The organism is Psychrobacter sp. M9-54-1 (assembly GCF_016613355.1).
Lineage (GTDB): Bacteria > Pseudomonadota > Gammaproteobacteria > Pseudomonadales > Moraxellaceae > Psychrobacter > Psychrobacter faecalis.
In genome coordinates this window covers 173014-230684 of sequence record NZ_JADGFW010000004.1, presented here as the reverse complement: position 1 = coordinate 230684, position 57671 = coordinate 173014, and the positions used below count along the sequence as shown (strand labels likewise).

Annotated in this window: 50 protein-coding genes (1 of these 50 running past the window's edge); 14 read left to right on the top strand and 36 right to left on the bottom strand. The window is 43.7% G+C overall.

The genetic code is table 11. The annotated features are described in order from the left end of the window. From IQ457_RS02190 to IQ457_RS02145, 10 genes are all read right to left on the bottom strand, one after another. On the bottom strand, positions 1-660 hold the 5' portion of the coding sequence (locus IQ457_RS02190; protein WP_207161663.1) for a GAF domain-containing hybrid sensor histidine kinase/response regulator. The gene continues 1155 nt to the left of window position 1, outside the view; only the first 660 of its 1815 coding nucleotides appear in the window; it begins with the start codon at positions 658-660; its stop codon lies off the left edge, out of view. A 21-nt stretch (positions 661-681) separates the two neighbouring features. After that, positions 682-1488 carry a tRNA threonylcarbamoyladenosine dehydratase gene (locus IQ457_RS02185; RefSeq protein WP_446737524.1) on the bottom strand — a complete coding sequence of 269 codons (807 nt, stop codon included), beginning with the start codon at positions 1486-1488 and terminating at the stop codon, positions 682-684. 166 nt (positions 1489-1654) lie between these two features. After that, positions 1655-2656, bottom strand: coding sequence for a TatD family hydrolase (locus IQ457_RS02180; RefSeq protein WP_207161662.1), 1002 nt, complete (start codon positions 2654-2656; stop codon positions 1655-1657). Between the two features lie 51 nt (positions 2657-2707). Then, positions 2708-2887 (bottom strand): hypothetical protein, encoded by a 180-nt coding sequence (locus IQ457_RS02175; protein ID WP_200661883.1) that lies wholly within the window; start codon positions 2885-2887, stop codon positions 2708-2710. Positions 2888-3209: 322 nt separating this feature from the next. Then, the gene (gene gspD, locus IQ457_RS02170) at positions 3210-5474 is read right to left on the bottom strand and encodes a type II secretion system secretin GspD (protein ID WP_200661882.1); all 2265 of its coding nucleotides are present in this window, start codon (positions 5472-5474) and stop codon (positions 3210-3212) included. Positions 5475-5585: 111 nt separating this feature from the next. Then, the gene (locus IQ457_RS02165) at positions 5586-6506 is read right to left on the bottom strand and encodes a type II secretion system protein N (protein WP_242465321.1); all 921 of its coding nucleotides are present in this window, start codon (positions 6504-6506) and stop codon (positions 5586-5588) included. After that, on the bottom strand, positions 6507-7331 hold the full coding sequence (gspN, locus tag IQ457_RS02160; RefSeq protein ID WP_200661881.1) for a type II secretion system protein N: 825 nt from the start codon (positions 7329-7331) through the stop codon (positions 6507-6509). 208 nt (positions 7332-7539) lie between these two features. Next, the gene (locus IQ457_RS02155; protein ID WP_191690408.1) at positions 7540-7863 is read right to left on the bottom strand and encodes an H-NS histone family protein; all 324 of its coding nucleotides are present in this window, start codon (positions 7861-7863) and stop codon (positions 7540-7542) included. A 270-nt stretch (positions 7864-8133) separates the two neighbouring features. Further along, positions 8134-8790: a single-stranded DNA-binding protein gene (gene ssb / locus IQ457_RS02150; RefSeq protein WP_200661880.1), complete on the bottom strand. Its 657-nt coding sequence runs from the start codon at positions 8788-8790 to the stop codon at positions 8134-8136. Positions 8791-8898: 108 nt separating this feature from the next. Next, positions 8899-10263: an MFS transporter gene (locus IQ457_RS02145; RefSeq protein ID WP_200661879.1), complete on the bottom strand. Its 1365-nt coding sequence runs from the start codon at positions 10261-10263 to the stop codon at positions 8899-8901. A gap of 816 nt (positions 10264-11079) precedes the next feature. Between IQ457_RS02145 and uvrA the strand changes: the two genes are divergently transcribed. Beyond that, the gene (gene uvrA / locus IQ457_RS02140; RefSeq protein WP_200661878.1) at positions 11080-13986 is read left to right on the top strand and encodes an excinuclease ABC subunit UvrA; all 2907 of its coding nucleotides are present in this window, start codon (positions 11080-11082) and stop codon (positions 13984-13986) included. A gap of 124 nt (positions 13987-14110) precedes the next feature. Then, positions 14111-15883, top strand: a complete 1773-nt coding sequence (locus tag IQ457_RS02135) for a P-loop NTPase fold protein (RefSeq protein ID WP_200661877.1) — start codon at positions 14111-14113, stop codon at positions 15881-15883. Positions 15884-15946: 63 nt separating this feature from the next. Here IQ457_RS02135 and IQ457_RS02130 read toward each other — a convergent pair whose 3' ends face one another. Next, positions 15947-16228, bottom strand: a complete 282-nt coding sequence (locus IQ457_RS02130; protein WP_200661876.1) for a DUF503 domain-containing protein — start codon at positions 16226-16228, stop codon at positions 15947-15949. A gap of 145 nt (positions 16229-16373) precedes the next feature. Here IQ457_RS02130 and gorA point away from each other — a divergent pair, with 145 nt between their 5' ends. Then, positions 16374-17729 (top strand): glutathione-disulfide reductase, encoded by a 1356-nt coding sequence (gene gorA, locus IQ457_RS02125; protein WP_200661875.1) that lies wholly within the window; start codon positions 16374-16376, stop codon positions 17727-17729. Between the two features lie 107 nt (positions 17730-17836). Here gorA and IQ457_RS02120 read toward each other — a convergent pair whose 3' ends face one another. Continuing rightward, positions 17837-18214: a hypothetical protein gene (locus tag IQ457_RS02120; protein ID WP_318242143.1), complete on the bottom strand. Its 378-nt coding sequence runs from the start codon at positions 18212-18214 to the stop codon at positions 17837-17839. A gap of 107 nt (positions 18215-18321) precedes the next feature. Here IQ457_RS02120 and IQ457_RS02115 point away from each other — a divergent pair, with 107 nt between their 5' ends. Beyond that, positions 18322-18534 (top strand): hypothetical protein, encoded by a 213-nt coding sequence (locus IQ457_RS02115; protein WP_200661874.1) that lies wholly within the window; start codon positions 18322-18324, stop codon positions 18532-18534. Between the two features lie 65 nt (positions 18535-18599). Here IQ457_RS02115 and IQ457_RS02110 read toward each other — a convergent pair whose 3' ends face one another. Together IQ457_RS02110 and IQ457_RS02105 are read right to left on the bottom strand one after the other, a co-directional pair. After that, on the bottom strand, positions 18600-19283 hold the full coding sequence (locus IQ457_RS02110; protein WP_200661873.1) for a GNAT family N-acetyltransferase: 684 nt from the start codon (positions 19281-19283) through the stop codon (positions 18600-18602). 107 nt (positions 19284-19390) lie between these two features. Further along, on the bottom strand, positions 19391-20998 hold the full coding sequence (locus tag IQ457_RS02105; protein WP_200661872.1) for an FAD-dependent oxidoreductase: 1608 nt from the start codon (positions 20996-20998) through the stop codon (positions 19391-19393). A 262-nt stretch (positions 20999-21260) separates the two neighbouring features. Between IQ457_RS02105 and truD the strand changes: the two genes are divergently transcribed. Then, a complete protein-coding gene (gene truD, locus IQ457_RS02100) occupies positions 21261-22517 on the top strand; it encodes a tRNA pseudouridine(13) synthase TruD (RefSeq protein ID WP_200661871.1) in 1257 nt (418 codons plus the stop codon). Positions 22518-22520: 3 nt separating this feature from the next. On the opposite strand, the gene IQ457_RS02095 is transcribed toward truD, so the two are convergent. Both IQ457_RS02095 and IQ457_RS02090 read right to left on the bottom strand, forming a co-directional pair. After that, positions 22521-24077: a GGDEF domain-containing protein gene (locus IQ457_RS02095; RefSeq protein ID WP_200661870.1), complete on the bottom strand. Its 1557-nt coding sequence runs from the start codon at positions 24075-24077 to the stop codon at positions 22521-22523. Between the two features lie 201 nt (positions 24078-24278). Further along, entirely contained in the window at positions 24279-25160 is an 882-nt protein-coding gene (locus tag IQ457_RS02090) for a PHP domain-containing protein (RefSeq protein ID WP_200661869.1), read from the bottom strand. A 204-nt stretch (positions 25161-25364) separates the two neighbouring features. On the opposite strand from IQ457_RS02090, the gene ispZ reads away from it, so the two are divergent. The 4 genes from ispZ (at position 25365) to mnmD (ending at position 29114) form a co-directional block, all read left to right on the top strand. Then, positions 25365-25916: a septation protein IspZ gene (gene ispZ / locus IQ457_RS02085; RefSeq protein WP_144296626.1), complete on the top strand. Its 552-nt coding sequence runs from the start codon at positions 25365-25367 to the stop codon at positions 25914-25916. Between the two features lie 110 nt (positions 25917-26026). Continuing rightward, positions 26027-26380, top strand: a complete 354-nt coding sequence (locus IQ457_RS02080) for a YciI family protein (protein ID WP_200661868.1) — start codon at positions 26027-26029, stop codon at positions 26378-26380. Continuing rightward, positions 26377-26913 (top strand): hypothetical protein, encoded by a 537-nt coding sequence (locus IQ457_RS02075; RefSeq protein ID WP_342343296.1) that lies wholly within the window; start codon positions 26377-26379, stop codon positions 26911-26913. The genes IQ457_RS02080 and IQ457_RS02075 overlap by 4 nt, the downstream gene beginning before the upstream one ends. 26 nt (positions 26914-26939) lie before the next feature. Next, positions 26940-29114: a tRNA (5-methylaminomethyl-2-thiouridine)(34)-methyltransferase MnmD gene (gene mnmD / locus IQ457_RS02070; protein ID WP_200661867.1), complete on the top strand. Its 2175-nt coding sequence runs from the start codon at positions 26940-26942 to the stop codon at positions 29112-29114. A 75-nt stretch (positions 29115-29189) separates the two neighbouring features. Here the strand turns inward: mnmD and yiaA are convergent, their stop codons facing one another. After that, positions 29190-29750 (bottom strand): inner membrane protein YiaA, encoded by a 561-nt coding sequence (gene yiaA, locus IQ457_RS02065; protein WP_200661866.1) that lies wholly within the window; start codon positions 29748-29750, stop codon positions 29190-29192. Positions 29751-29919: 169 nt separating this feature from the next. Here yiaA and IQ457_RS02060 point away from each other — a divergent pair, with 169 nt between their 5' ends. Continuing rightward, positions 29920-30537 carry a hypothetical protein gene (locus IQ457_RS02060; RefSeq protein ID WP_200661865.1) on the top strand — a complete coding sequence of 206 codons (618 nt, stop codon included), beginning with the start codon at positions 29920-29922 and terminating at the stop codon, positions 30535-30537. A gap of 39 nt (positions 30538-30576) precedes the next feature. Next, on the top strand, positions 30577-31194 hold the full coding sequence (locus IQ457_RS02055) for a hypothetical protein (RefSeq protein ID WP_200661864.1): 618 nt from the start codon (positions 30577-30579) through the stop codon (positions 31192-31194). A 108-nt stretch (positions 31195-31302) separates the two neighbouring features. On the opposite strand, the gene IQ457_RS02050 is transcribed toward IQ457_RS02055, so the two are convergent. The 7 genes from IQ457_RS02050 to ffh form a co-directional block, all read right to left on the bottom strand. Then, positions 31303-31980, bottom strand: coding sequence for a DUF4112 domain-containing protein (locus IQ457_RS02050; RefSeq protein WP_242465320.1), 678 nt, complete (start codon positions 31978-31980; stop codon positions 31303-31305). Beyond that, positions 31973-32890, bottom strand: coding sequence for a 4-hydroxybenzoate octaprenyltransferase (ubiA, locus tag IQ457_RS02045; RefSeq protein ID WP_200661863.1), 918 nt, complete (start codon positions 32888-32890; stop codon positions 31973-31975). The genes IQ457_RS02050 and ubiA overlap by 8 nt, the downstream gene beginning before the upstream one ends. 75 nt (positions 32891-32965) lie before the next feature. Beyond that, positions 32966-33208, bottom strand: a complete 243-nt coding sequence (locus IQ457_RS02040; protein WP_144296632.1) for a hypothetical protein — start codon at positions 33206-33208, stop codon at positions 32966-32968. 67 nt (positions 33209-33275) lie between these two features. After that, on the bottom strand, positions 33276-34178 hold the full coding sequence (locus tag IQ457_RS02035; RefSeq protein ID WP_200661862.1) for a class I SAM-dependent methyltransferase: 903 nt from the start codon (positions 34176-34178) through the stop codon (positions 33276-33278). 82 nt (positions 34179-34260) lie between these two features. Then, positions 34261-35103, bottom strand: coding sequence for an undecaprenyl-diphosphate phosphatase (locus IQ457_RS02030; protein WP_200661861.1), 843 nt, complete (start codon positions 35101-35103; stop codon positions 34261-34263). Between the two features lie 112 nt (positions 35104-35215). Beyond that, positions 35216-35899 carry a tRNA (adenosine(37)-N6)-threonylcarbamoyltransferase complex dimerization subunit type 1 TsaB gene (tsaB, locus tag IQ457_RS02025; RefSeq protein ID WP_200661901.1) on the bottom strand — a complete coding sequence of 228 codons (684 nt, stop codon included), beginning with the start codon at positions 35897-35899 and terminating at the stop codon, positions 35216-35218. Between the two features lie 219 nt (positions 35900-36118). Next, entirely contained in the window at positions 36119-37660 is a 1542-nt protein-coding gene (gene ffh / locus IQ457_RS02020) for a signal recognition particle protein (protein WP_200661860.1), read from the bottom strand. A gap of 402 nt (positions 37661-38062) precedes the next feature. Here ffh and IQ457_RS02015 point away from each other — a divergent pair, with 402 nt between their 5' ends. Then, the gene (locus IQ457_RS02015) at positions 38063-38869 is read left to right on the top strand and encodes a cytochrome C assembly family protein (protein WP_200661859.1); all 807 of its coding nucleotides are present in this window, start codon (positions 38063-38065) and stop codon (positions 38867-38869) included. Between the two features lie 111 nt (positions 38870-38980). Here IQ457_RS02015 and purU read toward each other — a convergent pair whose 3' ends face one another. Then, the gene (gene purU, locus IQ457_RS02010) at positions 38981-39910 is read right to left on the bottom strand and encodes a formyltetrahydrofolate deformylase (protein ID WP_242465319.1); all 930 of its coding nucleotides are present in this window, start codon (positions 39908-39910) and stop codon (positions 38981-38983) included. Between the two features lie 202 nt (positions 39911-40112). Continuing rightward, positions 40113-45821 (bottom strand): Ig-like domain-containing protein, encoded by a 5709-nt coding sequence (locus IQ457_RS02005; RefSeq protein ID WP_200661858.1) that lies wholly within the window; start codon positions 45819-45821, stop codon positions 40113-40115. Between the two features lie 444 nt (positions 45822-46265). On the opposite strand from IQ457_RS02005, the gene rpmB reads away from it, so the two are divergent. Together rpmB and rpmG are read left to right on the top strand one after the other, a co-directional pair. After that, positions 46266-46502 carry a 50S ribosomal protein L28 gene (rpmB, locus tag IQ457_RS02000; protein ID WP_057761372.1) on the top strand — a complete coding sequence of 79 codons (237 nt, stop codon included), beginning with the start codon at positions 46266-46268 and terminating at the stop codon, positions 46500-46502. A gap of 133 nt (positions 46503-46635) precedes the next feature. Then, positions 46636-46791 carry a 50S ribosomal protein L33 gene (rpmG, locus tag IQ457_RS01995; RefSeq protein ID WP_010201403.1) on the top strand — a complete coding sequence of 52 codons (156 nt, stop codon included), beginning with the start codon at positions 46636-46638 and terminating at the stop codon, positions 46789-46791. Between the two features lie 173 nt (positions 46792-46964). Here the strand turns inward: rpmG and IQ457_RS01990 are convergent, their stop codons facing one another. The 10 genes from IQ457_RS01990 to IQ457_RS01945 form a co-directional block, all read right to left on the bottom strand. Next, positions 46965-47276, bottom strand: coding sequence for a hypothetical protein (locus IQ457_RS01990; protein ID WP_068403843.1), 312 nt, complete (start codon positions 47274-47276; stop codon positions 46965-46967). A 207-nt stretch (positions 47277-47483) separates the two neighbouring features. Next, the gene (locus IQ457_RS01985) at positions 47484-47795 is read right to left on the bottom strand and encodes a hypothetical protein (protein WP_200661857.1); all 312 of its coding nucleotides are present in this window, start codon (positions 47793-47795) and stop codon (positions 47484-47486) included. 119 nt (positions 47796-47914) lie between these two features. Then, positions 47915-48274, bottom strand: coding sequence for a hypothetical protein (locus IQ457_RS01980; protein ID WP_200661856.1), 360 nt, complete (start codon positions 48272-48274; stop codon positions 47915-47917). Positions 48275-48347: 73 nt separating this feature from the next. After that, positions 48348-49037 (bottom strand): ribulose-phosphate 3-epimerase, encoded by a 690-nt coding sequence (rpe, locus tag IQ457_RS01975; RefSeq protein ID WP_200661855.1) that lies wholly within the window; start codon positions 49035-49037, stop codon positions 48348-48350. A gap of 120 nt (positions 49038-49157) precedes the next feature. Next, the gene (locus tag IQ457_RS13690; protein ID WP_342343297.1) at positions 49158-49412 is read right to left on the bottom strand and encodes a TIGR03643 family protein; all 255 of its coding nucleotides are present in this window, start codon (positions 49410-49412) and stop codon (positions 49158-49160) included. Between the two features lie 378 nt (positions 49413-49790). Continuing rightward, positions 49791-50681 carry an S-formylglutathione hydrolase gene (gene fghA, locus IQ457_RS01965; protein WP_200661854.1) on the bottom strand — a complete coding sequence of 297 codons (891 nt, stop codon included), beginning with the start codon at positions 50679-50681 and terminating at the stop codon, positions 49791-49793. Positions 50682-50873: 192 nt separating this feature from the next. Continuing rightward, positions 50874-52346, bottom strand: coding sequence for a C13 family peptidase (locus IQ457_RS01960; protein ID WP_242465317.1), 1473 nt, complete (start codon positions 52344-52346; stop codon positions 50874-50876). A gap of 252 nt (positions 52347-52598) precedes the next feature. Further along, a complete protein-coding gene (gene htpG / locus IQ457_RS01955) occupies positions 52599-54605 on the bottom strand; it encodes a molecular chaperone HtpG (protein WP_207161661.1) in 2007 nt (668 codons plus the stop codon). Positions 54606-54912: 307 nt separating this feature from the next. Next, positions 54913-56433 (bottom strand): catalase, encoded by a 1521-nt coding sequence (locus tag IQ457_RS01950; protein WP_200661897.1) that lies wholly within the window; start codon positions 56431-56433, stop codon positions 54913-54915. A gap of 326 nt (positions 56434-56759) precedes the next feature. Then, a complete protein-coding gene (locus tag IQ457_RS01945; RefSeq protein WP_144296642.1) occupies positions 56760-57575 on the bottom strand; it encodes a thioesterase family protein in 816 nt (271 codons plus the stop codon). Between the last annotated feature and the right edge of the window lie 96 nt (positions 57576-57671).

The following is a 57671-nucleotide window of genomic DNA, read 5'->3' as shown; positions in this document are numbered from 1 at the left end:
AGCACTGAGCTTAGTCTCAGCGAGCATCTCAACCATACCAATGATGCCATTCATCGGCGTACGTATTTCGTGGCTCATGTTGGCCAAAAACTCTGATTTCATCTCATTGGCATGCTTGGCATGGCGCTGCTGGTCTTGGAGCTGCAAGGCATCGGCAGCCATCGCAGCAAACTGCGCCAATATTTCTGCGTCCTTATCGGTAAAATCATGGTGAGGCTGCCTATCCATCAAACATAAAGAACCCAAACGATAGGTCTTACCATCTTCGTGCATAATAATCGGCGCGCCAGCATAAAAACGCAAATATGGCGCTTCTGTCACCAACGGGTTTTGACTAAAACGACTGTCTTCTGTCAAATCTGGCAGTACCAAAACCTCATCCGACAGGACAGTATAATTACAAATAGCCACTTTGCGCGACGTTGTACAAATGCCATCGAGCCCAAGCAGCGATTTTAAATACTGGGTTTCCTCATCCATAAAGGTAATGGCTACGACTGGCATATTAAAAAACAATTTCGCAAGCTCGGTTAAACGCGCAAAAGCTGGTTCCTCATTATTGTTGAGTACCTGATATTTTCTGAGCTTACTAATACGCTCAGCGTCTTCCGCAGCGACAGGATAACGATAACCGATTTCTGACGAGTTAGATGTAGACAAAATGGACTCCGTTAATTCAGGTCAGACGCTTGACTTAACCGCCGCCTGTTTGAGCAGTAATTGTAATGCTTCGCTAACCATCAGCATCGCGACCACTGAGGTGACGACGACCGCCGAACCATAGCCACCGCAGTGTAAACCGCCTGTTTGACAGCTTTTATCGACGCGCGGCGGCTCTGTCGAATAGACACATTTAATGCCAAATTTTTCTTTTAGAGCACTATTGATGCCTTTTTCGTGGCGCAGTTTATTACGTAGCTTTGCCAACAGCGGATCTTGATAACTGTCCCGTAAGTCGCTTATACGAATCTGGCTTGGGTCTATCTTGCCACCTGCTCCGCCTGCACACACCAATTTTAGTTTGTTAAAACGGCAATGCAGGGCAATAGCAAGCTTGGCATTCATATCATCGACACAGTCTAAAATAACAATCGGATTTTTTTGCATAGCCATTTTTGCTTGCTCGCGCGTGGGCAATAATGCTGCGACATTTTCAGGTGTTAAAAAATCATCTATCAGATTTATTTTAACTTTCGGATTAATCTCACGGATACGTGTTGCCATTGCCGCGATTTTACTTTGCCCAAAAGTACTGTCTAACGCTGGCAGCTGACGATTGACATTTGACGCCACCAATATATCCAAGTCAATCAACGTAATCGTACCAACGGCGGTGCGCGCCAGCGCCTCTACCGCCCAAGAACCCACTCCGCCAACGCCAATAACGTAAACATGCGCTGCGGCAAAAGTATCGACAGCAGAGGCACCGTAAAGGGTTTGCGTGCCTTTAAAACGGCGTTCATACTGCGCTGACGATTCATCAATCACATCGACGCTATTAGCAGCAAGTTGTTGCTCGCTGCGCGCAGTGACCTCTTTATTAACTAAAGTATCTGTTTGATTTATAGTTTGCTGCAATTGTGTCTCTTCGGTCATAACAAATTAAAGCTCGATTAAAAGGTTGTTTATTATTAATAAGTATTTTGGACTACTTTTAAGCTGGATAATGCCAATTGGTACGTAAAGCACTGCAACTGTTGTGCCACAATTGCTCGGCAAGCCTCTCGGTTGGCACAGCAAGTAATTCACTTAAACTGCCTAGTACGTAAGGTAAGTTGGCTGGGACATTTCTATTATGAGCGGGCGCATCGCCCCATTCATCATCTGGGCTTTGTCCAAGTGCTGACTGACTACCGATTGAGTCTTGGCACATTATCGGCGTCATATCTGGGCAATCTGTCTCGATGACCAAACACCCAATACCATAAGTATCGACCGCTGCTTGAATCGCACGGCGTAGCTTTTTGGCATTGGGATTGGTCACCTGACCGGTCACCCCAAGCTTAAAGCCTAACTTTACAAAGGCTTTTGCCTCTTGTTCACCGCCACTAAAACTATGAGCAACGCCGCCAAGATCATGGGCATCATAGTCATGCGCCTTTAACAACGCCAATGCTTCAGCATGCGCTTTACGGATATGTAGCATCACAGGTAACTGCTGGCTCACCGCCATATCCAATTGGGCTTTAAAAAAACGCGCTTGCTTGGCGACCATATCAGGCTGTTTCATCTCATCCGTAAAAGTATCCAAACCAATTTCACCGATGGCCAAAGGACGCTCTTTATTCAGCATCCTTGCCATACTCTCTAAGTGAGCATCGGTATGCTGGTCAATATAAAAAGGATGCAAACCTAGAGCAATATGAGTATGTAGCAGCGTCTTTTTTTGTTCAGATGCCTGCTCCGAAATAGAGAGTTCTGAAATAGCGCGCGACTTTTTATCCATAAGTTTTTTGGTTTCATATAAACGGTCAAAATGCTGGTGCAAGTACCCTACCAATACCAAATGGCGCACGCCTCGCTGATACGCTTTTTGTATTTGCTCGTCTCTGTCGACATCAAACACAGGAGCGTCAAAATGGGTATGGGTATCAATGAGAGGGAAAATAGTAGGCAATTTCTCATTAGCGTTAAATGAGGCATCAATCGCAGTCATCAATAGACTCCAAATTTAATAATTTTCATTATTTTTCTTAAATATAGACGTTTAATTCAAATTAGATAATTTGTTAGCTGCTTTTTCATCAGGCCCTTTATCATCGTTATTATTATTTGATAATTTACTATCGGCCTTTTTACTACTACGCCGCGGAATCAGTAATAGAGCCATGGCGACTACACTTAAGGCTAACCATTTCTTTTTCTTCTCATTATCAAGATTGCTCATTAGTGCCGCCTATAGGTTCTAGCTACTTTTAAGATTCTAGCTATTTTTACTATTAGCTTAAAAATTACTAACTTAAACCAGTCTACTTAAATGACAGTTATTTAAATAATTATCTTAAAAAATTGCTTATAAAAGCAATATGTTATTAGAGACACTATAATTATACGCCGCTTGAAAACGCCCTATGTTTATCTGTGTTATGAATACGCAAGCTAATGTACGGCAGCGCTATCATGCCGTACATTTACTGATGAGATGGGCTTTACTTTAATCAAGAAGTTAGTGCCTACGTTATCCGTTCGCAAACGCTCTATATTAGAATTTAGCGTTTTAAAGGATAAGTCGTAATGCCACTAGTACTAGGTGTATCTACTTTAGTAAACCCTTGCGAAGTTGGCTTTGGCGTTTGGTCACGCTTAGGTACCAGTGGATTGAGTGGCATCAATTCATAGTCTGCGCTGACGTTGCCATTCCAACCTTCTGTACCACTAAGTGGCAGCTGTTTAATAGTGCCGTTTTTATCGATGACCAGTTGCAGGACGCGCATCTGATTGTATTTGCGCTCGGTCACACTAGCGACAGCGCCGCCATCACGTAAGATGGTCGGCTGTAAAAATATGATTAGGTTACTTTTTTGCGTGCTGTCATTATCAGAGCGGAACAGCCGTCCGATGACGGGGACACTGCCCAAACCGGGAACTTTTTGTTGGCGAGTGGTGGTGTTATCGCGCATTAAACCGCCCAAAGCAATGGTCTGCTGATCATCGGCTAGGATGGTGGTGTTAATCAAGCTTTTATTGGTAATAAGACCGCTGGCATTGGCGGCGCTGCCGGGCACTACGGATGAGACCTCTTGCGAGACCTCTAGACGTACGGTGCCATTATCACCGATATGAGGAATGACATTTAGATTGATACCGATATCTTGGCGGTCAATGGTCTGGAATGGATTGGTCGAAGAATCACTGCCTGTGGTATAAGAGCCGGTGACAAAAGGCACGTTTTGACCGACTAAAATACTGGCCTTTTCATTATCCAAGGTTAAAATTGATGGCATCGACAGCAGATTGGCGCTGGTCGAAGAATCAAGCGCTTGTAAGATTGCACCATAAAACTGAGTGTTACCTTGGCTGTCTTTTTTACTATCGCCGATACCAATTAACGCCCCAGCAATAGAGCCTGCTGCTGCACTAATATTTGCGCCACCTGATAACGCGGCGGCGGCAAGCGAGACGGCACTCGCGCCAACATTATTAAAGTTCACCACGCCATAGCCACTATTGGCATTACCCAGCGCCCACTGCACGCCAAGTTGGGTAGCGTCATCGCCTGAAACCTCAACAATCGCCGCTTGAATCAAAACCTGGGCACGGCGGCTATCGAGCTGAGCGACGGCATCTTCAATCTCAAACATCAGCTCGGGCGCGGCATTGACGATAACAGCATTTTGCGTTTCATCCGCGATAATGCTAAAAGGTCGCCCGCCGATACCATTACCTATGCCACCTGAACTTGCCGTAGATAACGCTGCTCCCGTAGCGCCAGTATTGGTATTTGCAGCACTGTTGGTAAGCGCATTAGTATTATTGTTAAGGGCCGAGTCTGTACTATTGGCGCCGTTTAGCGAAGCTGACTCTAAGGTTGAAGCCGCACCAGCGCTATTAATAGACTGACTGGCAAGCAAGCCGCGCAGCATCTCTGCAATGTGACCGGCACTGGCATATTTTAAGCGAAAGACGCGCAGACCACTTAAACGTCTCGAAGGCGTAGTGTCTAATTGATTGACCATTTCTTGAACTTTGGCAATCATCTCCGGACTGCCTTTGACGAGCAGCCTATCACTAGAAGTATCGGCAATGACTTTTAGCTGATTACTGCCACCTTGTGCTTGCCCGCTACCTGCGCTTGCCACCAAGGCACTAATCAACTCCATCATACGCTCAGCGTCGACATGACGCAGCGGTATGACTTGCAAACTGTCATTGACGTTGTTGTCTAAATCGCGGATAAGTGACGTGAGCTGATTAAGACTATCAGCACGGTCAGACAATACTAGCGCATTAACGCCCGGTACTGCTGCTGCGTGCGCCGACTGCGGCATCAGCGGTCGAATGACGCCAAGCACTTCTGCCGCTTGGGTATTGGTCAAATAAATCACCCGTGTCGCTAAGGCTTCACCGACACTGTCCCCGCGTAAGTCCACCGCCACGCCAGATTGTTTGGCAACGTTATCTGGTACCAGCTTAATGGTCGTACCCGAATCGATAGCGGCAATACCATTGACCTGCATGACACTTAAAAACAGCTGAAAAATCTCGTCACGTGACAGCGCTTTATTGGAGATGACCGTGACGTTACCGTTGATACGCGGATCAAGGACAAAGTTTTGATTGGTAATGGTCGCCACTTCATTAATAAATGCTTTAATATCGGCATCTTGCAGATTAACCTTCCAGCTTTCTGCATTGACCAGCCCTGTACTCGCTGCCCATAGCGGAACGGCTAAACATAGCGGCCGACACAAACGCATCAAACGCTGCAAGATATGGTACAAAGGCGTGACCGAAAAATTTTGAGAACTGACCATATTGATAATTACCTACAGTGATGACGCGGATATACTGATTTTCGTACTTACTGAACAAATCTTTTGCTGAATATAATATGAACCACATGTATTAACTGATGAAATTTTTTACTAAAACTGCTGGCGAATTGTAATAACTTGATCGCCGCGCTGTACTTCTATTTGCGCTTCGCCAGTTTGTTTTACTTGCTGCAGTATACTGGCATCTTGGCCGGGATTACTGCCAACGCTTTGACCATTAACAGTCAGTACCTTATCACCCGGCTCTAGCCCTAAACGGTTACGCAGTTTGGCTGGCATGGCGGCGGTGACCTGATAACTTTCATCGGACGCCATTACTCCCATCCGACTTAAATAACTGGCTGGGTTTGACTGTAATTCGGTGACGGCTTCATCAATTGGCGACTGTGGCTCGCTATCATTACTTGCGTCACCATTTGGCTGCATCTCAGGATTGCCTTGCTCGGGCATCGGTGCATTAGACAGGTTTGGCAACATACTATTATCTGGCAAACGCTGATTACTTACCGCACCCGCCAGCATGGCACTTTGATCAAGCGGCATGGCTTCTGGCATTCTGATGACGACTTCTTTATCGTAAGCATCGGCGATAATGACTTCATTCCAATCGACGGCGACCAGCGTATAGTCACTGTCTTTTAAAGTGTCACCGATACGGTAGTTTTTTACTTCGCCATTGACGTCCAGCATCGCCGAAGACAGACTCTCTGGTATGGCAATAAGCACACCTTTTAACGAAACATTGGGCGGCGGCTGTACTGGCGCAGCGATAGGGTCTGGGTCAGAAAAAATGGCAAATAAACCACTATGATCTGTACTACTGTTCGCCGTACTCTGCAGAGGAGCAAGTGGTAAGGCAGGCGCTAATGGCGCAGCCAGCAGCAACCAAAGCAAACGCGCCGCGCTCCAGCATAGCCAAACAATCGCTAATAGCAATAGTGCTGCTGAAAAGCGATTTAGGGTATTAATAATAGGTTTTAAACGGCTAGATACATCAGCAACATTCATCATCTAGCGCGCCTCTAAGCCGTTAAGCAGTGGCTGGCGCACACTGACCACAGGCGTATCTTGTGGGGCTTGACCTTTATATTCTGGCATATTTTCTAGTAGACGCTGGGTTAAGCTCACATCTAGCATATTATCGCCATCGATATACAAATCGCCCAGGCGCTTATCTTGATTGTTGATAAAATTAACATGCAGTAGATTTTTATTATTTTTTTGCTCGGCACTAAGCTCGGCTCGTAGCGCGGGCATGGTGATATAAAAGACCTTACCGCCACTAGGATAGCCAACTTCACCGCCAACCCATGTTAGCTGACCGCTTGCTTCCCTAAAACCAGCGGCGTTTTTACCTGAACTGCTTGACTCAGAATTTTTAGCAGATTGACGTTTTAATGAAACGTTATTGACCTGAATTGGGGTGTTAGGCAGCTGCCAATCGACCACATTTGATAAAGTTTCAGGGGCAATTTTACCGCTCATGTTTTGAATTTGCCATGAGCTGGTGCCTACTTTCACCTGACCATTTAAGCGGGTCTGCTCTGAGCTGATATCGACTTCTGCGCCTAATTTGCCTAATAGTAGATGCCACGGCTGCCACGACCACTCAGCAGCACCGGTAAGCGGTGTTGCTGACACGGGAAATTGCCAAATCGCTGAGCCTTGCCATAAGTTGCCAGACACATGTTGTACATACGGCGTATCAGGGGCATATTTTTCAAGTAGCCAGGCTGCTGGCATTTGCAACACGGCAAATAGCGCGAAGAATATAAAGCCAAGTAGCCACCAGAGCTTGCGGGGACGCTTGTGAGACGACGTGGAAACGTGAGGCACGGTAAGCTAACTCTTATAGAAGACAAAAACGTCATTATCATAGCAAACAATGGCATACAGATGACAGAAAAAAAGCCAGTATCTTTGCACCAAAATAGTGGCGATAAAGAGACTGACTTTTATCTAGCAGCTTATTTATAAAACCATCACGCTTAATGACACGTTAAAGTAAAATAGAATAAGATCTAAACCAAGAGCTTTTAAATGATTAAATCGCGAAATCCTCAAGCTTGCGACCTGTCGCTAGTGCATCTACCAACCAAGTTGGTTTGCGTCCGCGCCCAGTCCAAGTTTCTTCATTATTATCGGTATTGCGATATTTAATGCTGCGTTTTTTCTCAAGCTTCTCGCCCGCTTGCAGAATCTCTTCGATGCTGGCATCGCTTTCTTCAGCGATTTTTTCAAACTGCATATAGGCGTCATATAAACGCTGATGCTGTTTTTCTTCAATCAATTGCTGCGCATTTTCAGTAATCGCGCGTAGCTCATCAACGTTTAAACTATTTAAATCTATGACGTTATTTTTGTTCATCGTAAACTCCACTTTTATATTAAGGTTATAACCGAGTTGGATTTTTACTAAAAACTTATGCGTAATAAAAATCGTAAGTAGCAGTAATATAAACAAGAATATAAACCGCCACAAGTATTGATTGATATTTAATAATAAATACCAGTAAGCAAATAACTATTTCCAAAAAAATAAATTTTTATGTTAAATACAATTTATCATATAAAAAAAGAGCCTCTAAATGTAGGCTCTTTTCTCTGATTTAATCAACATTATGGTCTAAGGTGTATCCTAGAATGGAATATCATCATCTACCGGACCGTCAGGCATTGCCGTCGGCTTTGACTGTGCAGGCGATTGAGCAGGTTTATTAAATTGGTTCTGCTGTGCAGGCGCATTTTGATTATTAAAGCTATTTTGGTTGCTACCCTGAGCGCCGCCTTGGTTATAACCGCCTTGTTGGTTATTTCCCTGTTGGCCAAAGTTATTTTGGCCACCTTGGTTTTGGTTCTGACCAGCAAAACCGCCGCCCTGATTGCCATAGCCGCCTTGGTTCTGATATTGGTTCGAGCCTTGAGCGCCACCAAAGCTGCCGCCATCATTACTACCGCCGCTCGCACCATCGAGCATTTGCATTTGCTCAGCACGAATCTCGGTAATATAACGGTCTTGGCCGTTAGGATCTTGGTATTTACGCGTACGCAAGCTACCTTCGATATAAACCTTACTGCCTTTACGCAAATATTGTGCTGCGATTTCGCCTAGACGGTTAAACAATGAAATGCGATGCCATTCCGTCGCTTCTCTTTTTTCACCGCTTTGCTTGTCAGTCCACTGCTCTGAGGTGGCAACCGAAATGTTGGTCACGCTACCACCATTACTGAATTGGCGAGCCTCGGGGTCTGCTCCAAGGTTACCAATGATGATAACTTTATTAACTCCGCGCATAATATCGTCCTTTTACTTATAAATAATTTGTTTGCCAGCTTTAATCGAGTATTTAATATAGAGTATGAATACTAGCAGTAATATGACTTCACTTTAACCATTTTTCTGTTAAATATCTAGGGGGCTTTGGGCTAAATGCGACAGCTCTTGTCGTGCAGAATCTGTCAATTGCGTTTTATCCAATTTTAAATAAGCGACCTGCTCTTTTGCCATCACGACCAGCTCATCAACGCCCTCTACCGCCAGCATTTGCCGTGACCAGTCTTGGATATTAATATCTTTGGGAATGGTCACCGTGGTGCTTGATAAATACGGTGGATCAGTAATCGGAATAATCAGCAGCAATGCCGCGCCCATAATAACGGCCAATATACCCCATGCCAACAGATTTGACTGGGTTAATAATAAACCGCCCATCGCCCCGCCAACAAAAGCACCAAAGAACTGACTTGATGAGTTTAGCCCCATCGCCGTTGCTTTATTGGCAACGGGCGCACGCTTCGATATCCATGAGGGAATGGTCGCTTCGAGTAAATTAAAGCCCATAAAGTACAGCAACAAGCCTAGAATAATACCAACCCCGACCTGACTACCAAGTGCTAATAATGCCAGAGCCGCGGTCATTAACGCAATCGCTGCCAAAAATACTTGGCGCATTTTGCGCTTCTTTTCAGCAATAATAATAAAAGGAATCGCCACCGCAAAGCCGATAAATAATAACGGCAAATAAACCAAACCTTGCTGACGTACTGATAAACCAAGTACTTCACTAAGTTGATGCGGTAAGATAACGAAGATAGCCGTCATGGTTAAATGCAGGGCAAAAATACCGATATGCAAACGGTTTAAATCGCCAATTTTTAGCACATCAGCCAACTGCTGACCAATCGACTTGTTATCGAGATTGTGCTTAAGCACGCGTAGCGGCGTCGGTACGAACAATAATAGCAACATCGCTAAAACAGCGAAACCAGCGGTGAGCCAAAACAGCCCTGAGATACCAAGCGAGCCGACCAATAAAGGCCCAAAGGCAAAGGCCAGCATAATAGAGGTAGCAATGGTCAAACCCATGGTCGCCATCGCTTTGGTGCGCATCTCTTCACGCGTCACATCAGCAAGTAGTGCCATCAATACCGCCGATACCGCGCCACTGCCTGCCAGCGCTCGCCCAATAATGACTTCGTAGATATCAGTGGCATTGGCAGCGATGATACCGCCAATAGCAAATAATATAAGCCCCAAAAAGATAATTGGCTTACGCGGAAACTTATCCGCGGCAAGGCTCATCGGTATCTGAAAAATCGCTTGCCCGAGCCCATAAATACCGACCGCCAAACCAATCAGAAACGGCGTCGCATGCGCATAATTATCACCATACACCGAAAACACGGGCACAATCATAAACAGGCCAATCATCCGTAAGGCGAAGATACCACCAACCCCGAGAATTGCCCGTTTTTCTACGCTATTCATACTTGCCTCACTGGTTCATCATTGCTGGTTTATCACTGCGGCTTGCTGGTATTATCACGCCTTTATCAAGGCGTTAGCCTACAAATTAAGCCCACTAGTATAAGTCATTCGCCGTTTGCTTGCCGAAACTTTTATCTTACTGCTGCAGCCGCACGGTTGGCCTCTACTTGCGCTTTTTATAGAGGCGATAATTTTGTTACCAAGTGCATTTAATGACTCATTACACCTTGAATAATGCCGCTGCCATGACAATAAAGTAAGACGTTGACAAGATACTTGTCTTGACTGTACGGCAGCTTTTAGACTGATTTTAATGATACAGATTTATAGCAAGTATAATGGCTTTTAAAGCAGCCAAGCTTTTAAGAAATACGATATTTAAAATAATAAAATCTAAAGTGGCATGACATAAACAAGTAATACTTAAAAAAGCCGTGCTTACAACTAACAATATTCAAAACCGACATTCTTCGAAAACTATGCTGAAAAACAAAACTGGATTCAATCTATAACAAAGCCCTTATGTTAGTTAACAAACATTTCATTTAGATTGTTTTAATGATTTCAAGGTTAAGACTTAAGTTAGGTTTGAACGTTACGCTTATATAAACCTACATCACTGACGCTTTATGAAAAAATTAGCGTATGAAAATCTATTTTATAACTGTTGTTTTATTAAGAAAATTTCGTGATAACGGCAGATTTTTATAAAGCCATAGCAACTTAACAACCAAATATGCTTTTAACAGCCCATTCATTAACTATATTTGACGCTTAGATTTTATATACCATTAGCAAATAGGAAACCTATCAACGATGGCACATGACCATATTGCAATACGCGGCGCACGTACGCACAACCTAAAAAATATCGATTTAGACATTCCACGCGATAAATTCGTGGTAATCACTGGCTTATCAGGCTCTGGTAAATCGTCACTGGCGTTTGATACGCTTTATGCCGAAGGGCAACGTCGTTATGTTGAGAGCTTGTCGGCGTATGCGCGTCAATTCCTCTCACAGATGGAAAAGCCTGAGGTCGATAGTATCGAGGGCTTGTCGCCAGCGATTGCGATTGAGCAAAAATCGACCAACCATAACCCGCGCTCGACCGTTGGGACGATTACCGAGATTTATGACTATTTGCGTCTGCTTTATGCACGAATCGGAACGCCCTACTGCCCTGAGCATGGTGAGCCAATGGTGGCGCAATCGGTCACCGAGATGGTCGATCAAGTCATGGCGTTGCCTGCTGACACCAAGCTAATGATACTGGCACCGGTGATTCGTGAGCGTAAAGGTGAGCATACGGTTTTGCTTGAGCAATTAATTGGTCAAGGTTTTGTGCGTGTGCGCGTCGACGGTGATGTTTATGATACCGATGAGCTGCCAACGCTCGATAAGAAGAAAAAGCATACGATTGAAGTCGTCGTTGACCGCTTTAAAGTCCGTGATGACTTGGGCAACCGCGTCGCTGAAAGTCTCGAGACTGCCCTACGCTTGGGTCAAGGTCTGGTCACGCTACACTTTATGGATGGCAATCCAAAAGAAGGCGGTGACGAAAACCAAGTCATGTCAGCCAAGCATTCTTGCCCTGTTTGTGATCGTGCAGTCTCGGAGCTTGAGCCGCGGATGTTTAGCTTTAATAATCCGTACGGTGCTTGCCCAAGTTGTGACGGTCTCGGTAAACGTCAGTATTTCTCAAGCGATAAGCTAATTACCCATCATGAAAAATCGCTCAATCAAGGGGCGATTAATGGCTGGGATAAGCGGCACGCCTATTACTTTGGTTTGCTATCGACCGTTTGTCATCATTTTAAAATCGACATGGATACGCCATGGCAAGACCTGCCAAAAGCTCAGCAAGATATCATCATGCATGGCTCGGGTAAAGAGAAACTGACCTTTAATTTTACTGATGAGCGCGGGCGTAAAACCAATAAAACTGTGCCGTTTGAAGGCGTACTGCCGTATTTAGAGCGTCGTTATGCCAAAACCCAAAGCAACTTAGTACGTGACGAGTTGGCGAAATATTTAGCCGACACCACCTGTAACGTCTGTGATGGCGCGCGCCTGAATGAAATCTCACGCAACGTCCGCGTTGACGATCAAACGATTGCTCAAATAGTCAAGCTGTCTATTGGTGATGCTGCTGACTATTATAAAACGCTCAAGATTGGCGGTCATAAAGGTGAAGTCGCCGAAAAAATCTTTAAAGAAATTAATGAGCGATTAAATTTCTTAGTAAGTGTCGGGCTTGATTATCTGACCCTTGCCCGCTCTGCTGAAACGTTATCGGGCGGTGAAGCACAGCGTATTCGTCTTGCCAGCCAGATTGGTGCTGGTCTGATGGGTGTCATGTATGTGCTCGATGAGCCATCGATCGGTTTGCATCAACGCGACAATGATCGTTTATTAAAAACCTTAACGCGCTTACGCGATTTGGGCAATACCGTGCTGGTCGTCGAGCACGATGAAGATGCCATTCGCCAAGCGGATCACGTGATTGATATCGGTGTCGGCGCGGGCGTTCACGGTGGTCATATCATCGCCCAAGGGTCGGTCGATGACATTATGGCAACCAAAGGCTCGCTCACAGGGCAGTATATGTCTGGTGAGAAAAGAATCGAGATTCCAAGTATTCGTCATAAAGCCAAAACCATCGAAGTTGAAGCCAGAGGTAAAGCCAAACCAAAGCAAGTACCGATGTCGATTGAGCTTAAAGGCGCAATAGGCAATAACTTAAAAAATGTGGATTTGAGCTTACCGATTGGCATTATGACTTGTATTACAGGGGTTTCTGGTTCTGGTAAATCGACCTTGATTAACCGCACCTTAATGCCTATCGCTGCTACGCAATTAAATAATGCCTCGACATTGATTGCCGATAAGCATGATAGTATCAGCGGACTTGAGCACTTGGATAAAATGGTTGATATCGACCAAAGCCCGATTGGCCGAACACCACGCTCAAACCCTGCCACCTATACCGGTGTCTTTACGCCAGTGCGTGAGATGTTTGCGCAAACCCAAGAAGCGCGCGCGCGTGGTTATAAAGCCGGCCGCTTTAGCTTTAACGTCAAGGGCGGTCGCTGCGAGATGTGTCAAGGCGATGGCCTTATCAAAGTTGAGATGCATTTCTTACCTGATATGTATGTGCCCTGCGATACCTGTCATGGTAAACGCTATAACCGCGAGACGCTAGAGATTCACTATAAAGGTAAAAACATCGCCGATGTGCTCGATATGACAGTTGAAGATGCGACTGAATTCTTCTCAGCGATTCCAGCGATTCATCGTCGCCTGCAAGCGCTGATGGACGTTGGTCTTAGCTATATTCGTTTGGGCCAATCAGCGCCAACGCTATCAGGCGGTGAAGCGCAACGCGTCAAACTGGCGCGTGAGCTTGCCAAACGTGATACCGGACAGACGCTATATATCTTGGATGAGCCAACCACTGGTCTGCACTTCCATGATATCGATAAACTGCTCAATATCCTGCACACCCTGCGCGATAAAGGCAATACTATCGTCGTCATCGAGCACAATCTCGACGTCATCAAAACGGCGGATTGGGTGATTGACCTTGGCCCTGAAGGTGGCAAAGGCGGCGGCATGATTATCGCCGAAGGCACGCCTGAAGAAGTAGCGGAAGTCAAAGGCTCATATACTGGTGAGTTCTTAAAGCCGATGCTTAAGCAGACGATGAAAGAAGTGAGTTAGTAGAACTTAGGTAATAATTGATGAAAAGGCTACTCTTTAGAGAGTGGCCTTTTTTGTTGGATTGGGTTTTTATTTTAGTGTTAACATGACAACTATTTTAAGAACATCTGTAAGGTAATGAGTAATGGCAAATGTAGCAAACCTTGAAAAACGACTTAAAGACTTAATTAAGGAAGCGGACTCTTTTGCTATTGCGCTGACTGGTGAATGGGGCATTGGTAAAACACACCTGTGGAATGAATTTCGGGATAACAATGAAAAAGTATTTTCTGGTAAGAAGTATGCCTATGTTTCTTTATTTGGCTTGGATTCATTAGCAAACCTCAAATCTGCAATTGCTATAGAAGTGCATAAATCAGTTGGGGCTAATGACAATATATGGAAAAAAGATATTCTCAAACCTACTAAAAAGATTTTGTCATCTCTTACAGGTAGTAGTATTGGCACTACTTCTGATGTACGCATAGGACTAAATCTTGGTAATAATATTATTACTAGCGTGGTTTTTTCACACCTTAAAAATACATTAGTTTGCTTAGATGATATAGAAAGGAAATCAGATAGCTTACCGATGTCAGAAATAATGGGATTGGTGAATTATCTTAAAAATGAGCGTAAGTGCCAAGTTGTCATGATATTACACAACGAGCAATCCGAAGATAAGGACTATTTTGACAAGCATAAGGAGAAAGTTTTTGACGAATTGCTGGTTTTAGATGATTCTTTATCTATTATAAAGAGTATCGTTGATAGCAGTTTATTTATAATATATAAGCAATTTTACGAAACTATTGGAATAAAAAACCTAAGGTTCTATCAACGGGTTGACAAGTCTTTTAAACTTTTTGATAAAGCTTTTTCTTCATTATCACAATTAAGTAAAGAGCAAATATTAAGATTCATTTTAATAGTACGAATGGTATACGATATGCCATCAACGCTAGGTAATGATATTGACTTTAAGTTTTTCGTTGATAGCTTCAACTCTAAAAATATTAAAGATTTTAGAGGCTATAAAATACAAAACGCCTATAAAGAGCAAAATGAAATTCCAGATAATATAGTGAAGTTTAATAAGATTAATGACTATATTCATCCATTTTATAATTATTTTGAAATTTCAGATTGGGGAGAAATTATTGTATCTTGGATTACAGAGTTAGATTTTGATAAAGAAGCTACTAAAAACCTTATAGAAAAAGATAAGCTTACTGAAGAAACTTTAGTAATTGACAGATCAAACTCTGAGATTTTGAGTGAATTTCACAGCTTAGAAATAAAGCCTAACTTTTCAGAACGCCTGTACTATATTGCCTGCGCTAAGATAGGAAGGACACAACTTACTAACTTGAGTTTTTATTGTGATATTCTTGAGGCATGTAATAAAAATGATTTAGCCAGTCAGTTAGAAACATACATAAAACGACATATCAAAAATAGTATCAACTATCATCAGACGCGAATCTCTATTGATGACTTTTATTCCTTTAGCAGAAAGGAAAATGATCGATTTTATAATTTCACCATTAATGAGATAGAAAACCATAAATACATAAATATTAGCTCTAATACTATATCATCGATATTTTTAGATTTTCATAGGCATGGTCGTAGTGTATATAATACTAGTGATAAGAAAATTCTTGAACTAATTGATAAAGGTATTTTAAGAGAAGTAATTTGGACAAACATTGATGAGTTTTTAGGGAATCGTAAATTATTCATTCATTCAATATTACGTCATCCAGTTTTGAATGATATTGAAGGTAAAAGAGAAGACGTCAGATTATGGATATTAGAATTACTTCAAGAAAAAATTAAACACAATCCAAACAGTCAGCCGTCCATAAAAATGTGGTTAGATGACACTAAGAATTTGACAGAAAACTTAGCTTAAGCCTTATGTTCAATGAATTTTCTGAGACAGAATAAGAGAGTTAATGCTAAATAGTTGCGTCGATTAAATAAACTCCCTCTCAACATTCATCACCCTTGCATCTACTATCCGCTCTATCTTTTCCTCGATTTGGCTGCATTGCGACTCCACCTCACGTTTAGAAAGTCCAACGATCACAAACGTCCATTCGCTGGCGTCATGCCGATCACGCTCACCACTCTCACAGACCGCGACACTTGGCGTATTGCCAAAGCGTGCGTGCAAGCCGCCCATCCGTTGGCGTTTTTCTTTGAGTGAGCTACAGCCAGGTAGCGCGAAAGTCAGGGTTAAGATAACGATATGCATGAGTTTTCCTTATTAAAACCAGTCACACTTCATGGTATCATCAAGCATACTTTTTGTAGGGTTAAAAAGGCTAATATTTACCCTTCTCCCTATAAATGCCAATTTCACAACCTTACTAATAAAAACCAAATTAAGAGACATTACAATGACCAAACATTATGATTATATTTCCATTGGCGGCGGTAGCGGCGGTATTGCTTCAATCAACCGCGCAGCGAGCTATGGCAAAAAATGCGCCATTATCGAAGCCAACCAATTAGGCGGCACCTGCGTCAACTTGGGCTGCGTACCCAAAAAGGTCATGTGGTACGGCGCGCAAGTGGCCGAAGCCATCGAAAAATATGCACCCGATTATGGTTTTGACGTCGAGGTCAAAGGTTTTGACTTTCAAAAACTGGTCCATAGCCGCCAACAATATATCGAAAACATTCACCGCTCTTATGATAATAATTTGGCGAAAAATGGCGTTGAAGTGATAAAAGGCTTTGCTACATTTGTCGATACTAACACTGTCGAGGTCAATGGCGAGCTCATTACCGCCGATCATATTTTGATTGCAACAGGCGGACATCCGATTCTCCCCGACATCAAAGGCGCAGAATACGGCATCGATTCTGATGGCTTTTTTGCGTTAAATGAAATGCCAAAACGGGTTGCCATCGTTGGCGCTGGCTATATCGCTGTTGAAATCGCAGGCGTGCTCAATAGCCTCGGTGCTGAGGTGCACCAGTATGTGCGTCAACATTCGCCGCTGCGCTCATTTGACCATACCATCGTTGAAACCTTGCTGATAGAAATGGAGCAAGACGGTATTCAGTTGCATACCAATACCACACTCACTGAGATTCATAAAAATGAAGATGGTAGCCTGACGTTATGTACCGCAGATGGTAGCCTTGATACGGTAGATTGCTTGATTTGGGCGATTGGACGTGCGCCCTCAACCGACAATATCAACTTGCAAGTAACCGGCGTTGAGACCACCGAATTTGGCAAAATTAAAGTCGATAAATTTCAAAACACCAATGTCAAAGGCATTTACGCGGTCGGCGATATTATCGAAAACAGCATTGATTTGACGCCAGTGGCTATCGCTGCCGGTCGCAGGCTTTCAGAGCGCTTATTTAACAATAAAACCAATGAGCATCTCAGTTATGACTTGATACCGACGGTCATCTTTACCCACCCTGCTATCGGTACGATTGGCTTGTCTGAAATCGACGCCGTTGAGCAGCATGGCAAAGAAAATATCAAATGCTATAAATCAACATTTACCTCTATGTATAGCGCAGTCACACAGCATCGTCAAAAGTGCGTGATGAAACTGGTGTGCTTGGGTGAAGAAGAAAAGATTATTGGCTTACATGGTATTGGCTACGGTGTCGATGAGATGATTCAGGGCTTTGCGGTGGCGATAAAAATGGGCGCGACGAAAGCTGACTTTGATAACACGGTTGCCATTCACCCGACAGGTTCAGAAGAATTTGTGACCATGCGCTAGTTTTTATAGACCAGATAATATGAGTAAAAAGCTACCTTTAACGAGGTAGCTTTTTTATTAGACGTCATTAAGGCGTTTCTAATATAAATCTTCATTTATCAAAGCGGTTAATTATCCAGCGTCCATTCTCCCTTGGCATGATAAACGTTAAATATGGTTTTATTAGTTCGGCTATTTCCTGCCATCGTTTGGGTGATATCAGCAGTACAGCTATAAGTACGGTTACCCTTGACGCGGTTACAGTCGATATTCTCGACACGCTCAAGCGTTGGCATCATGCGCTCCATCAAACTGCTTATATCTTGCGCCATTTTGTCATTCTTATTATTGCTCGCATTCGTTTTAGCAGCCTGCATTATCTTGATACCTTCTTTATATTGCGCTGCGATCAATTGCTCAACCGTACTGTCAGGAGGCGCTTTAGAATAGGTAACAAAAAATAGTATATATAGGAGGAGTAACGTCAATTTTTTAAACTTTCCCACTTTGACCTCCTGTTATGCTGATAGCGTTTTTCAAACGTAAGAGGCAGATAATTCAGACAGCACAATCACGATACTGCTATGATGCGTTTAATAATCACCGTTGCGAGATGCTTGTGTGGCAGATGTATTTTTCTATATTACCGATTGGTCTTGGCATCATGACCTTGGTCGCCAGCCTAATCGGCTTGTTTGCTTATTTGATGTCCAATGATAATGCCACGCGCCTGCTCGGTTTTAACTGGTTTAAGCGTTTAATTATCGTGGCATTTCTCCTATTGAGTGTCGGGCTATTTATGACCTTTGGACGTTTTTGGGGTTAATGGCTTTTACGTTAATTGCTCTGAGGTGAATGGCTTCAGATTTAGTAAAACTGATTGACTTATCATTAGCTTACGAGTTTTTCTAATTCTAATAATTCTAAATCTTGGCGCTTAGGTTCGCCATTATTACCGTCGACGGGAAACGGCATGCTATTGCCATTTAACTCATAACCGCGGCGCTGATAATACGCCAAGAGCTCTGGTCGATGACTGAGAATAGACATCGTTAAACGCGCAGGGTTTTGTGCAGGCGTTTGGGTATTTGATTGTAAATGCCGCTGCGCAAATGTCTCTGCCGCCTGCAGTATCTGATGACCGACGCCAAGCCCTTGCAGCTCAGGCAAGACGGCAAACATACCGATATAAGCTTTTTGGTTACCCGCGCGCTGATTTGTAGCGACATCATCTTTTATGTCGACCGCGATACAGCCCAATAGCTCGCCCGTTTCTTTGCCATCACGCTCACTTGTTGTGGTTTTTGGATAAATAAAAACGTAATGCTTGGGGTCATTAATGACAGCCAATAGCTCATCTTTGGTAGTACGAATACCGCCCACCAAATCTGCCTCATTGGTCCAGCCTTCCGCTTGTCGATAACAGCGATTGAGCAATTGCTCGAGCGCGTCGACATCACTTGCTTCAGCTTGACGTAAAAATACGGTTGATTTATTTAATGGCTCTTTATTTAACAGCTCTTTATTTAAAGCTTCTTTATTCAGTTCTTTTTGAGTGATGTGATCTTTATTCATAGCATCGGCTTTCCTTTTCCATTCATGTCTTATAAAAATCTATGGTATAAAAGGCTGGCTCGGATAACCAAGCCAGCCTTTATAATAATACGTATCCGTTTTTACTACTAGCGCGATAACGCATGGGCTTGCTCGATAATATCAAACCCAGCATTGATTTGCGCGCGCGTTGGCGCATGACCACGGCGCAGTAGCTCAGAGAAGGCAATCAACTCTTTATCACGGCCAAGTGAGATAGCAGCACTTGCACGGGTGTTTTCTGCTTCGTCATCAAAATAGTACTCAATACAGTCAAACTTATTCGGCGTGCCGAACACAATGCCGTGGTCAGGCGTTGCGGCATGACCGCTATAGCGTAGGCTATTGCCATACTGTGCCGTCCAAAAAAATGGAATACGCTCGGCTAAAGAGTTGACATTGTCTTCATTTAAGATAGCAGCGGCCGCGACGATACCGTGTTGTAGGGCCACGCGCCAATGCTCGATACGCATACGCCCCATCTGATTGGTGGCTTTGGCAATATCGCCCAGTGCATAGACGCCGTCGCGCAGCTCTAAATAATCATTAACTTGCACGCCATCAGGATCGTTGACCTCGTCTATTATCTCGGTACGCGGTGCCACACCTGTGCCCAATATGACCATATCAGCGTCAATTTTGTTGCCGTCATCTAAGATAACCCCGCTCACCATGCCATTATCTTGCACTATCTCAGCAACGTTGGCACCAAAGGCAAAGTTCACGCCTTTTTCTTTATGCAAATCAATCAGAGCATCACTGATACTTTCGGAGACAATATTACTCATTACCCGAGGGCTACGACCAACGATGGTAATAGAAGCGACCTTCCCCGCCTCCATTAATGCTGACGCCACTTCCATACCGATAAAGCCGGTACCGACGATAACTACCTGCTTGTTTTCACTGGCCTCTTTAATGTCTTTGGCATCATCCATACTACGCAGTGTATAGACTCCCTTGGCATCTGCGCCTTTAAACGGTGGCACTTTTGGCTCAGCGCCTGTCGCCACCACTAAGAAGTCCGCCGTTTGCTCTTCACGTTTACCATCTTCGCCTTTTATGACGATAGTACGCGCGTTTGGTAATACTTCGCTGACAGTTTGGTTTAAGCGCAAATCAATATTATTGTTACTCGCCCAATCCGCGCCGCCAAGCATCAAATATTTCTCATTCATTTTGCCAGCCAAAAACATCTTGGATAATAAAGGACGATTATAAGGCGCTTTATCATCTTTACTAATCATCGTAATCTTGCCGCCATAGCCGCTATGACGCATCTGATTGGCGGTCATGAATCCCGCGCCGCCGCCGCCAATGATAATGGTATGAGTATCCATCAGCTTATCATTTTCCACGCGCTTATCTATCTTCGCGGCGGTATTGACGGTAATGCTATCGCCCTCATCGCTCAGCTCGTATTGGGTCAAGCCGCGCATGGCGACTGGCTCCAATAGCGTGCCGTCGCGACTGTCAAAAGTACCGTGATGCCACGGACACACGACGCGATTACCACAGCGCAGCCCCTCACCCAAATCTGCGCCAGCATGCGGACATTTACCATCGAAGGCACTAAATTCGTCCTCATCACGGGTGATTAAAATGATACTATCGTCATCCTGTTTATAGGATTTCATGCCACCATTTGGAATGTCGGCTTTGCTAATGGTGACGGTATGAATCGTTGCTTTACTCATGAGTTATCCTTAACGGTTATTATTAAAATTTATTATTTCCTGCTGCAAATGTACTTTTTATTGGCGTTTTAAATAAAATATTAATGCCAAAAATACGTGATTAAAAGACCAGATGTCTTGCCAGATACTTTGATACTAGCAAGACCCATTGCCAGACGCCATTTTTTTATATACTGACTGCGTTGCAAAACGTAAACTTACCTTTATTCCCTCTTTAACGTTTTGCTCTTACCCCTTTTTATCAATACAAAAGATACCTTTTATGACTTCTCAAGACGATTTTGCTAACGACTCATTTAATAACGATTCTCCTAATAACAAACCTTTGACTGATAAAACCTTTGATATCTCAAATATTGATATTACCGCCGCCACTGATACGGCCAAATTGCCACAGCCGACGCAGCCGCCTTTAAGGCAAGCGACCTATAAAGCCCATGCCACAGATTTTGTGGTCAATGAGATATTGCCGCTCGCCTTTACGGGCGAAGGTGAGCATTTATGGCTGCATATCGAAAAGCTCGGTATAAATACCGCCTATCTGGCTAAGCTGCTGTCCGAGTGGGCAGAGATTCCACTGCGTGATGTCGGTTACTCGGGGCTAAAAGACCGTCATGCGCTGACGACACAGTGGTTTAGCCTGCGCCTACCAAAAAAGCAATTACCAGAGTCTGAATTCGCGCCCGTCGATATCGGCGCCAATGAATCGCTTACTATCCTTGCACAGCAGTGGCACAATAAAAAACTCAATCGCGGTACGCATAGAGCCAATCAATTTATCATTACCTTGCGTGATATCCAGTTTGCGCACACAGAGACGACGCCGTCTAACAAAAGCGACAAGGATACCGTCGAGCAGCATTTAGCCTATATCAGCACAACGGGCGTGCCCAATTATTTTGGTCCGCAGCGCTTTGGCCGTAACGGTAATAATGTCAGAGAAGCATTGGCGTTATTTGCGCGTCCAGCGCCAGAAAACCGTCCGCAACCCAAAAAGAGCAAACGCAAACAGGCGCCGCGCGAGCAAAACAGTATGGAGTTGTCCGCGGCGCGTAGTTTGATATTTAATGAGATATTAGCAGCGCGGGTGCGTGATGGTAGCTGGAATACGGGGCTTGCCGGTGAAGTGTTTAATTTGAATGGCTCAGGTTCGATATTTGCCAGCGAAGTAATGGATGACACTTTGCAAGCGCGACTTGTCAGCGGCGATATTCATCCAACGGCGGTATTATGGGGCGTGGATAATGATAAAGTCAGTGGCGTAGCAGCCGCTATCGAAAATAATATCGTACAAAAAAGTCCATTACTAAGTCAGTTGGCAGCAGGCTTAGAGAAGCGTGATATCAAGGCACAGCGACGCGCGCTAAGATTACCGATTGAAAAATTAAACTGGGAATGGCAGGACGCAGATGATGCGTTGAGCTTGGTGCTCAGTTTTACTTTAACGACGGGCAGCTTTGCGACCAGTGTACTTTCAAGCTTAGTGCAAAACTTAAGCACTTCATCTGGCGTTAATTAACGATTAGCTAGTCGCATAAAGGACGGCAATCTTGTCTTTTTCTGCTGCGAGCATATGATTAGCACTGACCACTTGATTACGCCCGCGGTCTTTTGCTTCGTATAAGGCTTTATCGGCGGTACAGATTAAGCGCTGACAAATATCGCTGGGCAGTTGGGCTTGCACTATTTCTTTAGCAGCGCGCTTTCTTCTATGAGAAATTCTTTTTTGTGCATGGGTCTGTTGTGCGCCTGCTTGGTTTGAGCTGTGCGAGCCACGCTCTTGTCTACGCTCTCCTTGCCTACGATCTAATTGCTTACGGTTTTTGCGCGGTTCTGCCAGCGCTTGCGTATTTTCTTCTAGTGCTAAGGCTTTATACTCGTTTTGAATACGCGCACGCTCTTCATGCGTCAGGGTATAAACCCCTAAACTGGCAGTAATATAAAAATCGACATTATCATCGCTCTTGATGACTTGTTGGGCGATATCTTTGCGTAGCTGTTTAGCAATAGTCATCGCGCCCTCGTGCGTGGTATCTGGCAACACGATTAAAAATTCTTCGCCGCCATAACGACTGATAATCACCTCTTCTGATAACGATTTTAATAGCGTTTGGGCAACCTCAGACAAAACTTGGTCGCCAACGTCATGCCCATAATTGTCATTGATATTCTTAAACCAATCTAAATCCAATAAAATCACGCTAAAATCTTGTTTATCGCCCATCGCCAGCAGTGCTTGCTGCATTTGCGTCAAACCGTAGCGGCGGCTTTTTAGCTGAGTCAATTCGTCTTGATTGGCATACTGCATGATTTCAGCTTTACTGTTATCCAATATCAACAGCAGGGTGCGAAACATATAGATGATAAAAATCGCCTTTGGCAGCGCCATATAAATATGAGTGGTACGCCAAAAAAACGCCGAAGAAGAGCGCAGTTGATTAAAGGTATCCCAGCTGAGTGTGCCATTTTGAAAAATTGAAGCAGAAATGGCGCTCTCAATTGCCGCCGTTTCGCTAAAGGTAAGATAGCTATAAGTATCTAAGGGGAAAGAAGTAATCGTCATTTGACGCAGATTGGGAATGGTAAAACCAAAATAAGGAATTAAGGTAACCAAAAAAATCAAAGCAATATGGGCTAAAAAGGCTTTCCATACATAGCGCCGCCGTATCAGCATCATCCCAAGCATCGCGCCACCAACCAGCGAAACCCCAGCGACCAAACTGCTATGACCCATGACTAAAATCACCACCGCAATATAAAGGCTATAAAGCGTGATCATAATCGCTTGCCATTTATACAGCGAGCCTGTGTCTGTCCTAATCGGCGATGTGCGGCTGACCATCCAAAAAAAGAACACTAGCATCAGCGTCACCCCAGTCCATAAAGGATAGAGCAAACCCATATCTACATAGGAGCCATAAAGATCTTGGCGCCACCAAACAAACACGCACCATAACCAATGTGAGGTGACTTCTATTAACACAAACAGCGCCAGCAGTGAGGCCCTATCAGCCGCTTGCCACTCGAAAATCACTCGCGAGAGCTTTCTATAGCCTAGATGAGATATCGATACAGCCATAATGGGCTACCGCAGATAGTGAAAGTTATTGAGCCAAACCAAACATGAAAATAAACAGCATGACTTATATTAGACTTAAACTGACGCATTTAGTGTGGCAATTTTTCCGTTAATTATCAATCGGTTTTAGTCGATTTACCCGTCAATATCTAAAGTTTTATTTTAGCGTATCTATTAAGTTTGAGAATAACCTGTTTTGGACTAAGCCAATGCCGCAAATGACTGCCAAATACCTTGCTGTTCAGGATTAAGGTTTGGTACGTCGCCCAAACGTCGCCACGGCATATTACTACCATGAAAATCACTGCCGATAGAGGCAGCAAGCTGATGTTCAGCGATACTGCGATCGACCATTCGACGCGTACTAATCGGTTCGCTAGTTGAGGGTAACTCACAAGCATCACCGCCAAGCCCGGCAAATTCTTCGATAAGTTTACGTACGCGAGTGGCAGATAGCTGATAGCGGGTTGGGTGCGCGAGTACCGCCTTGCCGCCGCAAGCGTGAATCAGCTCGATGCCGCGCTGCATGGTTAATGCTTCAATCGCCACGTAGGCGGGTTTATTATCCGCTAGATATTTATCAAAAGCTTTTTGCACGGTTTTTACCGCACCGCGCTCAAACAACACTTGACCAATATGCGCACGCCCTACCGCTTGTGGATTGCCGCCTGCTTTATCGAGCACCGCCTGCCATAGCTCATTATAATCAATATCTAATAGCTCGCTAAGCTTTGCAGTGATACGTTGACCGCGCGTGGCACGGCTATCTTGCAATTGCTGCAGCATCGCGTGCATTTTATCAAAGTCGGTGAAGTCCAGTCCCAATACATGGATAATTTTATTGGTAGATTTATTCTTGCCATAACCGCCGCTAAGTGTATGCTCGCAGCTAATCTCAACCCCATTAATTAATTGTATATCGCAGGCCTCAGCCGCTGCGCGCGCCTCGTCGATACCCATCAAGGTATCATGATCGGTCAGCGCCAGTACATGAATGCCAGCATTGTGCGCGCGCTGTACTACCTCGGTCGGCGCATAGGTACCATCAGAGCAAGTACTGTGGCAATGTAAGTCGATTTTCATAAAGCTGGCCTTAAGGTGTTGAAAGTGTTGTGCATTCAAATACGCTGTCACTACTGACTATATTATCAGTAAAAAAGGGGAAATGCGGCGAAGATAACGCATGAAGGCAGATCATAACGGATGATTATCCTGTTACTTGCTTTTTTTTGCAGCAGTAGACGTGTAAACTACCCCATACGTTTTTTGTTGGACATCCTATTTGCTATGAAAGCCTTATTAGACTTCATTCCGTTGATCGCGTTTTTTATTGCCGCGCGTTACAATGGCATTTTAGCGGCGGCAGGCGCCTTGCTCGTGGCCACTATTATTATTTATGCCATCCATTTTGTGCGTCAAAAAGGCAAATTTGATAAACAGCAGTGGGTCGTTTTATTATTAACCATCGTTTTTTGCGGTGGCACGCTGCTATTGCGTGACGACATCTACTTACGCTGGAAGTCGCCTATCATCAACGGTATCTTCGCCGTTACGCTATTGGTCAGTGCCATCATCAATAAGCCACTCATGCAATTGGCGATGAAAGAAGTGTTTTCACTGACCTTAAGTGGCTGGAAAAAACTGACCGTCGCTTGGGCACTGTTTTTTGCCTTTATGGGTATTTTGCATTATATCACGGCATTTACGATGTCTGATGAGGCTTGGATTAACTTTAAAACTTATGGCTGGATTCCAATTATGTTGGTATTTGTGATTGCCCAATTTGCCGTATTAAAAAACCATCTCAATCCAGCATTAACCGATAAAACCACTAAATAGAAGCTATTTCAATCATAATATAAGACTTAAAAATATAATGAGACATATTATCATTATTTTTTATTCTGGTTATTAGCGCTTTATACATATTATTTACTTGAGGAAGTCCCATGTCCTTATTTGCTATTATCGGCCACGATGTTGCTGGCAGCAGTGCCCAACGTCAGGTAACACGCGCCGAACACGTTGCCCGCCTGCAAGTATTACAAAGCGAGCAGCGACTCATTATCGCAGGTCCAACGCCCATCGAACACGGTAAAAGCGAGATGTCAGGCAGCTTGATTATTGCTGACTTTGACTCCCTCGATGCTGCGCAAGCATGGGCGAGCGCTGAGCCTTATCTGCGTGATGGCGTCTATAGCCATGTAGATATCAAGCCGTTTGTGCAGACCTTACCTGAACCTACTGACAGCGCCGCAGATAAACCAGCAGACAAGCCAGCAAATAAGGTAACAGTATCGTGATTCAGCAGTTATTATTAAATGGTTCTGTTTCTAATCATACCAGTGAGCACGTTCTTGGCCGCGTCGCTAATCTTAGTGTTACGAGCTTGTTATTACTTGCTAGCTTATCAGCACAAGCAGCACCAACTGTGACCAATGCTGATCCTGCGGCAAGAACGGCTCCGCTTGCGCCAAATGCTGTATTAGCGCCCAATACTGTTAATCAACTAGCGTTACCAAATACTGCCTCAAATACGGTCTCTGCTACAGCAGCGAACCAAGCTACTAGTGCTCAGCCTGCGACCAATATTAGCGACACTTTAGCCGCGCAGCTACAACCATCAACTAAAGCGCTCTCTGAAGCCAATCAAGAATTGCTTAGCCGTAATGCCCAGCTTCAGCGTCAAGTCAATGACTTACAAACACAAGTAAACGTTTTGGTTTATGAAAGCAAAGGTCAATTGTTTTTATACGGCGCATTTACAGTGTTAATGAGCTTATTGGTTGGGATTTTTATTTCGTGGTTGGTGTTTGTGCGCCGCGAGCGCTGGTAGCAAATCCTCTATAAATGTGATGCTTTATGTCCAAATTTGTGTCTAAACCTAAGTCTAAACCGGCTATATCTAAGCCTACCTCTTCCGCCGCGCATAAACCTTATAAAGCCACTAAACCCCCTAAAAAACCCGCACCGCCAAACGTGATTACCCCTGCTAAGATTGCATGGCAAACCGATGATGCTGGCAATCAGGTGCCAGTATCAGGGGAGTTTGGCGATGTGTATTTCTCGCACGCTGATGGCTTGGCAGAATCTCGCCATGTATTTTTAGCCCATAATCAATTACCCGAGCGCCTAGCAAACCTTACCGACAAGCAATGCTTTACTGTTGCTGAATTGGGCTTTGGTACGGGCTTGAATTTTTTGGCGACATGGCAGCTTTGGCGACAGCTTCGTGCTCAGCAGCCGCAGTTAACAAGCGCGCGCTTACACTTTATCACCACTGAAAAATACCCCATACCGCTTAACGACTTAACGCAGATACTCGCTTTATGGGCACAACGCGCCCCTGAACTTGCCGAATTGATTAAAGAGCTTTTAGCCAACTACCCACCGCTGATTGCGGGCTGTCATCGACTAAACTTTATTGACGATAATATCACGCTTGATATTTGGTTAGGCGATGCGGGCGATAGTTTGGCAAGTCTGGCTAGTTTTGAGAGCTTAGCTACTTTAAATACTGAGACTGCTATCAATCGTCCTTACGTTGATGCTTGGTTTTTAGATGGTTTCGCGCCTTCTTGTAATGAGAGCTTGTGGGCGGAGTCGATATTTACCCAGATGCAGCGCTTATCTCGTACTGGCACCACGGCCGCTACTTATAGCTGTGCTGGTATTGTCAAACGTGGCTTGCAAGCGCATGGTTTTAGCATTAAAAAGGTAAAAGGTTTTGGGCGCAAGCGTGAAATGTTAACGGCAGCGATGGTGGACAATGCTGAGTTCTTACCTGATTCTTTAGCACTAAATGACGATAACAATATTTGCGTTTTGCCACACCCTCATGACCATACTCCTAATCATACAGTGGTTATTGGTGCAGGCGTTGCGGGACTACTTACGGCTTGGACGCTGGCCAACCGCGGTGTGGCTGTGTCGATAGTAGATAAAGTCGCGCCGCTTGCTGGCGCCTCTGGCAATCCGCGCGCCCTACTCGCACCAAATATGACGCCCATTCACCATGTCTATGAGCACTTGCACTCTATCGGTTATCTCTATAGCGGCAGGCTGTATCGTTATTTTAATCGGCAAGCAGCTCTGCAGCAAACGTCACCGATACTTGAGCAAACAGGCGCGTTAGACTTGCTAATCAAAACCAATATCGGCCCTGTGCAAATTGCCGATTATCCCAATGAAATGGCAACCACAATTACGACTGCAGAAGCGCGGCAATTAAGCGGCTTAAAAACTAAAGACTTAGCGGACAATTTATATTTACCAAAATCTGGATTGGTCAATCCACAAGCGCTAAAAACGCTTATTCTTAAGCACTCAAATATCAATTATCAGCAGCTTAGCGTTACTGATATCAAAGAAGCTGCCAATAAAGTGACGGTGATTGGTGAGAAAGAAAGCGGTATTGATGGTCAAAGTTCTGTCACTATCTGCGCTGACCATGTCGTGATTTGCGCCGCCTATGAGAGCCATCAACTAGACAAACGTATCGTTGAGTGCCGTACTATTCGCGGGCAATTATCTTGGTTTATGCCCACTGACGAGCAGGTAGCTGGTCTGCCTAAATTACCGCTTAAATATAGTGGTTATTGCGCGCCCTTTATCGGACAAAATGGTGATGCTAAGATAAATAACATTCGCGAAGGTAAGCCTCAGTTTTTACTGGGTGCCAGCTTTGTAGATGCTGACGCCAGCATTGATATCCGTGGTGAAGAAAATCAGCAGAATTATGACAAATTGCTTGAGGATATTCCTGAATTAAGCAATGTATTGCCAGACGATACTAGCGCATGGCAAGCACGCGCTGGTGTGCGCACGCAAACGATTGACTATCATCCCTTGGTCGGAGGACTTGTACAAAGCCGCCGCATTTGGACGCTCTCCGCGATGGGGGCAAAGGGTTATGCACTAGCACCGATATGCGCCGAAGCATTAGCAGATATGATGTTAGGCTGCTTTGCGCCTTTATCTGCCGTTACCTTAGCGCGATTATCACCCAATCGGGCGCGATTGCATAAAGCGGGCTAATTTATTATTTTAATCATTTATTTTATATAGCTTAAAATAGGCTATTCAACTAACTTTTATGAATATAGTAAAATATTATTCACTATCGTTCTGATCACGACTATCTATTCTTGATTTAACAGAACCAAATAGTGACTTTCCTGAATCTGTCTTTTGATTCGATATTCTGGCGATATTATCATCGCTAAGACTATTCGGTGAAATTAATGCACGGATTTGCGCTTCATCTCGGGTGTTCTTTTGAATCGTGACAGCAGCAAATAAGCTCATGGTAAACGCCATCATATAAAATCCTTTTTCACTCAAGCTTAAACCACTGGCATTCATCAGCCCAATAGCAATAAGTGCAATGGAAACCGCCAACGCCGCCCAGCTTATTAGATAATATAGATTGGTGGTTGGAATACCTTCTGCACGGTCACGCAGGGTTTTTTGTAGGCTGATTGCTGAATACAATCCCAATGCTAAAATAGCAAAGTAATAACCCTTTTCATTCAGTAGCATACTTTGTGCATTCCATAAGCCCATCAAATACGCCAAGACGCCTACCAGCATCACCGCCCAAGAAGTACCTACATAAGCGGTCGTCGGCTTATATGCCGCTAGCTGACTTTTTGTAATTGTGTCATTATCCATTATTGTCCTTAACTGCTTATCCATTATTAATTGTTTTATCGCAACGCTTGCCAACTAGTGTTTTACCTTGGGGTAAAATAGCACAAGTATGTTATGTTGTGATACACAAATATGCACAGAAAAATGCACGCTTTTTTATATTTATAGCTTTTTATGACAGAGTATTGATATGTCTTTTTTTACGCTACTTATTTTACTCAGCCTTATCATTATTGTACCCATCTTTTTTATCATAAAAGAGAAATCTCGTCGGCTGCAAATTGACTCAATCCATAGGCATAAGCAATATTTAGCGTCCGCAAGTAGCGCCTTGTCTGAAAGCGAGCAAAAAGTGCAGCAGAACGACAAAACAGATGGTCTGACTGTTGTTAAGTTTACCGCGCAGCATCCGTTTATCAAATACCTGTACGCTGAACAAGTTCCTGAGGCATTTCGTGCCATTATGGACGATATTGGACAACAGTATGAGCGCATGCACCATACGCAAATTACCGAATCACAGCTGTTTACTCTTAATAAACTTATAGAGATACGCATACCCGAGTTGATTCATGATTACCTCAGCCTCGACCCGCATTATGCCACTACTGTCATTATTGACCGTGATAAATCTGTTACCAGTTATAGTATGGTATTAGAGCAGTTGCATTCTATTTTGGACTTTGCACAAAAGCTAAACATCCAAAGCCAAAGTGGCGTCGTTGATAAGTTGCTTGCCAGTCGTCGCTATTTAGATGATGTCTACCAAGAAAGCGCAACCAGTAACGATTTATTAAAATTAAAGTAAAAACTAGCCCATACCTTAATCAATGGATAGCTGTCTATTATGAAAACCGATATTTTTACCTTAGTGAAATCAAAACCATACTTTAAAGCGATTTCTATCACTCTATTAAGCCTATCCCTACTAAGTGCTTGCCAAAAGACGCCAGAACCTGAAACCGCCGAAGAAACTGCTGCTGACACAATCACCCAAACGACACCCGTAAGCTCTAATATTAATGCGCCTAAAATTGCTGATGAAAATACTGCTAAGCCAGCTGATACTTTAGAACAGGATACAAGCTTAAATGAATCAGAAAACGAGCTTAGCGCAGCGGATACTTCAACAAATAGTGCTGCGATAATGCCCAATCCAGAACAAGCCATCAAAGGCGCGCAAATCACTGATGTCAATTATCGCAGCGCCAGCGGTGAGACGTTGTTTGTCATCTTTGAGACCTCAGAAAAAGGCGTACTTAACGCTATCGTCAACCTGCCCAATAAACCAAAAATCACTTTAAGCGCCCCAGAGGGACAAGGCAACAATCCCACTTACCGCTCAAGCGATGGCAGTATGCAGCTGGTCAGTCATGGCGGTGGTAGCAGCATCGACCTTATTCAAAATAATAAAATGACGAGCTTTGACGCCATTAGCGTAGATGCCGAAGTTATCACCGAGTAGTTTTTTAAATAAAAATTTTGCTTGAAATCTTTTATAGTTGATAATTTAAGCAAGAAAAAAGGCGGCAAATATTGATAATACTTGCTGCCTTTTTGTTGTTTTTTCACTTTAACCAAAACCAGTGGTCTTGCTAAACAGACCGACCAGCCAGCTTATCATCGCCCATAAGCCCCAGCCGATAACCACAATAACGATTAATCCTAATAGGTCAGGGATATGCAGATATAACCAAGCAACGATAGGATTACGCCAAAAGAACGCAAAGCGGCTTTTCTGCTGCCTATCTTCTAATGATTGATGCAAAAACGGCCGATCCATATGCATGGTTTCGGTAATGCCATATTCATCGTGTAGATGCTCGTGCACGATGCTCAATGTCTTACGACTGGGCCGAATAAAAATATCGAGCACCGTACCTATACCCGGTACAATACCAACCACCATATCAATCAGCGCCAATCTAACCGCTGGGGTCATTTTATGCTCAGGTACGCCCAACTGCCGACCTAATATAAAAGCATAGCTGGTCAACGCCAGTCCTGCCAAATCTCCCGCCAGCGGAATGGTCGATAGCGCCGCATCAGCCCCCATGCCTTGTTTGGTAAAGGGAATACGTACGAGCGAATCCATGGTATTGGCAAATTTCGCCAATTTGCGCTCAGTTTCGATGACTTGTGCGCGTGTTAAGCCATGTTCAGCTAGCTTTGCCTGATAATCGATAACTGGCGCCTTAACATCAGATACCTTTCTAGCTTTTGACTTTGAGAGTTTCTTAAAGTTATCCATTAAAAGTTGTCCATAAACACGCGATTGCGATAAGAGCAAAGACGTAACGCCCTACCCATATATTGGCCAAAAACGCCTGAAAACAGGCCAGTGCTTGACGGCTGGCACAAGCGCTGTTCTGCTTGGCAAACATCATCGCCACGAGCGCCAAGCCAAATACTGGTAACACGCCCACACTGGTTGGCGCAAAGTAATGCCACATGACCGCACCCATAATAACTAAAAAGACGGTTTGCAGCAGCGAGATAATAATCACATCGTAGCGGCCAAATAATATCGCCGTTGATTTGACGCCAATTTTTAAATCATCCTCACGATCCGCCATCGCGTACTGGGTATCATAAGCCACGGTCCAGCACATATAAGCGATAAACAATAACCAGCACCAGATATCAGGCGCGCCTTGTATCGCGACATAGGCCATCGGTATTGCCCAACCAAAAGCGGCAGCTAAAAACACTTGCGGCAAATGGGTAAAACGCTTCATAAATGGATAAATAAACGCCAATATAACGGCGCCAAGGGACCAGTATAAAACGACAATAGGCAAAAATAATAGCAAACTGGCACTAAGCAATACCAATACTAAAAAAGCAGCAATGGCTTCTTTAGCAGACAAGCGTCCATCTGCCAATGGACGACCTTTGGTACGGCTGACATGACCGTCGACCTTGCGATCAGCAAAATCATTAATCGCACAGCCTGCCGCGCGCATAAAAATCGCACCGAGCGCAAAAATAACAAAGACTTTAAAACTTGGCAGACCTGCTACCATGCCTTGCTGCTGCGCTTGACCCATCGCCGCCAGCATTACCCCCCAAAGCGTTGGCCAGAGTAACAGCTCGATACCTACAGGTTTATCAAAGCGCGTTAGTTGTAAGTAGGCTTGTAATTTGTCGTTAAATGTCATGGCGTTTTATTATCATCTATAGAAATTTTATATACTTTTTTGCAGGCGATGGACTCGGGTGAACGAATGAGTGAACTACTGAATTTGTTGCCATAAGTTGTTGGCTTCAATGAGCGACAACTCAGGATATTGCTTGCGTAAGGCTTTAATGGCAGGGACCTTTTCTTTTTGTACGGCTTGCTGCCGCAAGAACCTCAAGTAATCTTCAGGGCGACTCAATTCTTTTAAGCGCGCTTCCAATCTTAAAATTCTCGTACGCAGCATAATATTTATCAGTAATAGCGCCGCTCCCATTACCCAAATAATTAGTGTCGACATTCCTTGCTCCTAAATTCACTAACTCTAAAAGTTTAAACTGACTCCATGCATGGTAACGAAAGGTTTTTTAAACGAAATACCCATCAAAACGTATCGCTTCATTATGCCAGCTTTCGCTTGGTTGTTGATGCGCAAGTAATGGTGCGAGCTGCGGGCGTTTAACGACGACGCGGCCTTGGCTTGCATTTTGACTGACGATTGCTTGTGCACTTTGGAGCAATTGTGACTCTTCTTCTAGCGTTGGTGGACGTGCCAATTGGTGCAAGGCTTGCATATGCTTGCCCACTTTCGCGCCTTTACCCGTTTTGCTATCTTGATAGCTATCCTCTGGAAACATAGGATCAAGATATACCACATCAATAGTCTGATGGCTATTAGCGGTCAAACCATTACTAGAATCTGTAAAATCAATACTTTCAAAATAACTCAGCGCATCGGTATTGATAATCTGTAGTCGGCGCATCAGCTTTTGCCAATTTGGTAGCGTACTCATCCGCTGCTGTTCAGCTAGCAAAAGCAGCGCTATCAAGGGCTGATGTTCAAGCATAATGACTTGAGCGCCAGTACTGGCTAATATCAGGCTGTCATGCCCAAAGCCTGCCGTCGCATCAATGACCGTCCTATCCGCGGTAATTTTAGCCGCTTGTAGCAGTAACTCAGACTTACGCCCGGCACTCACCACTCGTCGTTGTAGCTTTTCCCATTCGGGCGCCACGCTCAGCCCATCGCTTAACCATGACAGTTTATTTTTTTCATCTAATACTAAGATAGGCTGGATAGAATACTGACTTAATTGCTGACGACGTTTTTGATTGAGCTTTTCGCTAAATAACTCAATGTTTAGAATAATAGGCAATTGATGTTTGACTACCAGCGCTTGCAGGCTGGCTATTTGCGCTTGTTGGGCTTCATTGACATAAAAAAGCTGGCAATGCATAAAGTCGCTTGATGTTTGTTGCAAACTGCTCATGATTGCCCTCCCTCTTAATGTTTTACGGTTTAAAACGTTACCGTTAACCCAGTTGAAAATGATAACGCCACATCTTTAAAAATTAGCCTGCCATCTGATAGCCAAAACCCCAAGCGGCAATCAGTACTAATACGCCCGTAACAATACGTAGCCAAGCAAAGATTTTAAAGTCACGACGGCTAACCCAAGCGACCAATAAGCGGATACAAAGTAAAGCGACGACAAATGACACCACGGTGCCGATACCCAATACCAGCCAGTCTTCGCTACTGGTCAACACGTCATGGTGCTTTAATAAATCCAACAATGCTGCGCCAACAATGACAGGTATGCCTAAAAAGAAAGAAAATTCCGCAGACGCCTTACGCGACACGCCAAGCCAGAGGGCGCCGATAATAGTGGCCCCTGAGCGTGAGGTTCCGGGTATCAAAGCCAAACACTGCATCAAACCAATCATTAACGCAGTTTTTAGACTGACGTCTTCTGCTTCTTGGGCAATAATCGTTTTAGGTCGATTTTCGACATAAAATATCAGCAAGCCACCGACAATCAGCATAATCGCTACCACGATAGGGTTAAACAAATATGCCTTAATCTCGTCTGCAAAGGTAAAACCTACAATCATTACCGGAACGGTCGCCACAATTAAGCTAAGCCCAAGCTGCCTTGGGTTACTCATGCCTTCTGCTTTACCGGTGAGTAACCCCATGAGCGCTTGCCACAGCCTGCCCCAATAATCATAAATGACCGCTAAGATAGCACCAAGCTGGACTACCACCACAAACAAATCAACTTTTTCCTTGGTCCAAAAGCGCATCAAATCGGCTGATAAAATCAAATACCCTGTACTAGAGATGGGTAAAAACTCAGTGATACCCTCAACGATACCCATGATGACCGCTTGGATTAATAACAGTATATCCACAGTTGCTTCCCTAAAAAAACAGCGCTAGCCGCTATTCTATATTGTTGTTGCTTTTATAATCGTTTATACGTAGAAGTACAAAGTACATTGCTTGCAAATCATCATGTAAGAACTATGCCTTACCTTGCTCTTTTAGCGTTTTCCATGCTTGATTGCGCAAGTACTTTGGTAAGGCATTAGCAGCATCGCTACCGCCTGTCTGTATGAATTGAGCGATACCCAATTGTCCAATCACGACCGCATCTGGCCAGACCTCTTCATGGCATACCTGTCCATCATGTGCTTTTAATAGCGGCGCACCATTACCGACGACAGGAAGATTGGCAGCGGTTTGGCTGCCATAATCAAGTAAGCGCTCGGTATCTTCGCCACTTTCTTGCACGACGGGCTGCATAATATGGTCTATTAGTGCATATTGCCCAAAATATACTTGCTGCATACGCGCATCAAGCGCGCTATAAACTTGCGTCAAACCATACCTTTGATACGCACACTGGGCAATGGCTTGTAAGCTAGAAACCCCCACGCAAGGAATATCGTGGGCGACAGATAAGGCTTGCACCACCGCTGTATTGATTCTGATACCGCTAAAAGCACCGGGGCCACGGTTGAATACCAATGCTTTTATCTGCGCCAGATTGAGCTTAGCTTCAGATAAAGCCGCATCTATCATTGGCAAAATGTGCTGAGTTTGCTCACGTTTGCCTTGTTCGGTATGACTCGATAGCACCTGACCATTGGCATCTAAAATCGCGATCGAACACTGCTCAAATACGGTATCCATTGCTAAAAACATCATTACCTCGGCTTATTTTCTTAATACCACAAAACATGCGCTCATCAATCAGCGCCTATCATAGCATTTAGGATAAAAGAATTTTATTAATTTCTAAATTTTCCTATGTCATCCATCAATATTTATGCAAATACACCAGACATAAAAAACCCCAAAACTATTTCAGCCTTGGGGAATTTGTTAAAAAGTAAATACTATATCAATCTGAGCGTCTATTCATTAAAAGCGCGTTTTAAACTTCTTTGGCGCTTGGTTTTGTAGCTCTTGCATCTGTTTTTGCATCTCTTCGGTGCTCGGCATATTGTTTGGGTCCAGTCCCATCTGTTTTGCCATCTGCGCGGGATTTACATCTTTGGCACCGCCTTGCTGACCGCCGCCAAATAACGGACCGCCGCCACCAGCACCGCCGCCGCCCATCAAGCCTTGCATCGACTTCATCATTTTACTGATACCTTCAGGCTTAGAAATCATTTTCATCATTTTTGCCATTTGCTTGTGCTGCTTGAGCAAACGGTTGACGTCTTGAATCTCACGTCCTGAACCTGCGGCAATACGGCGCTTGCGGCTTGGGTTAATCTTATCGGGATTCTTACGCTCAAACGGCGTCATTGAATTAATCAAGGCTTCCATTTCACGTACTTTTTCTTCAGGCTTAGCGTCTTGCACGGCTTTTTGCATATCAGAGCCGCCCATACCCGGCATTTTATCTAAAAAACCTGCCATGCCGCCCATGCTTTTCATTTGCTGAAACTGGGTCAATAAATCCTCAAGGTCGAAGTCGCCGCCCTTTTGCATCTTTTTCGCCATTTTTTCCGCTTTATCACGGTCGATTTTTTGCTCGACTTCTTCAACTAAACTTAGAACGTCACCCATACCAAGGATACGCTGAGCGATACGCTCAGGATGAAATAGTTCGAGCGCGTCGAGTTTTTCACCGCGACCTAAAAACTTAATCGGTTTACCAGTAATCGCGCGCACAGACAATGCTGCACCGCCGCGAGCATCACCGTCGGTCTTGGTTAAGATAACACCCGTCAATGGCAGCGCATCGTTAAAGGCTTTGGCGGTATTGGCGGCATCTTGCCCGGTCATCGCATCGACGACAAACAAGGTTTCAGATGGATTGACCGTCGCAGTCAACGCCTTGATTTCAGCCATCATGGTCTCATCGATAGCCAGACGACCAGCCGTATCAATAATCAAAATATCTTGATATTGGATTTTAGCTTCTTCGATAGCGCGACGGGCGATATCAATCGGATTTTCATCAACCGTTGAATTGACGAACTTGGCATTGACTTGTCCTGCTACTTGCTCAAGCTGTTTAATAGCTGCTGGACGGTAGACGTCGGCAGAAACCAGCATCACCTTTTTCTTATGTCGCTCTTGCAAAAACTTCGCCAATTTACCAGCGGTGGTGGTTTTACCCGCCCCTTGCAAGCCTGCTAGCAGATAAACAACCGGCGGTTTACCCGTCATCTCAAGCTGCTGATTGGCACTACCCATCATTTCAGTCAGCTCGTCATGGACGATTTTGACAAAGGCTTGTCCTGGCGCCAACTCTTTGAGCACTTCTGCGCCAAGCGCCTGCTCTTTGACACGTTTGACAAAATCACGCGTTACCGGTAGCGCAACGTCGGCTTCTAACAGCGCCATGCGCACTTCGCGCAGCGTGTCTTTGATATTATCTTCGGTCAACTGCCCAGTACCGGCGATATTACGCAGGCTTGATGATAAGCGTTCGGTTAAGGTATCAAACATAAATAACTCTCAATTAAAATAATTCTTAGTGAAAACAATCTTTGATAAAAGCAATTCTTGGTAAAAACACTATGACAACAATACGTCGTCAAATTTGGTTCAGCGTTGCTTGCTGATTTATATGATTTGGCGATGCTACAAACGATTAAGCAGTATTATATAAAGACAATGATAAAAAGTAGCATATTATCAACACTATAGCATTAAGAGACCATAAAGCTTATAGTCGTTTTGCAAATGGCATTTTTCTAATAAGCGCTGCTGTGCTACAAGCGCTATAATCAATCCGTAAGATGGCGCTCAATTGCTTGCCATTTTATGATAAATTGGAGGATTATTCTAATCATTCTGATAATACCATTTTAGCATTCAATTGAGCGGCGTTTTCGCGCTCATCATGAGATGAGGTTCTTTATCTTGCAACTTGCATTTTTACTGGCTGGCATGGTTTATATTTTGGTCAGCATCTACATCGGTTGGGCGCTGATTCAAGATAAACCTATCCACAAGGGCGTAAGCTTAGGTTTATTGGTCGTCGGCATGCTCGCACATGCGGCGCTACTCTATCCGCATGTGGTCACGCTTTATGGGCTAAATTTCAACTTGTTTAATACCATTAGCCTGATCAGTTTATTTTTCTTATTTTTCTACGTTATTTTTAGCTTATACCGCCCTATCGTCAGCCTCGGTATTTTAGCAGCACCGACGGCATTAATCGGGATGATTGTCGGTTATATCGGCCGCGCGCCCTATCGTCCGATTACAGACATCAGCGTCGGGTTAGAGGCGCATATCTTACTATCACTTGCTGCTTATTGTGTGCTGCTGATGGCAGCGGTGCAGGCATTATTCTTGCGCTTACAAATACGCGAGCTGAAACACCAGTCGATTCATCGCTTTTGGGTCAATAAACTGCCGTCCTTGCAGAGTATGGAAAGTCTATTGTTCGATATGCTATTGGTCGGTTTTGTCTTATTGAGTATCGCGCTAGGCATTGGTTTTGTTTATGTAGAAGACCTGATGGCGCAGCACCTTGCTCATAAAACGGTCTTTAGCGTGCTATCTTGGCTGTTATTTGGCGCATTATTATTGGGTAATTGGCGCGCAGGATGGCGTGGCAAACGCGCTGCCAACATGACCATTTATGCGTTTATCCTATTAGCAATTGGCTTTGTCGGTAGCAAGTTTGTGTTAGAGATGCTGTTATAAACCCAGTGCTGTAATAGTGGTAATGTGATTAAAAAAGGCCGCCAGTATGGGTATTTAATACTGGCGGCCTTTTTTACGCTCTTATTTTGGTTTAACGCCATTTTAAAAAAGCTAATTAAAAACCACGGTCTTATTACCTGCCACAATCACGCGGTTTTGTACATGCCAATTTACTGCGCGCGCTAAGACATTACGCTCGATATCACGGCCAATAGCACGTAATTCTGCCACTCCTTGACGGTGAGTGACACGATGGACGTCTTGCTCAATGATAGGCCCTTGATCTAGCTCGGCAGTCACATAATGCGCAGTCGCGCCGATAAGCTTGACGCCTTTTTCATAAGCCTGACGATAAGGATCAGCACCGACAAACGCGGGCAAAAAAGAATGGTGAATATTGATGACTTGCATTGGCCAACGCTTGACAAAATCAGATGATAAAATCTGCATATAACGCGCTAATACCAACAAATCATTGCCTGCCATCAACATATGAATCTGCTCTTCCGCTTCAGCCTTGTTATCCTTGGTGACTGGCACATGATGGAAAGTGATGCCAAAGTTTTCTACCGCTTGGCGCAAGTCCTCATGGTTACTAACGACAGACGTAATCTCGCAATCCAATAATCCGCGCTGATGCCGCCACAGTAAATCTAATAGCGCATGATCGAACTTTGATACTAAAATACCAACCTTGGTTTTAATCGCATTATTATGTAAGCGCCACGCCATATTATGGCGCTTAGCCACCGTATGCCCAAAGCTGGCTTCAAAGTTATCTATAATCTCGCTCAAGCCTGCTAACGCAAACTCCAAACGCATAAAATATTGACCACCTTCGTGAGCGGTTGAATACTGATCGAGCGTGATAATATTGCCGCCATAACGATGAATAAACTCAGATACGGCTTGTACGATACCTGCTTGATCGCGGCATTTAATCAATAGCGTCGCGGTATCAATAGCATCGCTAGATAGTACATTTTGAGAATTTTTGCTCGACTTTATGCTTGCTGTAGCAGTCGTGGTATTGTCTGACATAATGCGCCCAATTAAAAATGAAACGTGCTGCTTACTTTGAATATGTATAGCAGCATAGGAAACCGACTATTCTAATCGCTTTTGCAGAACTTTGCTGATTGAGTTGCTTGTATTTAATTATTGAGATTATGAATACAAAAACCCCCAACGCGGGGTTGGGGGTTTATAAAATGCTAATCTTCTGAATAAGGGTTATAAACCATTATTCAACTTTAATAACTTTAGAGAAACCGAAACCATTATTATTTACAGTAACAGTTGAACCAAGTTCATACGCTTTGTTAAAGTCTATGATATAGGTATTAAAGCCAGCACTCGGAGCATTGGACGTTCCCTGACCGTCAATAGTTACGCTATAGTTTGGTGAATATGGTGATAAAGTAACTCTAGTACGTGGCGTATTCTCGTTGATTGTAACGCTTAGGCTGTTTGTACATGTAGCACCACCAGTACCAAACGGACTTGCATTACCAATCCAAGGAGTTATCAAGGTTGTATCATTTATTATTAAGTCATCCACTGAGGTTGGTAATTGATAGTTGATACTCTGAGTATTTTCACTACCATTTACAAAGGTGGAGGCATCAAAGCGTACCTTAACCCAGTTTGAATAACGCAACGGGTATCGAATCTCAAAGTCAGCGCGACCTTCATCATCTGTGATAAATGAATAGCCATCCTCTGAAACCTTGTTACCAAGAATAGTCACTGGATTAATAGCTTCAAGCTTACCACTTGAGTTCTTATCTTCGTTTAATATAGGATCAGAATCTTGATCTAGCGTGTAGTTGTAATTAGCATCTTCAGTAGGATACCAGTCAGACTTTAACGGCACTGGTGTTTTTTCAGAGAATACTTTCGGTTCTGGTGTGGTGGTCTTTATCACGTTACCAAACTCATCAAGCTCATCAATATCAGCAGCTTGATAAGTAGTTGTACTATCTAGTAAACAATATACACCTTGAGCATATTCCGTTGCATAAGACTTTATTGAAACTTCTTGATTCGCTACAGCACGACCTGAGCCATCCATAACAGATATCGAACCACGTACAGTATAGTAAATATCATCAGAAGATAACTTGTTAGAGAATGCTAAAGTAGTATATACAGCCTCTTTCGATACAGTGATATTAGTGGTTTTACTACCAATATTACCGTTATCTTGCAGTAAGCGCGCATTAATAATCACACCACCGATAGGTGAGCTAGCATTGGCTTGGTAGACAACACGTGCCTCACCTCTGCTATTTGTCACTGCTGTCGCAGCCGACAAACGACCTGCTGAAGAGTCTGAAGCACGACTAAAGACGACGGTTTGACCTTCGACTGGGACATCGTTTTTATCTTTTACCGTGGCCACAATTTCAGTACTACTGCCTGGAGTAATAACAGACTTCACCGCTTGGAATAGCATTTTAGCAGGTGTCGTAGCACGGAAACGTGCATCAACTGTCGCACGATAGCGCGGCTCACCGTTTGGTAGTGTTTCACCCAATACAGTCACCTGTAGTGCGGTAATACCAGCAAGTTCTGACGTTAAGGTAACAGGTATCGTAACGATATTGCCGTTTATATTAGCAGCAGTAATGGGTTTTGTGACGATTACATCGTTGCTATCAGCAAACGTACCAATAGTCGTTTGCACTTCAACTTGCTTATCGATTAATTCCTCTGCTTGAGCAGCTGTATCACGACGTATTTGGATATTTATGGTTTGTGGAGTATTTACATCGTAAACGTTTTTAACGTCAATAAAGCTTATACCTGCTTGTGAGACTTTAACTAAATCAATACTGTTTAAGCTACGTTGATTATTTATCTTATTTTCACCGAAAGCACGAGCATACACACGTAAATTACCATTACTATCAAAGGATAAGGTATCCTCACTAACATCAAAGCTCGCTTTACCATCCGCATCGGTAATCGCCGTAGCAGTAGTAGCGATAATATTACCGTTTTCACCTACCAACTCCATACCAGCATTAGCAATAGCACGTCCAGCACCATCCACTAACATGGTACTAATAGTAGTTAGTCCTCTATCTTTTAACTTAGTCTCTGAAGCAGTAAGAGTAATTTCAGTCCCTACCGCTGACAAGCTGAGAGACTTTTCTTCACGTACTTGCATACTAACTTTACCATCTGCATCGTACTGTGGCGTGACGATTTTCGCATTAATCACTACACTATGATTTAGACGCGAATTGATAGAGTTGGCTGCTAGGATGACGCCGACATCGATCTGACCATTAGCATCAGTGGTTAACATGCTTGGTGTCGTTAAAGCTGCGCCGCTTGCTTCTAGATTTTCAATACTAAACTGGACAGGTACTCCTGCTAGAATACCACCATTACTATCAGTCACACGGAAAGTAGCATTTGTTTGGTCACCACCAGTATTTAATGTAGATTTATCAGAAGATGCTATTAGCTGATAACTATCGATTGTTGCGTTATCTACAGCAACGATATAGTTTTGTACTAACTTGACGTTTTCTGCAGTAGTCGTAGTTGCTGTCAAGCGAATACCTGCTTTTAATATAGCTTGGTTGACATTCGCACCGGCTTCAAGTCTAAGATCGAAAGTTGCTACGCCATCGCTATTAGTATTAACGGTACCATTAGAAATGCTAACCCCAGTTTTTATAGGATCGTCTACATTTAAACGAACAGCACGATTGGCAATAGCACCATCTTTATTTTCTAAGCGAACGAATACCTTGAATGTATCACCTTTGGTATTGACAACTTTATTTGCCCCAATACTAATGCTTTCCTTAGTACCATTTGGATCTGGCGTAACTGTAGCCACAGAACTGGCTTGGGTTACTATATTACCATTAGCATCAGCTGCTGATAATCCAATAGAAAAGCTATTGGCATTTTTTGCAATCTCTGCTTTCTGTGCGTCAGTTAAGTTGTTAGGTACAGCGACAGTAAAGACAGCTTTACCCGAATTATCAGTAGTTTGACTACTACCTGATACTAATGTGACGCCCTGGCTGGCAATAGCTGCTGGCAGCGCTAAGAATACTTTTTGGCCTGCAACAACTTTTGGCTCTACTGATTTGTCTGCAACAGTCACCTCAATTTGAGTTTCTCCACCATTTAGATTCAGTGGGTTTGTCTGTTTAGCAATCAAAGAGATCGCAGCAGCCATAGATTGTACTTTGATTTTAACTTGTTGCTGATTGCCTGTTAGCGTCTCTGTCAAGGTGGCGGTTAATACTTCCTTGCTAAGCATTTCTTTTTGCACATCGGTTAAATTGCCAGGGACCACAACGTTAAAGTTAACTAAGCCATTTTCATCTGTAGTAGCAATGATATTTGACGAACCATTTTGCTCATTCACTATCAAAAGACTTGCTAGTGATTTGTTTTCAAATATTAATTTGACTGGTTGGCTAGTTATTTGTTCATCAGTTGACTGGTTGTTAAGCTGGGCTTGTATCGTAATATTACTACCTACATTGTTAAGAATGTAGCCAGCTTTATTATCAATGTTGTTAGTTGCATTAAGAATACTTAAGTCAACTTTAGGAGTTGTGATATTAACTGTGTTGATTTCAGAGTAGGTAATGCCTTTCTCTACATATGACAACTGATAGTTAATACCAGTAAGCTTAAGCTTAGTCCGCTCTTCTGCTGTTAAGGTGTTGGGGATACTAACTATAAAGGTTGTCTCACCATTAAAATCAGTTACTGCCGATTCTGCATCGATGGTAACTCCATAGTCTAGCGCTACTTTACCCAACTGAATAGCAACTGCTTGTCCTGCGACAGGTGATTGTTTATCTTTGGTTGATAGCTTGACACCAATAGTACCTTTACCACCAAGCTCGCTGATAGTTGGGGTTTCAATAGATGCAAATTGAATAGCGCTTAACGGTTGCTCCACCTTAATGTTTTGAGTAATTTTAGACTGTGTACCATCTTGATCAGTTACGATAGCAGTATAACCAATGCCTGTCTTAATAAGTTGGTCACGTTGAGCTTGGGTTAGACTTTGGCTAATACCAATATTAAATTCTGCTATACCACTTCCATCAGTAGTTCGCTGATTACCTTGAATAGTAACACCGTTACTCGAACCTTCATTTAGAACCAGTTTTACCGTTCTGCCATCAGCAGCGCTACCATCTTTACGTTTGGCGGCAACTTGCAATTTAAATTGACTTTCTAAAATATTCACTGTAGCAGGAATACTTTGAGCAGTTAACGTAATATCACTTTGACCGATCTCTGAACCAATAGCAATTGAGCTACTACTCGCTACACTACTAGCACCAGAGGCTTCAACTGCTTTAACAGCTAATGCAAAATTACTGGCTTTTTCTAATACTGCTTTCTGTGCTTCATTTAAGCCTGCAGGAACACGTACTGTATAACTTACAACGCCTTTGTCATTCGTAGTCTGTTCAGTACTACCATCAATAGTTAGTAAGCCTTTACTTGTCAACTCAGTTGGTAGAGCCGCTGTAACTAATTGATTGGCTACGGCTCCACCATTTTGGTTATTTACCCTAAAGCTAATAACTGCACTGCCACCTGAGCTTGAGATTTGTTTCTTATCGCTTCCTTCAAAACTCACGATGTTCTTTGCGAGTGGTATTTCAACTGAGCTTTCAAACGTTTGTGCTGTTACAGAATGGTTAGGTTCTGACAGAGTGGCAGTATAGCTAATGCCGTTTTCAGCAAGTGCTTTTCGCTCAGCATCGCTTAATCCTGGCTCTATAGACAAAGTCACAATAGCTTGACCGCTATTATCTAGAGTTAACTGATTACTTGATAAGCTTACACCTTTAGGAGCATTATTCAGCTTGAAAGCAACTTTAGCGCCTTCGATTTTGGTAGAAACAGCTGCACTTATAGCAGCAGCCGTGATCGTAAGATTTTGTGTATCGCCATAAGCACTAAGTTTATTTGAATTTCCTGCAACTCTTATTTTATAGTCAGTAATAGGCAATCCGACCTTTAAGCTATTAGTTACACTTTTGCTTGCACCATTTTTCTCTCGCACATTAAGAGTATAAGTAATACCTTTTAATAGGTTTTGCCGTGCAGATTCTGATAGGTTTTCATCTATTTTTATATTAAAATTTACAATGCCTTTACTATCGGTCTCTTGGCTAGCAGGACTAATAGATACGCCTTCTAAAGGTATAATCCCTAAACCTACTGTTACATTAGGTGTTAAAGTACCTTTTTCATCTTTAAGTTCGACACTAAATACGCCTGTATCACCAAAAGGATTTAGAACGCTATTAGAAACAGAGCTCGTCTTGATACTAGGCTTTACACTAAGCTTACTTACTATTACCTGAGTGCCATCACCACTACCTTTTTTATTGACTGAAACCTTGAGTTCCTGCGGTGCGACTGCAGTGCCATCTGCTTTGTTAGCAGTCGCCACTAGAGTAAAGCCATTGGCTATCAGTTTATCTTTATCAGCAACTGCTTGCGGATTGAGCTTCAATGCGTATACCGCATTACCATCACTGTCAGTGGTTTGGGTACTCTGACCTTCGATAGTGATACCGTTATTTTCAGAGTTCACTACCTTTAGAGTCACAGCTTTACCAACCATCGCTCCACCAGATATCTTCTCAACCGCTTTTACAGTGACATTAAAGCTTGTCTGTTCATCAGATAACTCAATAATAGTAGGTGCTGTGCTAAGTTTTTGAATGAAGAAGTCAGGCTCAATATCTGGTGTTTGCTCGCCACCGCCATTATTGTCGCCACCGCCGTTATTACCACCCGTACCGGGCTGCACGCCTAAATCAGGTGTAGGAGCAATGACATCTGTGCCATCCCCACCGCCACAGCCTGCCAATGCTAATGCACAGGTTAAAGAAGTGAGCTGAAATAACTTAGAAGTCAGTGGTAATGAGCTATAGGACATTTTAAAACTCCGTGATGGCAATCAGTCATTTAAGTAAAGATACACATACTTACAATAATAGCATTTGTATTAACAGATTGTATTAAATATATAACCGCAACTTTACTGACTTTTGTTATAACTTACAACCAAAAAATGAATATTTACTATTAAATAATCAATCACATAGCACGCTCAATTCAGGGTATAATGGCTATCGTTTAAAGCCGCAATTATTATAAAAATATTTGAATAGTCATTACTTTTATGGTATAAATGTCGGCTTTAAAATTTTCTGAATTGGTTTGCCTGTTATTTGCCTTTAGATGACAGTAATATCAGCTCAACCTTCATATAGTTTTGTTTGGTGCAAAGCTGCCGCTTGCTGTGTCCATGCCGCAAAAACGTGCAACTTGCCCAGACTGGTATGAGAATCCCTCATACCTCATAGATTAGGAGTTCGCCATGTCTAGAGTTTGCCAAGTGACTGGAAAGCGCCCTATGGTGGGTAATAATGTTTCGCACGCAAACAACAAAACCCGTCGTCGCTTTCTACCAAACCTTCATAACCATCGTTTTTGGGTAGAGTCTGAAAATCGTTTCGTACGTCTACGTGTGTCTACCAAAGGTATGCGCATCATTGACAAACTTGGTATCGACAAAGTGTTAGCGGATCTACGCGCACAAGGTCAAAAAGTATAAGTTAAGATCAGCGGCTTGATTGGTCGATAATTTTCACCTTCCAAGCTGCTTTTTAGCTACCTCATTTGTAGCGACTAACCTTTTTGCACTCGTACCTATCGTTTGAAGACCCCTCATTTACAGGAAAGCTATCATGAGAGATAAAATTAAATTAGTATCAACCGCTGGTACTGGGTATTACTACACCACTACCAAAAACAAGCGCACTATGCCTGGCAAAATGGAAATTAAAAAGTTTGATCCAAAAGTACGCCAGCACGTCATCTTTAAAGAAGCAAAAATCAAATAATTTGTCATTAAATTATTTGAACAAAAAAAGGGTTTATCAAATGATAAACCCTTTTTTATTGCCAGTTTTTGACCCACCAACCATTTCAACCATACACTATTTTAACCAGCTATTATATTTCGTTCTTACAGATTTATAAGCTATAAATTTAGAGGCTATCAGCCTGATTAGCTTTAGCTATAGTGAGTGGGTTCTTTGTCATAGACATGGGCATGCCACTGGCTCATCTGTTTTTGCATAATGACCTGAATGGCAGCATGAATCATATGCTGACCAATCGCTTGGGTATCGCTGCCTAATATTTCTTTCAGCTTATCAGAAAAATCAATGGTCATCAGCGGCGCTTCCTCTTCCTCGGCATCACGTAGCAGCAATTTGCCATCCGCTGCTTCAACCAACTCAAGCGTGGTTTCTTTAGCAAATCCAGCGAACTGATCGCGACTATCGTTATCTACTTCTATTTCATTATCAATATCGTATGGCATCTATTTTTTCCTTATTATCCCGCTTTATGTCTGTAAAAAGGCGCTGACTTCGTTTATAAAATCTTAGTTTTACAGATATTCGGGCAAAACTATCTTACTTATACAATGGACGCTTTGCGCCGACAATTCAAGGCCTGACGCGTAAGTCTTTTTGCATAAATGCTCTTTAATACTACTTATCAAGCTTATGAACGAGCTAAATCGCTATTAACGCCAATAGCGTAATTTCGCTAAGGTAAATAAGAAAGCGACAAACATCCCCAGATAATACATTTGCTTGAGCTCGAGCGACGGGTCGCGATATTTAAACGGTAAGGCTACGGTAGCGGTGGCGGTCGGGATAATGAGCAACATAAGTAGCCAATTTTCAAAGACATGTAGCCAGCCTTGCAGTCCGGTACCATGGCGCAGGTAGGATAAGCCTAAGAGTAAACAGGCGATAATCAGTAAAATAAACAAACTGTTTGGAAGCTCTTTTGGGAAAATGATATCGGTAATTTTCTTAGAGGAAGTAGCCATACTAGCAAGTGTCCAGTCGCATCATAAAGCACGACTTATTAAAAAGTAGAAATCGATGAATGCTATAAAGACAAAGTTTTAAAAGATAACCATGTTAAAGCGCTAACATCAGCCAATTATTAGCTATAAGTGCCCATTAACCAAAGTATGGCTATACAAGAGGTTAAATAGCCCAAGCTAATAGCATTCCAGCTTGCGATATGCAAACCTTTGAGTTTATTTAAAACGCGCGAACCAAGCCAAAAAAATAGCGGAATACCAATCATAAAGGCTGGCACTATCACTGCTGCATGACGCAGCACTTCTCCGACATCATCGCCAATCAGCAGGCGAAAACCATAACCAGCGAGGCTAAGCACCAAGGCAAAAGCCGCCATACCAATAGTGATACCCTTAGGTACTAAGCTTGGGGCTTGCGACTGTTTTTCTTTTATAGGCTCAGGCGATACTGACGAGTTAATGGGCTTTTGCGTGTTCATATTTCACCTTTATATGGCTTATCGAGTCCATCGTTATAACCTTAACACTCATACTAATAGTTATAAATGGGGATTAATAACCATTTGCCAAGGCTAATTCGGCGCGCATAGCGTCGATGGCAGATTTATAATCTTCTTGATTAAAAATAGCGGAACCGGCGACGAACATATCAGCGCCTGCTTCGGCAATCGCGCGAATATTGCTGGCTTTGATGCCGCCATCTACTTCTAGTCTAATATCGCGACCGCTGGTAATAATACGTTGACGGACTTGGCGAACTTTATCTAAGGTACCCTCAATAAACGATTGACCACCATATCCAGGGTTAACGCTCATCAGTAAGATTTGGTCAACCTTGTCCATCACATAATCTAAATAATGCAGTGGCGTTGCGGGGTTTAATACCAAACCGCATTCAGCGCCACCATCTTTAATCAGCTGCAAAGAGCGGTCAATATGAGCACTGGCTTCTGGGTGGAAGGTGATAATACTCGCACCCGCCTCTAAAAACTGCTCGATCATGCCATCGACTGGCGATACCATAAGATGGACATCAATCGGCGCCTCGATACCATGGTCACGCAGCGCCTGACATATCATGCTACCAAAGGTTAGGTTAGGCACATAGTGATTGTCCATCACATCAAAATGGATAATATCAGCGCCCGCCTCCAATACCTTTTCGACCTCTTCACCAAGTCTGGCAAAGTCAGCTGATAAAATAGAAGGCGCGATAAGATAGGGTTTGGCTGGGCTAGTCATAGTTGAGCTACCTATTTGGGTTGGTATAAACGTTTAATAAAAAAGTTTTTAATCACTAGGATTGGTATTTAGATACTACATTTAGACGATTCTTTTAAATAAGGCGTTTTAAAAAAAGCGTTAGCGCGGCTTATATTGGGTTTTACAATACGCACGACCGACATCAAAAGGACTCTTTGCTTGATGCTTGGTCGCACGGCTAGTAACGCGCTGACGCCATAAGCGGAAAGACGATGGCTTTAACTCTTGGCGCATCAGCTTAATGACTGCGGTCTCATTTAGAGCGTAGCTGTGCTCTATCGCTTCAAACGGCGTACGGTCTTCCCACGCCATCTCTATCACCCGCGATAATTGCACGGCATCAAGCGCATGAATAGCATCTGTATTAGCTGGCTTTACTTTGCTAGTTTTTGATTTGATATTTTCTTTTTGAACAACACCAACTCGCTGCTTATTTTTTAAAGTTGCCATCATATTAGCCATATCTGCTTGCATGGCCGCCAACGATAATTGAGCCGTCTGCTGTCGGTTAGCCAGATTTGTCTTCGATGGCGCTGTTAGCTTATTCATCATAAAACTTACCTTTAAAAAAGTTTTGCCTATTGGCAAGCACGCTCAATTTTGCACCAATCTGTTTTGTACCAATCTATTTTATAATAATAAAGGCGCTTGGTTAAATAATCAGCGTAACCGTCTGTCAAGTTATATGACAGACGATACGCTCAGTTATTAAAGCGCTATTATTTGATAAGCTTATCTCATTTGCGCCATACGCCAGTGGTGTTCGATGTGGTCATTAATCACTGTTTGGATAAAATAATAGCTATGATCATGACCGGCCTGATAGCGTAACGTCAATGGCTGGTTTGCCTTTTCACACGCTGCTTGCAGCTTAGGCGTTTGCAGCTGACCTTCTACCAAGAAATTATCAGCCGCGCCTTGGTCAACCAAAATACTGGCATACTGCTGGCCGACTTCTATAATCATCTGTGAGGCGTCAGCTTGCGCCCATAGCGACTTATCATCGCCGAAGTACTCTGTATAAGCGGCCTGCCCCCATGCCGACTCACTGGCAGCACAAACAGGCGATAAGGCGGAGACACTGACAAACTTACTTGGGAACTTAAAGCCCAATAGTAACGCCCCATGACCGCCCATCGAGTGGCCTGTGATGCCGATACTATCAATCGGAAACTCTGAGCGCAGTAAATCGTATAATTCATCAACGATATAGCTTTGCATATTAAAATGTTCTGCCCACGGTGCTTGCGTCGCATCGACATAATAGCTTGCGCCCTGCCCGACAAAATAACGCTCATCGTTTGCGACCTCGTGTGCGTCATGACTTCTAGGAGAAGTATCCGGCGCAATAAATATCATGCCAAGCTCGCTGCATTTTTGTTGAAAATGCGCTTTATGGGTGACGTTATCGGCATTACAGGTCAAACCCGAGAGATATAAAACAGCCGGACAACGGCGCCCAGCCAGCGCTTCATCTGGCAGATAAATACTAAAGGTCATTGGCGTTTTGGTCGCGGTGGACTCATGACGATAATAATGCTGCTCGCCATCGAAGCAGCGATTGACGCTGATTTGCTCAATCTTTGAGTTGGTAGACAAACTGTGTTTATAAGAATTATTCATAAGTGACATCCTTTTTATCCAAGATGAAATAAGCGCTGAGTGACAACTGCCCATCCTTACTATTAGCAAGCAAACTGTTAAAGACAAGTAATTAAGCAAAATCAGTTAAAGGCAGTCACTCACTAAAGTAGCATTTTAAAAATTTAAAAAGCGCGCCTTAGTAGCGACATAAATCTAATTTATCAGCAGACCTTAGTCATTTTCAGGCAGATTATCGATTACGTTTGCCGTATCAGGAGCTTGAGTAACCTTAACAGAATTCGGCTGATTAGTCATATTGGCGAGCGCTGGACGGGTTTTAGCAAACAGTACTTGCTCAAATGCTGGCAGGGCAGTTTCCATTAAGCTACCAATGACCATCTGCGGCTCTGATGGCTCAAAACCCATATAAAGCTCACGTTCTTGCACGCGGTAAGCGGCGTCTTTAAAGGCATCAGAAAAACTGGTATTTTCGCGCAAACTTTCCGCAAAGAAGGCCTGTCCAAAGTAAGTCATCTCAGCACTATTTGTGCAACCAAATGACATTTTATCAGCGGAGGAAGCGGTTATAATCACCGTTGTTGGCGACGCCAATTCATCGATAAACGAGCCTGAATAGCACGCCGACACGACAATTACCCGCCAGCGGATACCGGACGCATCTAACGCTTCACGCAGCCACGTAGCATCTAAATTATCCATCGCTAATGGTGGATTTGCCAGTTGAATAATATTTTCATCACCATGTGACGATAGAGTAAGAAATAACACATCTTCATCAGCATTCATCTGCTGACCGATGGTTTTTAACCCGCGCAAGATACTGGTTTTTGTCGCAATTGGCTCATCTAGCCACGTATAATTATTATTAATCAATGCCAGCGAATGGCCACTGGTGCCAAAGCGCACATCAAACAATTCACGCACTTTATTAATCTCAGAACGAAAGACGTTTTGGTCTGAGAATCCTGCCACACCCATAAAATACCAGTCACTTTTACCCGGTATACTCGGGTCGATACGGTCTAAAGCTTGCTGCAATAATCGCGGCTGCTCGTATAAAGCCGCTTCTTCTAGTACCGGCTCAACAGGAATTTGCTTAAATATCGGCTGGTCGGCGACGTTGCGCTGCCAAATGGTCAATAATGCCACTGCCCCTACTAAGACGATGATTCTCTCCCACCAAGAAATGCGCAGGCGACGGAAAAATATCCATAATAAAGCGAGTGTCTGCCATAAAAACAGCACTAAAAACAATATCGGTAAAAAAGAATAACTCCAACTTGGCAACCACCCATAGCTGCCAAAAAACTGTACCAGGCTTTGCAATAACGCTGATAGCGTATCGGCAACCAGCCATAAAATGACAGGCACAAAAACCAATGTTTGATTGCCAGCGCGGCGGGCTAAAATAATACCGCCGAGCAAAATAATCATTGGCCAAATTAAATAGCTGACCAATCCTTGCTCATTAAAGACGCTACCATTTGCGGCGGCTAACCACGAGAACAGGACATTACTACCCAGTGCCAATATGGCGAATACCGCAAACTGGATAAAGGTGGGTTTTACCCAAGAGAACGCCCGCGTCGACCCGACCAGCATCCATAAGGTGGCAATAATATTGGCCGCGAAATTGAGCGAGAAGCGCTGAAGCGATACGGTTTTTAATGACGCAAGTGACAAAGACTTAGACCTCTAGCCAGTCGAGAGAAATAACGCCAATTTATTATTATTTGACGATAAAATAGGATTGAAAAGCGAGAAATTTAACTTAATATTTTAGCTCGCTAATCTATCGCGATTGTAACGGATTGTCGCTCAAGAGGATAAGGCTGATTTGTAAAAAATGCCGAAAAATTACTCTAAACGTTGATTGACAACCCATTAAAAAAGGAGGCCTTAAAATCAAGACCTCCTTTTATTAAGCAGCAATTATTATCGCATCAATAGCTCATTGACGCGTTTTAGATAAGCGGCTGGATCTTCTAGTTGACCACCATCGGCAAGTAACGCTTGGTCAAAAATGACCTGCGCCAGCTTGTCGAAATGGTCGTCAGACTGCTCGCTACTCTCTAACTTTTTAATCAGTGGATGGTCAGGGTTGACCTCAAGCGTTGGTTTGCTCTCTGGTACATCTTGACCCATTTGCTTCAGCATCTGAATCATCTGCGGTGACAGCTCACCTTCACCAACCACCAAGCAGGCTGGGCTATCAACCAAACGCGTTGAGACTTTGACGTCTTTTGCGCGCGCGCCAAGTGCCGTTTTTAGTTTATCAACGACAGGCTTCATGGCCTCTACCGCTTTTTCAGCTTCTGCTTTTTCTTCCTCATCCTGCAAGTCGCCCAAATCTACTGCACCTTTGGCGATATTTTGTAGCGGCGTGCCATCAAATTGGGTTAAGAAGTTCATCGCCCATTCATCGACACGGCTGGTCATCAAAATAACTTCGATGCCTTTTTTCTTAAATAGCTCAAGTTGTGGGCTATTTTTTGCCGCCGCTAAATTATCCGCCGTGAGATAATAGATGGCTTTTTGACCGTCAATCATGCGACCTTTATAGTCTTCAAAGCTGGTCTCAACCTTGTCATTGGTGCTGGTGGCATAACGCAGCAATTTGGCAATACGCTCTTGATTGCCCATATCCTCGCCAAGGCCTTCTTTAATCACATCGCCAAATTCGCTATAGAACTGGGCAAACTTTTCTTGCTTATCGCTGTCTTCACTATTGGCAAGGCTTGCTAGCAAGGTCAAAATACGGCGCGCGTTACCATCACGGATAGATTTGACATCGCGTGATTCTTGCAGAATTTCACGGCTGACGTTAAGCGGCAAATCGGCTGAGTCGATGACCCCTTTCACAAAACGCAAATACATCGGCAGCAATTGCTCAGCATCGTCCATAATAAAGACGCGCTTCACATAAAGCTTTAAACCGTGCTGCTGCTCACGCGTGTATAAATCCATCGGCGCTTTTTTCGGAATATATAAAAGCTGGGTATACTGAACGCGACCTTCAACGCGGTTGTGCGTCCATGTTAGCGGCGCATCCATGTCATAAGTGATGTTTTTATAAAAATCGACATATTCATCATCTTCAACCTCAGATGCTGAGCGGGTCCAAAGCGCACTGGCTTTGTTAATGGTCTCCCACTCATCGGTCAAGACCATCTGACCGCCTGCTGGCGCGTCACTGTCGTCGCCCTCTTCTTTCACATCTTCTTGCCAGACTTCTTTACGCATCTGGATTGGTAGGCTGATGTGGTCTGAGTACTTATTGACCAAACGCTTGATTTTGCCGCGGTCTAGATAATTATCTTCGCCTTCGCTGTACTCTTCTTTTAGATGCAAAGTAATGCTGGTACCGCGCGTCTCTTTGGTAATTGGCTCAACGGTAAAGCTACCGGTGCCGTCTGAAACCCAGCGTACACCTTTATCGGCAGGCTCGCCCGCTTTTCGTGACTCAACGCTAATGGTATCAGCCACGATAAATCCAGAGTAAAAACCAACCCCAAATTGACCAATTAATTGTCCATCTTGCTTTTGCGATTCAGACAATTTGTCGAGGAAAGCCTTAGTACCAGATTTGGCAATCGTTCCTAAGTTTTCGATGGCGTCGGCTTCATTCATACCGATGCCGTTATCGATAAAGGTAATGGTTTTGGCATCTTCATCGACAGCGATACGAATCTTTAACTCGCCGTCATCTTCATAAAGACTGTCGTCATTGGTCGCTTCAAAGCGCAATTTGTCGCAAGCGTCCGATGCGTTCGAAACCAATTCACGCACAAAAATATCGGCATTAGAATAAAGCGAATGCGTCACCAAATGAAGCAGCTGCGCCACTTCTGCTTCAAAACTGTGTTTTTTTAATTCTGGGCTGTCTTTATTAATATTGATGTCATTAGCGTTTTTATTATCCGCTTGGGTCTGTTCACTCATAAAAACTCCTATTATTGATACCAAAAATGCTGTTACCAGCACGCATAAATCACAAATTTTCAAATACTAGCAGTTTAGCCAATTTGATTACCCAATCTAATTACTAAATTTGATTAGCAAGAAGGCGCTGTAAATACTGCTAGGCTGCCTAATCAGATAGGGGCACGGGTAAAAATTTCAAGATCAAATAGGCTAAACTAAGCTAAAAAAATAATTAAGCATAAAAAAACCGCCCCAGTTTCCTAAGGCGGTGTTTTTAGATAAATATAGAGCAGCTAAATTCTATCGTTTTTATTTTCTACAGAGATTATAAACAGCTAGGTAAATGACGAGCAGGATCATTCTCACGTGCTGCCATAGCGTCTTCAACGCTCATGCCAAGGGCTTTGGCAACGCCTACGCCATAAGCAGGGTCGCACCAATTACAGTTGCGAATATGACGATATTTAATAAAATCAAGCGCATCACCCATCGCGCGGGCGGTATTATCAAACAACACTTGCTTTTGCTCATCATTCATCAGGTTAAACAGTGCGCGCGGCTGGCTAAAATAATCACTATCGTCTTCACGGAAATCGTAGTGCTTGGCGTAGCCATCAATCTTTAACGCTGGCTCAGCGTACTGCGGCTGATCTTGCCACTGCTCAAAGCTGTTTGGCGTATAGTGTGGACGGCCACCGTAGTTATCATCGACACGCATTTGACCGTCGCGGTGGTTACTGGTCACCGGACAACGAGGTTTGTTGACTGGGATCTGCTTGTGATTGACACCAACGCGATAACGCTGAGCATCGGCGTAGCTAAAGAGACGCGCTTGTAGCATACGGTCTGGTGAGGCACTAATGCCAGTTACAAGATTGTTCGGCGCAAAAGCCGCCTGCTCGACGTCTAAGAAATAATTGTCTGAGTTTTTATTAAGCTCAATCTCGCCAACTTCAATCAGCGGATAATCCCCTTTTGGCCATACCTTGGTCAAATCAAACGGATGATAAGGCACTTTATCGGCATCGGTTTCTGGCATGATTTGCACGTACATTTTCCACTTTGGAAAATCGCCATTGTCGATGGCACTGAGCAAATCTTCTTGATGGCTTTCACGATTCGAGGCGATGATTTCAGCGGCTTCGGCATCGGTTAAGTTTTTGATACCTTGCTGAGTACGGAAATGAAATTTGACCCAAAAACGCTCATTGTCGCTATTGATAAAGCTATACGTATGCGAGCCAAAGCCATGCATATGTCTATAAGAGGCTGGGATACCGCGGTCGCTCATGGTAATGGTGACTTGGTGCAAAGATTCTGGCAATAACGTCCAAAAGTCCCAGTTATTGGTTGCCGAACGCATATTGGTACGTGGGTCACGCTTGACCGCTTTGTTTAAATCTGGAAATTTGCGCGGGTCACGAACGAAAAATACCGGTGTATTATTACCGACCAAATCCCAAATGCCTTGCTCGGTATAGAATTTCAGGGCAAAACCGCGAATATCACGCTCAGCATCAGCAGCGCCGCGCTCACCTGCCACCGTACTAAAACGCGCAAACATCTCTGTCTGCTTACCCACTTCGCTAAAAATATCAGCACGCGTATATTGAGTAATGTCATTGGTGACAGTGAAAGTACCAAACGCGCCCGAACCTTTGGCGTGCATACGGCGTTCAGGAATAACCTCGCGGTTTAGATCAGCGAGCTTTTCGTTAAGCCATAAGTCCTCTGCGAGTAGAGGACCGCGTTTACCAGCGGTTTCGCTATTTTCATTGTCTACCACCGGCGCGCCATTGCTCATGGTTAACGGTGTCATATCGTAAGGGCATTTTTTATCGTTCATATCGTTCATGGCCATATTCCTTTAGTTATCGTTGTTGCAGGGATAAAGTGAAAGGTAACCTTCACTATCAAAACCCATCCTAGCAGTTTTGAATCACCTTGCCTCGTTGTGGTATTCCATTACAACCGATTTTCAGTTATTTGTATAATCAATTAACTATATACTTTCGATTTGCTTTATATAATTAGATGACAAAATTTTTATAGCCTAACGTTATGAACTCAATAACTATTTAACAGGACAAACCGCAGCTTTGATAGCGTTACGTTTGGTTGCTCGTTGTTTAACCCATACTTATCTAATACATAGCTATTTAATAGCTAAAATTAACGCGGCATAGGGCGGATAGTCAGGATTTGCTCACTGCGACCAAACGGCCCGTGCACATCATGCAGCACGGCACTGGTCAGTCCAATACCGTCATCGCCGTATTGTTGCACCGCTTCGATGCCAAGCCAGCGCCCTTTTGGCGCGCGATGCATATGGATTTGCAAATCCGTATTGGGGAACATCCATTGCAATTCTGATAAGCCGAGCCCCAAGCGTGGCACGACGCCATTGGCGGTATCGACCATCCCCATTAGATGTACCAAATCGTCAGTCGTTTCGCCTTCTACCATCTCGACATCATTGGTAATCCATACCATACCACGTCCAGCACGGCGGTCGGGCTCAGCAACCAAGCGAACGCTTTCGATAAAACCACCCGGCCAGCCTTTCATACCATCCCAAACAGGCAAATCCTCAGGCTGATGCAGCGCTTTTTGGTCTTCAAGTCCGGCAATCTCGCTGGTATCTTGGGTCAGCAGTCGCCAAGCGCGCGCGATAATGGCATCACGGCCACGACTGCTCATGACCGCCTCGATTAGCTCAATCGTTCTGCCCGGACGAATACAACGCGTGGTAACGGTAAACTCATCAAGCGGTATCAAGCCTAAAATATCCAGGCTGATACGAGCAATACGCATATTTGCTTGCGGCGTATAGCTTTCAAGCTCGGCGGTCAGCAGTCCAGTCGCTGGTGCCATATGCTGCTCGTGTTCATTCCAAGCGCCTTGTGCATGTTTGGTTGGCTGATAATGGGCAACGCTAACCCCACCTTCTAGCTGTTCGCGTTTGATAAACTGATAATAAGCTGGCATGAACATCCTTAATCTAATCTTCTTTATTATTGCTGTATTCTCGACCACTTTAATAAGCTGGTCTTTTCATAATAACGGTTATATTTAATTTACCTG

Coding starts and splice junctions, on each gene's coding strand:
- ispZ (WP_144296626.1), top strand. CDS start 25,365: ATGAAAGCCTTATTAGACTTCATTCCGTTGATCGCGTTTTTTATTGCC.
- IQ457_RS02155 (WP_191690408.1), bottom strand. CDS start 7,863: ATGAACAAAAATAACGTCATAGATTTAAATAGTTTAAACGTTGATGAG.
- uvrA (WP_200661878.1), top strand. CDS start 11,080: ATGGCACATGACCATATTGCAATACGCGGCGCACGTACGCACAACCTA.
- IQ457_RS02080 (WP_200661868.1), top strand. CDS start 26,027: ATGTCCTTATTTGCTATTATCGGCCACGATGTTGCTGGCAGCAGTGCC.
- yiaA (WP_200661866.1), bottom strand. CDS start 29,750: ATGGATAATGACACAATTACAAAAAGTCAGCTAGCGGCATATAAGCCG.
- gorA (WP_200661875.1), top strand. CDS start 16,374: ATGACCAAACATTATGATTATATTTCCATTGGCGGCGGTAGCGGCGGT.
- tsaB (WP_200661901.1), bottom strand. CDS start 35,899: ATGTTTTTAGCAATGGATACCGTATTTGAGCAGTGTTCGATCGCGATT.
- IQ457_RS02115 (WP_200661874.1), top strand. CDS start 18,322: ATGCTTGTGTGGCAGATGTATTTTTCTATATTACCGATTGGTCTTGGC.
- ubiA (WP_200661863.1), bottom strand. CDS start 32,890: ATGACATTTAACGACAAATTACAAGCCTACTTACAACTAACGCGCTTT.
- IQ457_RS02015 (WP_200661859.1), top strand. CDS start 38,063: ATGAGGTTCTTTATCTTGCAACTTGCATTTTTACTGGCTGGCATGGTT.
- IQ457_RS02135 (WP_200661877.1), top strand. CDS start 14,111: ATGGCAAATGTAGCAAACCTTGAAAAACGACTTAAAGACTTAATTAAG.
- IQ457_RS02055 (WP_200661864.1), top strand. CDS start 30,577: ATGAAAACCGATATTTTTACCTTAGTGAAATCAAAACCATACTTTAAA.
- IQ457_RS02005 (WP_200661858.1), bottom strand. CDS start 45,821: ATGTCCTATAGCTCATTACCACTGACTTCTAAGTTATTTCAGCTCACT.
- htpG (WP_207161661.1), bottom strand. CDS start 54,605: ATGAGTGAACAGACCCAAGCGGATAATAAAAACGCTAATGACATCAAT.
- purU (WP_242465319.1), bottom strand. CDS start 39,910: ATGTCAGACAATACCACGACTGCTACAGCAAGCATAAAGTCGAGCAAA.
- IQ457_RS01990 (WP_068403843.1), bottom strand. CDS start 47,276: ATGCCATACGATATTGATAATGAAATAGAAGTAGATAACGATAGTCGC.
- IQ457_RS02040 (WP_144296632.1), bottom strand. CDS start 33,208: ATGTCGACACTAATTATTTGGGTAATGGGAGCGGCGCTATTACTGATA.
- ssb (WP_200661880.1), bottom strand. CDS start 8,790: ATGCGCGGAGTTAATAAAGTTATCATCATTGGTAACCTTGGAGCAGAC.
- rpe (WP_200661855.1), bottom strand. CDS start 49,037: ATGACTAGCCCAGCCAAACCCTATCTTATCGCGCCTTCTATTTTATCA.
- fghA (WP_200661854.1), bottom strand. CDS start 50,681: ATGAATAATTCTTATAAACACAGTTTGTCTACCAACTCAAAGATTGAG.
- IQ457_RS02175 (WP_200661883.1), bottom strand. CDS start 2,887: ATGAGCAATCTTGATAATGAGAAGAAAAAGAAATGGTTAGCCTTAAGT.
- truD (WP_200661871.1), top strand. CDS start 21,261: ATGACTTCTCAAGACGATTTTGCTAACGACTCATTTAATAACGATTCT.
- IQ457_RS01985 (WP_200661857.1), bottom strand. CDS start 47,795: ATGGCTACTTCCTCTAAGAAAATTACCGATATCATTTTCCCAAAAGAG.
- IQ457_RS02095 (WP_200661870.1), bottom strand. CDS start 24,077: ATGGCTGTATCGATATCTCATCTAGGCTATAGAAAGCTCTCGCGAGTG.
- mnmD (WP_200661867.1), top strand. CDS start 26,940: ATGTCCAAATTTGTGTCTAAACCTAAGTCTAAACCGGCTATATCTAAG.
- IQ457_RS02050 (WP_242465320.1), bottom strand. CDS start 31,980: ATGGATAACTTTAAGAAACTCTCAAAGTCAAAAGCTAGAAAGGTATCT.
- rpmB (WP_057761372.1), top strand. CDS start 46,266: ATGTCTAGAGTTTGCCAAGTGACTGGAAAGCGCCCTATGGTGGGTAAT.
- IQ457_RS02165 (WP_242465321.1), bottom strand. CDS start 6,506: ATGATGAATGTTGCTGATGTATCTAGCCGTTTAAAACCTATTATTAAT.
- IQ457_RS02090 (WP_200661869.1), bottom strand. CDS start 25,160: ATGAAAATCGACTTACATTGCCACAGTACTTGCTCTGATGGTACCTAT.
- IQ457_RS02110 (WP_200661873.1), bottom strand. CDS start 19,283: ATGAATAAAGATCACATCACTCAAAAAGAACTGAATAAAGAAGCTTTA.
- IQ457_RS02180 (WP_207161662.1), bottom strand. CDS start 2,656: ATGACTGCGATTGATGCCTCATTTAACGCTAATGAGAAATTGCCTACT.
- IQ457_RS01980 (WP_200661856.1), bottom strand. CDS start 48,274: ATGAACACGCAAAAGCCCATTAACTCGTCAGTATCGCCTGAGCCTATA.
- IQ457_RS02105 (WP_200661872.1), bottom strand. CDS start 20,998: ATGAGTAAAGCAACGATTCATACCGTCACCATTAGCAAAGCCGACATT.
- IQ457_RS02130 (WP_200661876.1), bottom strand. CDS start 16,228: ATGCATATCGTTATCTTAACCCTGACTTTCGCGCTACCTGGCTGTAGC.
- rpmG (WP_010201403.1), top strand. CDS start 46,636: ATGAGAGATAAAATTAAATTAGTATCAACCGCTGGTACTGGGTATTAC.
- ffh (WP_200661860.1), bottom strand. CDS start 37,660: ATGTTTGATACCTTAACCGAACGCTTATCATCAAGCCTGCGTAATATC.
- gspD (WP_200661882.1), bottom strand. CDS start 5,474: ATGGTCAGTTCTCAAAATTTTTCGGTCACGCCTTTGTACCATATCTTG.
- IQ457_RS02035 (WP_200661862.1), bottom strand. CDS start 34,178: ATGAGCAGTTTGCAACAAACATCAAGCGACTTTATGCATTGCCAGCTT.
- IQ457_RS01945 (WP_144296642.1), bottom strand. CDS start 57,575: ATGCCAGCTTATTATCAGTTTATCAAACGCGAACAGCTAGAAGGTGGG.
- IQ457_RS01950 (WP_200661897.1), bottom strand. CDS start 56,433: ATGAACGATAAAAAATGCCCTTACGATATGACACCGTTAACCATGAGC.
- IQ457_RS02060 (WP_200661865.1), top strand. CDS start 29,920: ATGTCTTTTTTTACGCTACTTATTTTACTCAGCCTTATCATTATTGTA.
- IQ457_RS02145 (WP_200661879.1), bottom strand. CDS start 10,263: ATGAATAGCGTAGAAAAACGGGCAATTCTCGGGGTTGGTGGTATCTTC.